This window comes from Clostridium sp. M62/1 (assembly GCF_020736365.1).
Classification (GTDB): Bacteria; Bacillota; Clostridia; order Lachnospirales; family Lachnospiraceae; genus Otoolea; species Otoolea saccharolyticum_A.
In genome coordinates this window covers 2,479,436-2,535,448 of record NZ_CP085988.1, presented here as the reverse complement: position 1 = coordinate 2,535,448, position 56,013 = coordinate 2,479,436, and the positions used below count along the sequence as shown (strand labels likewise).

The 56,013-nt window shown below is 47.8% G+C and carries 63 protein-coding genes and 2 pseudogenes (2 of these 65 only partly in view); 45 read left to right on the top strand and 20 right to left on the bottom strand.

What is annotated here, in order from left to right:
- Both LK436_RS11915 and LK436_RS11910 read right to left on the bottom strand, forming a co-directional pair.
- Positions 1–528 carry the 5' portion of a helix-turn-helix domain-containing protein gene (locus LK436_RS11915; protein WP_044930674.1) on the bottom strand. 129 nt of this gene lie to the left of the window's left edge, so the window shows 528 of its 657 coding nt (coding positions 1–528); it begins with the start codon at positions 526–528; the stop codon falls past the left edge of the window.
- 392 nt (positions 529–920) lie between these two features.
- Positions 921–1,241 carry a helix-turn-helix domain-containing protein gene (locus LK436_RS11910; RefSeq protein ID WP_008395958.1) on the bottom strand — a complete coding sequence of 107 codons (321 nt, stop codon included), beginning with the start codon at positions 1,239–1,241 and terminating at the stop codon, positions 921–923.
- 163 nt (positions 1,242–1,404) lie between these two features.
- Here LK436_RS11910 and LK436_RS11905 point away from each other — a divergent pair, with 163 nt between their 5' ends.
- Both LK436_RS11905 and LK436_RS11900 read left to right on the top strand, forming a co-directional pair.
- Positions 1,405–1,887, top strand: coding sequence for a hypothetical protein (locus LK436_RS11905; protein ID WP_008395957.1), 483 nt, complete (start codon positions 1,405–1,407; stop codon positions 1,885–1,887).
- A 16-nt stretch (positions 1,888–1,903) separates the two neighbouring features.
- Entirely contained in the window at positions 1,904–2,416 is a 513-nt protein-coding gene (locus tag LK436_RS11900) for a hypothetical protein (RefSeq protein WP_008395956.1), read from the top strand.
- Positions 2,417–2,592: 176 nt separating this feature from the next.
- Here the strand turns inward: LK436_RS11900 and LK436_RS11895 are convergent, their stop codons facing one another.
- The 3 genes from LK436_RS11895 to LK436_RS11885 are packed head-to-tail and all read right to left on the bottom strand — an operon-like array spanning position 2,593 to position 3,412.
- Positions 2,593–2,892, bottom strand: coding sequence for a DUF3847 domain-containing protein (locus LK436_RS11895; RefSeq protein WP_008395955.1), 300 nt, complete (start codon positions 2,890–2,892; stop codon positions 2,593–2,595).
- Positions 2,885–3,226: a DeoR family transcriptional regulator gene (locus tag LK436_RS11890; protein ID WP_008395954.1), complete on the bottom strand. Its 342-nt coding sequence runs from the start codon at positions 3,224–3,226 to the stop codon at positions 2,885–2,887. The genes LK436_RS11895 and LK436_RS11890 overlap by 8 nt, the downstream gene beginning before the upstream one ends.
- Complete coding sequence (locus tag LK436_RS11885; protein WP_044930770.1) at positions 3,227–3,412, bottom strand: hypothetical protein; 186 nt, start codon at positions 3,410–3,412, stop codon at positions 3,227–3,229.
- Positions 3,413–3,942: 530 nt separating this feature from the next.
- Between LK436_RS11885 and LK436_RS11880 the strand changes: the two genes are divergently transcribed.
- On the top strand, positions 3,943–4,755 hold the full coding sequence (locus LK436_RS11880; protein ID WP_008395951.1) for a helix-turn-helix domain-containing protein: 813 nt from the start codon (positions 3,943–3,945) through the stop codon (positions 4,753–4,755).
- A gap of 128 nt (positions 4,756–4,883) precedes the next feature.
- On the opposite strand, the gene LK436_RS11875 is transcribed toward LK436_RS11880, so the two are convergent.
- The 8 genes and pseudogenes from LK436_RS11875 to LK436_RS11840 form a co-directional block, all read right to left on the bottom strand.
- On the bottom strand, positions 4,884–5,501 hold the full coding sequence (locus LK436_RS11875; RefSeq protein ID WP_198006620.1) for a hypothetical protein: 618 nt from the start codon (positions 5,499–5,501) through the stop codon (positions 4,884–4,886).
- Positions 5,502–5,542: 41 nt separating this feature from the next.
- Entirely contained in the window at positions 5,543–5,755 is a 213-nt protein-coding gene (locus LK436_RS11870; RefSeq protein WP_044930668.1) for a helix-turn-helix domain-containing protein, read from the bottom strand.
- A gap of 142 nt (positions 5,756–5,897) precedes the next feature.
- Positions 5,898–6,050 (bottom strand): annotated as a pseudogene (locus LK436_RS11865) (Maff2 family mobile element protein); the annotation flags it as partial.
- Positions 6,051–6,468: 418 nt separating this feature from the next.
- Entirely contained in the window at positions 6,469–6,639 is a 171-nt protein-coding gene (locus LK436_RS11860; protein WP_002569167.1) for a hypothetical protein, read from the bottom strand.
- Positions 6,626–8,434 carry a VirD4-like conjugal transfer protein, CD1115 family gene (locus LK436_RS11855; RefSeq protein WP_002569166.1) on the bottom strand — a complete coding sequence of 603 codons (1,809 nt, stop codon included), beginning with the start codon at positions 8,432–8,434 and terminating at the stop codon, positions 6,626–6,628. The genes LK436_RS11860 and LK436_RS11855 overlap by 14 nt, the downstream gene beginning before the upstream one ends.
- On the bottom strand, positions 8,431–8,907 hold the full coding sequence (locus LK436_RS11850; protein WP_002569165.1) for a PcfB family protein: 477 nt from the start codon (positions 8,905–8,907) through the stop codon (positions 8,431–8,433). The genes LK436_RS11855 and LK436_RS11850 overlap by 4 nt, the downstream gene beginning before the upstream one ends.
- Positions 8,908–8,948: 41 nt before the next feature.
- On the bottom strand, positions 8,949–9,170 hold the full coding sequence (locus LK436_RS11845; protein ID WP_002569164.1) for a DUF5348 domain-containing protein: 222 nt from the start codon (positions 9,168–9,170) through the stop codon (positions 8,949–8,951).
- Positions 9,171–9,193: 23 nt separating this feature from the next.
- Positions 9,194–10,177, bottom strand: coding sequence for a DUF6017 domain-containing protein (locus LK436_RS11840; RefSeq protein ID WP_002569163.1), 984 nt, complete (start codon positions 10,175–10,177; stop codon positions 9,194–9,196).
- A 300-nt stretch (positions 10,178–10,477) separates the two neighbouring features.
- Between LK436_RS11840 and LK436_RS11835 the strand changes: the two are divergent.
- Both LK436_RS11835 and LK436_RS11830 read left to right on the top strand, forming a co-directional pair.
- Positions 10,478–11,914 (top strand): annotated as a pseudogene (locus tag LK436_RS11835) (DUF4368 domain-containing protein); the annotation flags it as partial.
- 34 nt (positions 11,915–11,948) lie between these two features.
- The gene (locus tag LK436_RS11830; RefSeq protein ID WP_227910051.1) at positions 11,949–12,158 is read left to right on the top strand and encodes a linear amide C-N hydrolase; all 210 of its coding nucleotides are present in this window, start codon (positions 11,949–11,951) and stop codon (positions 12,156–12,158) included.
- On the opposite strand, the gene LK436_RS11825 is transcribed toward LK436_RS11830, so the two are convergent.
- Positions 12,112–13,473 (bottom strand): MATE family efflux transporter, encoded by a 1,362-nt coding sequence (locus LK436_RS11825; RefSeq protein WP_008395937.1) that lies wholly within the window; start codon positions 13,471–13,473, stop codon positions 12,112–12,114. The two genes, LK436_RS11830 and LK436_RS11825, sit on opposite strands and share 47 nt — an antisense overlap.
- Positions 13,474–14,008: 535 nt before the next feature.
- On the opposite strand from LK436_RS11825, the gene LK436_RS11820 reads away from it, so the two are divergent.
- The 3 genes from LK436_RS11820 to LK436_RS11810 all read left to right on the top strand — a co-directional run bounded on the left by LK436_RS11820 (position 14,009) and on the right by LK436_RS11810 (position 20,680).
- Entirely contained in the window at positions 14,009–17,773 is a 3,765-nt protein-coding gene (locus LK436_RS11820) for a phosphoribosylformylglycinamidine synthase (RefSeq protein ID WP_008395936.1), read from the top strand.
- A 372-nt stretch (positions 17,774–18,145) separates the two neighbouring features.
- Entirely contained in the window at positions 18,146–19,255 is a 1,110-nt protein-coding gene (locus LK436_RS11815; RefSeq protein WP_015574016.1) for an N-acetylmuramoyl-L-alanine amidase family protein, read from the top strand.
- Between the two features lie 348 nt (positions 19,256–19,603).
- A complete protein-coding gene (locus tag LK436_RS11810; RefSeq protein WP_008395931.1) occupies positions 19,604–20,680 on the top strand; it encodes a hypothetical protein in 1,077 nt (358 codons plus the stop codon).
- A 51-nt stretch (positions 20,681–20,731) separates the two neighbouring features.
- Here the strand turns inward: LK436_RS11810 and LK436_RS11805 are convergent, their stop codons facing one another.
- Positions 20,732–21,232: a hypothetical protein gene (locus LK436_RS11805; protein ID WP_044930666.1), complete on the bottom strand. Its 501-nt coding sequence runs from the start codon at positions 21,230–21,232 to the stop codon at positions 20,732–20,734.
- A gap of 359 nt (positions 21,233–21,591) precedes the next feature.
- Between LK436_RS11805 and LK436_RS11800 the strand changes: the two genes are divergently transcribed.
- From LK436_RS11800 to LK436_RS11750, 11 genes are all read left to right on the top strand, one after another.
- Entirely contained in the window at positions 21,592–21,858 is a 267-nt protein-coding gene (locus tag LK436_RS11800; protein ID WP_015574021.1) for a hypothetical protein, read from the top strand.
- 224 nt (positions 21,859–22,082) lie between these two features.
- Positions 22,083–22,469 (top strand): DUF3783 domain-containing protein, encoded by a 387-nt coding sequence (locus LK436_RS11795; RefSeq protein WP_008395927.1) that lies wholly within the window; start codon positions 22,083–22,085, stop codon positions 22,467–22,469.
- Positions 22,469–23,587 (top strand): aldo/keto reductase, encoded by a 1,119-nt coding sequence (locus tag LK436_RS11790; protein WP_008395926.1) that lies wholly within the window; start codon positions 22,469–22,471, stop codon positions 23,585–23,587. Before LK436_RS11795 ends, LK436_RS11790 begins: the two co-directional genes overlap by 1 nt.
- 70 nt (positions 23,588–23,657) lie before the next feature.
- Complete coding sequence (pap, locus tag LK436_RS11785; RefSeq protein WP_044930767.1) at positions 23,658–25,196, top strand: polyphosphate:AMP phosphotransferase; 1,539 nt, start codon at positions 23,658–23,660, stop codon at positions 25,194–25,196.
- Positions 25,197–25,343: 147 nt separating this feature from the next.
- Positions 25,344–26,588 (top strand): NAD(P)/FAD-dependent oxidoreductase, encoded by a 1,245-nt coding sequence (locus LK436_RS11780; RefSeq protein WP_008395924.1) that lies wholly within the window; start codon positions 25,344–25,346, stop codon positions 26,586–26,588.
- Between the two features lie 490 nt (positions 26,589–27,078).
- On the top strand, positions 27,079–27,282 hold the full coding sequence (locus tag LK436_RS11775; protein WP_227910049.1) for an antitoxin HicB: 204 nt from the start codon (positions 27,079–27,081) through the stop codon (positions 27,280–27,282).
- A 26-nt stretch (positions 27,283–27,308) separates the two neighbouring features.
- Positions 27,309–27,467, top strand: coding sequence for a hypothetical protein (locus LK436_RS11770; protein ID WP_227910048.1), 159 nt, complete (start codon positions 27,309–27,311; stop codon positions 27,465–27,467).
- A 10-nt stretch (positions 27,468–27,477) separates the two neighbouring features.
- Complete coding sequence (locus LK436_RS11765) at positions 27,478–27,681, top strand: hypothetical protein (RefSeq protein WP_008395920.1); 204 nt, start codon at positions 27,478–27,480, stop codon at positions 27,679–27,681.
- On the top strand, positions 27,653–27,877 hold the full coding sequence (locus LK436_RS11760; protein ID WP_147594781.1) for a hypothetical protein: 225 nt from the start codon (positions 27,653–27,655) through the stop codon (positions 27,875–27,877). Before LK436_RS11765 ends, LK436_RS11760 begins: the two co-directional genes overlap by 29 nt.
- 182 nt (positions 27,878–28,059) lie before the next feature.
- Positions 28,060–28,371 (top strand): DUF503 domain-containing protein, encoded by a 312-nt coding sequence (locus tag LK436_RS11755; RefSeq protein WP_008395915.1) that lies wholly within the window; start codon positions 28,060–28,062, stop codon positions 28,369–28,371.
- Positions 28,372–28,509: 138 nt separating this feature from the next.
- Entirely contained in the window at positions 28,510–28,707 is a 198-nt protein-coding gene (locus LK436_RS11750; RefSeq protein ID WP_166460512.1) for a hypothetical protein, read from the top strand.
- Here the strand turns inward: LK436_RS11750 and LK436_RS11745 are convergent.
- A complete protein-coding gene (locus tag LK436_RS11745; protein WP_008395913.1) occupies positions 28,681–28,911 on the bottom strand; it encodes an antitoxin in 231 nt (76 codons plus the stop codon). The genes LK436_RS11750 and LK436_RS11745 overlap by 27 nt on opposite strands.
- 328 nt (positions 28,912–29,239) lie before the next feature.
- On the opposite strand from LK436_RS11745, the gene dcm reads away from it, so the two are divergent.
- From dcm to LK436_RS11715, 6 genes are read left to right on the top strand one after another with little or no spacing between them, the layout of a single operon-like run.
- Complete coding sequence (gene dcm / locus LK436_RS11740; protein ID WP_198006625.1) at positions 29,240–30,655, top strand: DNA (cytosine-5-)-methyltransferase; 1,416 nt, start codon at positions 29,240–29,242, stop codon at positions 30,653–30,655.
- A gap of 22 nt (positions 30,656–30,677) precedes the next feature.
- Positions 30,678–33,272: a DrmE family protein gene (locus tag LK436_RS11735; protein ID WP_008395910.1), complete on the top strand. Its 2,595-nt coding sequence runs from the start codon at positions 30,678–30,680 to the stop codon at positions 33,270–33,272.
- A complete protein-coding gene (locus LK436_RS11730) occupies positions 33,272–36,970 on the top strand; it encodes a helicase-related protein (RefSeq protein ID WP_008395908.1) in 3,699 nt (1,232 codons plus the stop codon). Before LK436_RS11735 ends, LK436_RS11730 begins: the two co-directional genes overlap by 1 nt.
- Before the next feature lie 2 nt (positions 36,971–36,972).
- Entirely contained in the window at positions 36,973–39,315 is a 2,343-nt protein-coding gene (drmB, locus tag LK436_RS11725) for a DUF1998 domain-containing protein (RefSeq protein WP_008395907.1), read from the top strand.
- A 1-nt stretch (position 39,316) separates the two neighbouring features.
- On the top strand, positions 39,317–41,017 hold the full coding sequence (locus LK436_RS11720; RefSeq protein WP_008395906.1) for an NERD domain-containing protein: 1,701 nt from the start codon (positions 39,317–39,319) through the stop codon (positions 41,015–41,017).
- Between the two features lie 21 nt (positions 41,018–41,038).
- Positions 41,039–41,506: a very short patch repair endonuclease gene (locus tag LK436_RS11715; protein ID WP_008395905.1), complete on the top strand. Its 468-nt coding sequence runs from the start codon at positions 41,039–41,041 to the stop codon at positions 41,504–41,506.
- Between the two features lie 172 nt (positions 41,507–41,678).
- Here LK436_RS11715 and LK436_RS11710 read toward each other — a convergent pair whose 3' ends face one another.
- Positions 41,679–41,996: a helix-turn-helix domain-containing protein gene (locus LK436_RS11710; protein ID WP_008395904.1), complete on the bottom strand. Its 318-nt coding sequence runs from the start codon at positions 41,994–41,996 to the stop codon at positions 41,679–41,681.
- Positions 41,997–42,142: 146 nt separating this feature from the next.
- On the opposite strand from LK436_RS11710, the gene LK436_RS11705 reads away from it, so the two are divergent.
- From LK436_RS11705 to LK436_RS11665, 9 genes are all read left to right on the top strand, one after another.
- Positions 42,143–42,607 carry a hypothetical protein gene (locus LK436_RS11705; protein WP_008395903.1) on the top strand — a complete coding sequence of 155 codons (465 nt, stop codon included), beginning with the start codon at positions 42,143–42,145 and terminating at the stop codon, positions 42,605–42,607.
- A gap of 165 nt (positions 42,608–42,772) precedes the next feature.
- Positions 42,773–43,711 carry a hypothetical protein gene (locus LK436_RS11700; protein WP_008395902.1) on the top strand — a complete coding sequence of 313 codons (939 nt, stop codon included), beginning with the start codon at positions 42,773–42,775 and terminating at the stop codon, positions 43,709–43,711.
- 486 nt (positions 43,712–44,197) lie between these two features.
- Complete coding sequence (locus LK436_RS11695; RefSeq protein ID WP_008395900.1) at positions 44,198–45,223, top strand: DnaB-like helicase C-terminal domain-containing protein; 1,026 nt, start codon at positions 44,198–44,200, stop codon at positions 45,221–45,223.
- A 138-nt stretch (positions 45,224–45,361) separates the two neighbouring features.
- Entirely contained in the window at positions 45,362–46,231 is an 870-nt protein-coding gene (locus LK436_RS11690; protein WP_008395898.1) for a DUF5301 domain-containing protein, read from the top strand.
- A 53-nt stretch (positions 46,232–46,284) separates the two neighbouring features.
- Positions 46,285–46,689, top strand: coding sequence for a hypothetical protein (locus tag LK436_RS11685; protein ID WP_008395897.1), 405 nt, complete (start codon positions 46,285–46,287; stop codon positions 46,687–46,689).
- Between the two features lie 25 nt (positions 46,690–46,714).
- Positions 46,715–46,951: a hypothetical protein gene (locus LK436_RS11680; protein ID WP_044930661.1), complete on the top strand. Its 237-nt coding sequence runs from the start codon at positions 46,715–46,717 to the stop codon at positions 46,949–46,951.
- Positions 46,952–46,986: 35 nt separating this feature from the next.
- Positions 46,987–47,136 (top strand): hypothetical protein, encoded by a 150-nt coding sequence (locus LK436_RS11675; RefSeq protein ID WP_166460511.1) that lies wholly within the window; start codon positions 46,987–46,989, stop codon positions 47,134–47,136.
- Positions 47,090–47,398, top strand: coding sequence for a PF20097 family protein (locus LK436_RS11670; RefSeq protein WP_008395890.1), 309 nt, complete (start codon positions 47,090–47,092; stop codon positions 47,396–47,398). Before LK436_RS11675 ends, LK436_RS11670 begins: the two co-directional genes overlap by 47 nt.
- 61 nt (positions 47,399–47,459) lie before the next feature.
- On the top strand, positions 47,460–47,825 hold the full coding sequence (locus LK436_RS11665) for a hypothetical protein (protein WP_008395889.1): 366 nt from the start codon (positions 47,460–47,462) through the stop codon (positions 47,823–47,825).
- Positions 47,826–47,913: 88 nt separating this feature from the next.
- On the opposite strand, the gene LK436_RS11660 is transcribed toward LK436_RS11665, so the two are convergent.
- A complete protein-coding gene (locus LK436_RS11660) occupies positions 47,914–48,471 on the bottom strand; it encodes an RNA 2'-phosphotransferase (RefSeq protein ID WP_416207821.1) in 558 nt (185 codons plus the stop codon).
- A gap of 194 nt (positions 48,472–48,665) precedes the next feature.
- Between LK436_RS11660 and LK436_RS11655 the strand changes: the two genes are divergently transcribed.
- Both LK436_RS11655 and LK436_RS11650 read left to right on the top strand, forming a co-directional pair.
- Positions 48,666–49,286 (top strand): hypothetical protein, encoded by a 621-nt coding sequence (locus tag LK436_RS11655; RefSeq protein ID WP_147594779.1) that lies wholly within the window; start codon positions 48,666–48,668, stop codon positions 49,284–49,286.
- Between the two features lie 33 nt (positions 49,287–49,319).
- The gene (locus LK436_RS11650) at positions 49,320–50,015 is read left to right on the top strand and encodes a metallophosphoesterase (protein ID WP_008395886.1); all 696 of its coding nucleotides are present in this window, start codon (positions 49,320–49,322) and stop codon (positions 50,013–50,015) included.
- 152 nt (positions 50,016–50,167) lie between these two features.
- On the opposite strand, the gene LK436_RS11645 is transcribed toward LK436_RS11650, so the two are convergent.
- Positions 50,168–50,497 (bottom strand): hypothetical protein, encoded by a 330-nt coding sequence (locus tag LK436_RS11645; protein WP_008395885.1) that lies wholly within the window; start codon positions 50,495–50,497, stop codon positions 50,168–50,170.
- Between the two features lie 399 nt (positions 50,498–50,896).
- Between LK436_RS11645 and LK436_RS11640 the strand changes: the two genes are divergently transcribed.
- The 8 genes from LK436_RS11640 to LK436_RS11605 are packed head-to-tail and all read left to right on the top strand — an operon-like array spanning position 50,897 to position 54,824.
- Positions 50,897–51,088, top strand: a complete 192-nt coding sequence (locus tag LK436_RS11640; RefSeq protein ID WP_166460510.1) for a helix-turn-helix domain-containing protein — start codon at positions 50,897–50,899, stop codon at positions 51,086–51,088.
- Positions 51,078–51,665: a DUF6718 family protein gene (locus tag LK436_RS11635; protein WP_008395881.1), complete on the top strand. Its 588-nt coding sequence runs from the start codon at positions 51,078–51,080 to the stop codon at positions 51,663–51,665. Before LK436_RS11640 ends, LK436_RS11635 begins: the two co-directional genes overlap by 11 nt.
- Positions 51,665–52,402, top strand: coding sequence for a hypothetical protein (locus LK436_RS11630; protein WP_008395880.1), 738 nt, complete (start codon positions 51,665–51,667; stop codon positions 52,400–52,402). Before LK436_RS11635 ends, LK436_RS11630 begins: the two co-directional genes overlap by 1 nt.
- A gap of 20 nt (positions 52,403–52,422) precedes the next feature.
- A complete protein-coding gene (locus LK436_RS11625; protein ID WP_227910046.1) occupies positions 52,423–53,157 on the top strand; it encodes a hypothetical protein in 735 nt (244 codons plus the stop codon).
- Between the two features lie 18 nt (positions 53,158–53,175).
- Positions 53,176–53,505, top strand: a complete 330-nt coding sequence (locus tag LK436_RS11620; RefSeq protein ID WP_008395878.1) for a hypothetical protein — start codon at positions 53,176–53,178, stop codon at positions 53,503–53,505.
- A gap of 36 nt (positions 53,506–53,541) precedes the next feature.
- Positions 53,542–54,207: a hypothetical protein gene (locus tag LK436_RS11615; RefSeq protein ID WP_044930652.1), complete on the top strand. Its 666-nt coding sequence runs from the start codon at positions 53,542–53,544 to the stop codon at positions 54,205–54,207.
- Entirely contained in the window at positions 54,200–54,388 is a 189-nt protein-coding gene (locus tag LK436_RS11610) for a hypothetical protein (protein WP_044930651.1), read from the top strand. The genes LK436_RS11615 and LK436_RS11610 overlap by 8 nt, the downstream gene beginning before the upstream one ends.
- 4 nt (positions 54,389–54,392) lie before the next feature.
- Positions 54,393–54,824: a hypothetical protein gene (locus LK436_RS11605; protein WP_008395873.1), complete on the top strand. Its 432-nt coding sequence runs from the start codon at positions 54,393–54,395 to the stop codon at positions 54,822–54,824.
- Between the two features lie 6 nt (positions 54,825–54,830).
- Here the strand turns inward: LK436_RS11605 and LK436_RS11600 are convergent, their stop codons facing one another.
- The gene (locus tag LK436_RS11600) at positions 54,831–55,187 is read right to left on the bottom strand and encodes a helix-turn-helix domain-containing protein (protein ID WP_008395872.1); all 357 of its coding nucleotides are present in this window, start codon (positions 55,185–55,187) and stop codon (positions 54,831–54,833) included.
- Between the two features lie 363 nt (positions 55,188–55,550).
- On the opposite strand from LK436_RS11600, the gene LK436_RS11595 reads away from it, so the two are divergent.
- Positions 55,551–56,013, top strand: the 5' portion of a protein-coding gene (locus LK436_RS11595; RefSeq protein ID WP_008395871.1) for a TnsA endonuclease N-terminal domain-containing protein. It continues 272 nt past the right edge of the window; only the first 463 of its 735 coding nucleotides appear in the window; the start codon lies at positions 55,551–55,553; the stop codon falls past the right edge of the window.

Below are 56,013 nucleotides of genomic sequence, written 5' to 3'. Positions count from 1 at the left end.
ATTGTTTGCCATCTTAAATGTGCCGTATTCGGCAAGCATATACATTACGCCAAAGAAAAGGGTAAACGCCCATTTTCCTTTTCCCCAGAAGTTATTTTTACCAATCACAACAGACACAATGAATGTTGTTACAGGAAGAATAATCCAAAGGAACATCAAACTGTAACCCATGGCGTCGCTTCCGCTTGTAAAGAACCAGAACACAATCATTGCAAATGCCCAAATCAACAGATAGGAGAGAATTGTAATAATTTTGTTTCTGTTGGCGTTGCTTTTCACAACATTTGTACTTTCTTCAAGATAATCATAATAGGTTTTCATTTTCTGTTCTCCCTTCAATAAATAGTCAAGAGAGACATCGTAGCATTCGCTCATTTTTATGACACTAATGATATCCGGATAGGATTTTTCATTTTCCCAATTTGAGATGGTCTGACGACTCACTCCTAACAATTCAGCAACCTGTTCTTGCGTTAACTTTTTCTCAAGTCTGGCTGCCTTGATTTTGCTTCCAATGTCATGCTCCATGCCACTTGCCTCCCTTGCACTTTTATTGTAGGAAAAGTCCCCCGTATCGTCTACCAAATGGCTTTGACATCACTTATAATGTGTGTCAAAATCTTTTGACAACGGCATAAAAACCAATTTATCGTTAATTTATTATACTATGATTAGCATCCTTTGGGAATAGATGAATTGTAGACTTGCTGGACGGGAACAACTTACAGCGCAAGATGTTTCCGGGTGGCAAGTCCACAAAGGGGTAGCTGGCGCAGCCAGCGCAGGGGAAGTGTAGCGTCCCCTGCGATAGCTGAACAAGCCTGCTGATAAAAAGAAAAACCTGAGTAGCGTTCAAGCTGCCCAGGTTATTTTTTGACCTGCGTGTTCATTGTTCCAATGCCCTTTCTGACAAGCATTGATTATTTGGTGATCCAGTTTATGAAAGTAGCGACTTTATCCAAATCCTCATCACTTAAAGTTCTCAACTGTTCACAGAGCTTATGATAGGTGGAATCATCATCTTCCAATGGAGCGAAAAATTCCGCCGGTGTCATGTTGAAGTACGCTATGATATTGAAAAGTTCTTTGAGCGATGGCAAGGCCGCTCCACTGGTCACACCTCGGATATAAGAGCCGCTTTTTCCTAATTCCAAACTCATACGATGTTCGGAAACATCTCTGGCCATCCGCAGTTCGGTAATGCGGCTTCTGATAAAATCTTCGTATGGCATATCAACCATTGCCTTCCCTCCCTTCGGTAATTATTCTATTACGAATCAGGAGAGTGCATTGGTAGTGGTAAAATCAATTTGTGCTTTATCATCCCTTTCATTGGTAGTATAATTATCAATATGAAAAAATGTTGATGATTACATTACTAATCTGTCCTGCGGAGGGGATTTTATGCGGACATTTACGGTCAGTTTCTTTGGACATCGACAAATCGAAGCCCCGTTTCAAGTTGAATCACAGTTGGAAAAGCTCATTTCTCAACTGCTGCAACAGAATGAATTTGTAGAATTTCTTGTCGGTCGGGAAGGAGAATTTGACCAGCTTGTATCCTCGACCATACGCAGGTGCAAAAGGAACATTCGTGATGATAACAGTGCGCTTATTTGGGTCATGCCGTATCCTACCGCCGAATTTCGTGACAACGAAAGTTCATTCCTTGATTATTACGATGAAATTGAAGTTTGCGAGCAGGCGGCGGCAGCACATTATAAATCCGCATTTCAAATCCGAAACCGGGAAATGGTTGACCGTTCCGATATGGTTATTGTGTACATCGAACATTCATCCGGCGGCGCTTATCAGACCTTTCGGTATGTGCAAAAGTCTGGAAAGAAATACATCAATATAGCTGCGGAATCAGAGGGGTTCCGCTAAAGCTGAGGGAGGAACAATGAGTAAAAAAAGAAAAATCTTAACTGCTGTTGCTGTTGTGTTAGTCTTGCTTGTCGTGACTTTTCTATTCACAAAATCAAGATGGAATCATGGGGATTTATCCGACCCTGATAAAATGATTGAGCGGATAGAAAACGCTCTGGGGGACGACTTCAAAAAGCAAACTAAAACAGAAGTTGTTGCGACCCTCGTTTATGGCAATGGCAAAGAAAGTGACAATATCAATTATCACATCCTAAAGACCACCTATTATGAGGCAGATCCCAATGATGTGACCGGATTGAATGTGGATGCGCTTGGCGTCCTCTTTAATCCTGAAACCGCCGTCAGTTGTGAAACCATGAAGATTCAGGAATGGGACGCCGCACTATACAAAACCAAAGAACATTGCTATCTGTGCTGGACATATTCGCCAGAAGTCAGCTATGTTCTGGAATATAATCCAGAAGCGGTTTCCGATGATGAAATAATCATGATGGCGGAAAGTGCTGAACCCTATGAAGAAAAGTAACTCGTTTCCGGGCGGCAAGTCCACAAAGGGGTAGCTGGCGCAGCCAGCGCAGGGGAAGCGTAGCGTCCCCTGTGATGATTGGAAGCAGTCGCAAGTGTGCTGGAAATCATCCGCTTTCCGCAGGAAGCCCCCGGCAGGGCGCAACGCACCGGCTTGACCGGTGTATAGTTGCGCCCTTACTCCGTAAGGGGTTTCCCGGATACCCGACCTTTCACGCTCTCCGCAACAGCTTCCTTCATACCAGTTTGGGAAAATGCCTGTTTCAGAATGTCCATCACATCATCGTCCGTCAGCACTTCCGGCCTTATCAGGAAACTTTCCAGCATTGCCCCTCTGGTACAGAGCCGGTGCGTCCGTTCCTTCCGGGTAAGCTGCTTCATCTGGTGTTCCAGTATCTTTTCTTCATGCTGCGCCCGCCGCAGTCTGGCTTCGCCTTGGGCAAGCTGCCGGTTGAGCTTTTCCAGCTTTTCATTCATCACGGTAGCCCTCCTTTTTGGGGAGCAGCGTGTAAATGCGGTTCGGTTCTCCCACGCCCCGGCGCACCCGCAGGATCAGTCCGGCGTCCTCCAATTCTTTTAAGGAACGCTTGACGGTCACGGAGCTGCGGGACAAGGCCGCTGCCAGCTCCACAATGGGGAAACGGACAAACAGTATCCCGTTGGTATCCTCCCCACCTTCCGCAAGGGTGGCATCCAGCAGTCGGGCATACATGATCTTTGCGGTGCTGCTGATCGGCAGCCGGAGCATGGCGGTGGGAAGTGGCATACAGGGCGGCAGAACGGTGTCTGCGGTCATAAATTCAAATTCCATTTAGTCGGTTTTCTCCTTTCGCTTGGCTCGCTTGGACAGGTAATGGGGGCAGTCGATCACGACAGCCCGGAAGCTCTGTTTGCACTCATGCTGACACTTCCGGCACAGGTCGTTGTAGGCCACACGCCCCCGGTCATTGAGGAAGAAGGACAACTCCAACTTCCGTTTCTTGCTCATTCTCGGCATGGTGCCTCCTATCATAGAAAATCCGCCCATTTCAGCCGTAATGGTAGAGATGGACGGATAGCGGTTTTTGGTGTCATGTTTCGGGGCGATTTTCAAGGAAAATACGGCCATAGAGCCGTCCTAAAAAGCCCCATAGTATCATGGACAGGGCAGACTACGCCCCGTCGATTTGTCATGTTTGGGTAGCGTTTTGGTGTCAGTTCTGCCGGGTTTTCCTGATGTCGTTCCTGCCCCTGAATCTCACAGCGGCGTTTCGTTCCCGTTGGTACGCTCGCTGCGGTCAAGGTTCCTCCAACTCCTTGCCGCAGGTCGTTGCGCTACATCGCCGGGGAGCATATCCCATCAGGCCGGTCATTCGATTGGAATAATCCATCGATGAACTGACTACATCATAGCTCATTTTTGACCCCTTTCCCGTATGTCCAGAAAATAGGAATACCGCCCCAAAATCGAAAATTTCCACGATTTCGGAACGGTATGGTATAATGAAAATAATAATGGCAACCAGCCACAGGAAGGAGTGTCCGCCCATGAAGGGAGCGACCACCATACAGGAACGCCTTTGGGAACTTCGCAAGGACAAAGGCTTGAATCTGGAAGAACTGTCACAGAAAACAGGCATTTCAAAATCTGCTCTTGCCAGCTATGAATCGGATGATAACAAAGAAATCAATCACGGCAGCCTCATTGCACTGGCAGACTTTTATGAGGTGTCTATTGATTATCTGTTTTGCCGGACAGAAAACCGGGAGCAGATCAACACCCCGCTATCTGAACTGCATTTGACTGATGAAGCCGTGGAACTTCTGAAAAGCGGTCGTATCAACAACCGGCTTCTTTGTGAGATTGTAACCAATGATAAATTTGAGCAGCTTATGACCGATACGGAAATTTACATTGATGGTCATGCAACCTCTACCTTCCGTACTCTTTATGAATCTTTGGAAGAACAGCGGCAAGTTATTGTTCAGAAATACAAGCAGGCGGACAGAGATTTCTATTCGCAGACACTTCTTGCCGCAGAAGTAAAGGAAGAAGATTTTTTCTGTCATGTGACGCACAAAACATGGGACGCCATTCTCCACGATATACGGAAAGCCCATGAGCATGACATTGACAGCACACCGGACTATTCCCTCGCAAAGAAGATGGGTCTGGAAATCCGAAAAGCCATTCAATCTTCCGGGGACTATCTTGGAAAAGTGTGGGCAGTCATTTTCAATATGCTTGGCATGGATTTTTATAAGCTGTCCCCTGATGAACAGAAAACATTCAAAAAGGTTTTGTCAAAATCGCCCGCTATCAAAAACAGTCCGGTCAACTTCCGACGCAAGAGAAAATGAAAACAGCCGTTGTGCGAATGGATTTTCCTACAACGGCTGTTAATCTGGGGGATAATATTCACTTTTTATTCTTCTGCTATTGGAGTTGTGAGGTGCATCCTCTGAGAAATGCAAGTTGCAATTCGATATTACCACGGAAAAACAAAGTAAACTATTAAGGAACTAATTACTGAAGCCACAATAAATATCTTCTTGCTTTTTGCTCTTTTATAAAAAAGTAGGAAAAAAACAATCACGCCTACAACATCCATTAGCAGTTGAAACAGAAATGTATGATGCTCCAAAAAATAAATAAAAATTGCGGTTGCTTCGGCAGCTAAAGCACCTATCGGAAGAGAATATAATATGGAATTAAAAATATATTCTCTGTTCCAGTAGTATAAGATGTAGGCTGCTATTGCACAAGGAATTGAAAGAAGCGTAAACAGAACGAATAGCGAAAAACGAAAACCACCGGAAAATAGGGGTACAAACATTCCTAAAATTGCCTGTAATCCATAAAAACTCAAGGTCATTCCAAACATATACAAAAACGAACTAATTCCTGCACAAATATTAGACGTGCTTAGTAGAACAATGGTAGTATTAGTGATTATCCAAAAACCCAGTAATGTTTGGATTGACGAAAAACTCCATAATGTATCTGCGGGGAAATAATCCGCTAATCTGCAAATACACCCGACCAAAATTCCAACAAAAAAGATTTTTATATAAGATTTCGTACTATGTGTTAAAACTTTACTCATAAGCATTTCCTCCCAAGATTCAATTTGTTTTATTCCACATTTTAATTTTCTTCATCCTGCGTCAACTCAATCACATCTAAAATGCCACAATTTAGGGCTTCGCAGATACGCAGCAGTGTTTTCATACTGATATGCTCGCCCTTGCCCATGTTGGCAATCATGTTGGTTGTCAGACCGGCGGCAAGCCGCAAGTCCTCTTTTCTCATGCCACGTTCTTTCAAGGTGTTCCATAATGGCTGATAGCTGATGTTCATAGGCTTCCCGTCCCTCTTTCCATCGTCAAGTGTTCTGCACCCATTATAGCAGAAATCTTGCGTTTCCACAATATTTCTTGACCACACCGTCGTTTCCGTCTGGATTGTGCTTTTCCTTTCTCCGCTTTTATTACATCTAATTAGCCATAAGCTGCTTCATGCCCTGGCTCTTCGCGCCCGGATTGTCGTTGCCGTAGCCCTCCATGAGATTGATAACGCCCCAGATACCAAGCCCGGCTCCAAGTGCTACAACAAGGGTCTGCAAAACGTCTACTGCGCTATTGAAAAATGCCATAAATAAATCCTTTCTGCCGCGTCTGCGGCTGTCCGGCAAGCGGACAAAAGGCGGTCAGCGTATGCCGCCGCATAAAAAAACCGCCCTCTGGTAAAGGCGGCTGTCCCCGCGCTGCGTAAGTTCTGCGGCGCGGCGGTATTCAGTTGTAGGGGGGTGCGGCTCCTGCCGCTGTGTGCTGCGCCGGAAAGTAGGGGCGCGTATCATGTAGCCGATATTGATATATGTGATTGCTTCGATTCCTCCTTTCGGTGTCCCGCTGTGCTGCCGGACGGGTATTATTCAGACTTGCGGGAAGTGAATAGCTTGCATAGCAAGGTGTTCGCTTCCCGCAAGTTCACAAAGGGGTAGCTGCCGCAAGGCAGCGTAGGGGAAGTGTAGCTTCCCCTGTCCCCCCCCTCCCCGGCGGTCTGCCATGCTGTCACTGTTGAGGGATAAGCCCCCGGCGCGTGACATACTCCGTTGCAAAACGGCGGTGTTCCGCTTCCTTTTCCCGCCAATACTCCCATAATGCAGCGTCGGCGGCTTCCGCAACATTCATTAAAAACCGTTCAAGCTGCTTTTGTTTTTCCTCTGCGCTACGTTTCCTCATGGTCTGCGTCCTCCTGTAAGTCTGCTGCGTCAATCTCGTAATAGTCAAAAACCTCGTCGGGCTTGACAATGGCGGGGCGGCGTTTAAGGTGCTTTTCCATGTCAAAGGCGTTCTTCGGGTCTGCGTCGGATAGGTACTTGTATTTCGGGTGTTTCGTTATGTCGAATTTGTCCGAAAAGAACGGGCGCACCCCGCGTAGCTGCAAGATACATTTCCCTCCGTCCATGACTGCGATTTCATCTTCCGTCATAAGCTGCTTTCCCAATTTCTGATAGTTCAGCCCATGCGAAAGCTCCCGCCCCCTTGTTTCGGAAGTGTTGAAGCTGTCTATCGTTTCCTTGCCTAAAATCTCCGATATTTCTTTGAGCGTGGTTTTTTCCTTGCCGCCCAAGAAAAGCGTGGTGTCGCAGTTGCCGACTATGGTATCGGCGTTGTCCTTGTAGATTGCCTTTAGCTGTGACTGGCTCTGCAAGATGATTGACGCGGAGATTTCCCGGCTCCGTATGGTTGCGATTAGTTTCTCAAATTTGGGGATTTGCCCGATATTCGCAAATTCATCAAGTAAGCACCGTACATGGACGGGAAGCCGCCCGCCGTATTCATCATCTGCTTTGTCGCACAAGAGGTTGAATAGCTGTGTGTAGAGAATACTCACGACAAAGTTAAAGGTGTCGTCGGTGTCGCTGATAATCACGAAAAGGGCGGTCTTTCTGTCACCTATGGTGTCAAGCTCCATTTCGTCGGTTTCCATAAGCTCCCGCAGCTCCTTAATGTCGAATGGGGCTAACCTCGCGCCGCATGAGATAAGTATGCTTTTTGCGGTCTTGCCCGCCGCCAGTTTGTATTTTTTGTACTGCTTGACTGCAAAATGTTCCGGGTCTTTTTCTTCCAGACGTTCAAACATGAGGTCAACCGGGTTCTGGAAATCCTCGTCGTCCTCGCGGGCTTCCGACGCATTTATCATTTCAAGCAGCGTCGTGAAGTTCTTCTCGTCCTCTGGGGCTTCATACCAGATATAGCCGATTAGTGCGGTGTAGTAGAGCTTTTCCGCTTTCACCCAGAAATCCTCGCCGGATTTTTCCCCGTCGCCTTTGGTGTTGGCGATAATGGTATTGACTAATTTCAAAATGTCCTTTTCGCTCCGCAGATAGGCAAAGGGATTGTATTTCATGGATTTTTTGAAGTTAATCGTATTTAGCACTTTGATACGGTATTTGTACCGCTGCAACATTTTCCCGGTTTCCAAAATCAGTGTTCCTTTCGGGTCAGTGACGATATACGACGTTGGAAAATCCTTTGACGTACATTGCATGAGCGACGGTTTCACAAAGAACCGGGTCTTGCCGCTGCCGGAACCGCCGATTACAAGAATATTTTTGTTTCTTGCGTATTTCGGCTGCTTCGGGCGGCTGTTCATGGTGAGCCGTTCCGTCTGCGTTAAGGGGATATTGTTCTCAAATACCGGGTCTGTGTACGGCTTTATGTCGTCAGCCCCGCCCCAACGCGCCGAACCGTATTCTGTCCCGCGGCGGTATTTCTTCGCGTTCTTGCCTTTGGTGTAGATAATCAGCCGGACAATGACCGCCCCCGCAATGCCGATAAGTAAGTCTGCCGGGTGGAAGCTCGGCGCGATACTGGAAAAGGCGGTGGTAAAACCGTCCCCAAGATGTAGCAGCTTTGCGCTTGCGTCCGCGCCGGGGGATAGACGGACAGCCGCGCCCACTTTATCAAAGAGCCAGACAAAGAGCAGATACGGGAGATTTAGGATAAGCAGCTTCTTGATTTCCGGCTTCATAGCGATACCTCCCTGTCCTTGTTCTTGACCTTTGCCCGTTCCGCGTTCTTGCCCTGTGCGGCTTCTTTGAGCGTAGAGAGCAGCTTTCGGATAGAGGGCTTTTTCTCCTGTGTCAGCTTCTTTGCGGAAAACTCCTTAAAGGCTGCGGTCAGCACGTCCGCGTCCCGCCCCTTGAAAAAAACCAGATAGCGGGGCGGGCTTTCCGTTGCGTCCTTTTTCAGCGCAAAGTCGATACCGTACTTTTTCGCCGTACTCTCAAAGGCTTTGATATTGCCCTCGGTAATCTCAATGTTGGAAACGCCCGCGTTCTGCTTCATAAGCTGCTTTAAGCTCTGCTTTCCCTGTGGCGGTTTTGCAAGCTGCTTTTTGCCCTTTGACAGTATGGCTTTCATTGCCTTTTGGAGCGTCTGGGCGGTCAGCTTCCCGGTCTTGATGTAAAGGGCTATGGTCTTTTCGTTTACTTCGTCCTGCAATTCCTCGCGTCCTCCTTTCGCGTTTCTTTATGGGGCGGCGGTCAGATACGCACCCGCAGCCCGTTCAAGTCCTCGGCTCTGATACCCACAAGATACCAGTTGTCGCCGTACTCAATCCGGGTCGGCTTCCACTTGCCCCGCACGAATACGTCAAAGCACTCACCGCAATGCAAGCCCCCGTAGTAGCTGTTTAAGTCAAAGCGAATGTCGTAACGGTCGGTGCGCTCGTCAAATACCAATGCTCCTGTCATTTTCTGTGCCATAATAAAATCCTCCTTTTGTTGTTTTACAGGCTTTCGCCCGGTTTGAATGAATAATAGTCCGGGTCGCCGTACTGCGGCTTCTTCGGTGACAGTGCGCCGCTTGCCATGTCATGGGCGACAAGGGAAGTGTAATAATTGCCGATAGTGGACGGGGCGTTGAAAAGGGCTGCTTTCAGATATTGCTTGATGTTGCGGATTTTCGTTGTGTTCTCCCGCATACAGTCAAGCACAAAGCGGATATGCTCGCCGTCCAGTTTCATAAACTTAGATTTCACAAGCTCTGCCGGGTAGTCGTCCCCCGCAATCCGTACCCGCTTTCTGGCGGTGCATACGGTTTCAAGCATGAGGTCTACAATCTCGTCCAGCCTGTCCCCGTCAAACTTCATGTCCTGTTTGAGAATGTGGTAGTCGATATTGTCCTTGATGATTTCCCGGTATATATCAACTGCGCTCTGTGCTGCCGCTTCCGTTCCTTTCCGTTCCGGCGGCGTAGCCGCTTCTCTGCAAGGAGAGGGGTTAGGGGAAAGGATAGGAATGGAATGGGTACTTGATAAATCTGTATTTGATTTTTCTTTTTTTGGTAAGTCAGTTCTTTGTATATCTTTATTTAATTGCGTTGGATTTTCCAACGTAGGTTTTTCCAATGTTGGTTTTTCCTGCGTTGGATTATCCAATGTTGGATTTTCCAATGTAGGTAAATCCGGCGTAGGCGGCTGCGGCTGCTCGAATATCACATAGTCCGCGCCCCGCAAGCGTCCTTTCTCGTCGCGCTCCCTTGACCGAACGATATACCCGGCGCGTTCAAGCTCCTTAATGGCTTCGCGGATAGCGTCTATCTTCTCCCGGTTGATAAGGGATAAGCCTTTCAAGGTGTAGTCCCAATCTTCGGGGAGTGACAGCATTTGCGACAACAGCCCTTTTGCCTTTAAGGAAAGCTCCTTGTTGCGTAGGTGGTGGTTGCTCATTACGGTGTAGCCCTTGTTCCGTTCCACTCTGAAAACTGCCATAGTAAATCACTCCTTTTGCTGTGGATTTGTTACGCAGTAGAAGCGCGGTTTCGGGGGATAAGGTATAAATCCCTTGCCGCGCCAGATACGCGCCCGCAAAATCGCTTGTAGCAAGGCTTTTTCTGCCCCTACTGCGTAACAAAGGGCATAAAAAAGCGGCGTTCCTGTTCTCCCATGTAGAGAGTAAGAAACGCCGCTTCTGCGTCGTATTCAGTTTTTAGTACAATACCCTGCTTGTCCGTCGCTCGAAAAACCTTGATTTTCCAGTGTTTTCAAAAGTATCGTTATCTAACGTCAGCTTTTGAACGCCCGGATTTTCAGCGCATGATGGACGATGTGGAAGCCGGAAAAGTAAACTGCATTGTCACGAAAGACCTTTCCCGTTTCGGGCGGGAACATGTGATGATGGACTACTATCTGGAATTTCTGTTCCCGGAAAAACGGGTGCGCTACATCGCCGTTGCGGAGAATGAGGACACAGAGAAAGGGCTTTCCGATTTTGTCCCGTTCAAAAACCTGTTCAATGAATGGTTTGCGAAAGATACAAGCCGCAAGGTAAAGGCCGCTTTCAAAGCAAAGTTTGCCACAGGACAGCGTATCGGCGCTTATGCTCCCATCGGGTACAGGAAACACCCGGAAATCAAAAACAAGCTGATAATCGACGAGGAAACCCGCTGGATAGTGGAGAAGATTTTTGACCTCGCCATTCATGGCAGAGGGGCGGCCAGTATCACAAGAATACTGATTGCGGAAAAGGTTCCCACGCCGGGATTTATCAACTTCCAGCGTGACGGGACTTTCGCAAACATCTATGCGGGTGCGCCAGAGGAAAAAAGCTACGCATGGACGATAGCGCAGGTCAAGAGCATTATGAAAGACGAAACCTATATCGGCCATACCATCCACTACCGGGAAACAAACATTTCCTTTAAGAACAAGCGGAGGATACGCAAGCCCCAAAGTGAATGGGTGCGGGTGGAGAACACGCAGGAGCCGATTATCAGCGAACAGGTTTTCCGGCAGGTACAGGAGCAGATAGCAAACCGCCGCAGAAAATGCAAGGACGGTACAACACAGATTTTTTCCGGATTGGTAAAATGTTCGGATTGCGGCTGGTCGTTGTCCTATGGGGAGAACAGGCAGAACAGCAAGCCTTACGGCCATTATCATTGTAGCAAGTACGGACAGGGCACACGCCAATGCTCCATGCATTATATCCGCTATGATGTGCTTTACGCCTATGTCCTCTCCCGTCTGCAATACTGGTCGGGGCTGGTACAGCATGATGAAGAACGGCTCTTGAAGCGGCTGTTAAACGCCAATGACAAGGGACAGGCCGCCGCAAGAAAGAAGCAAGCCGCAGAGTTGAACAAAGCGGAGAAGCGGAAAGCCGAAGTCGATACCCTGTTTGCCCGGATGTATGAGGACTGGGCGGCGGGGCGTATCACAGAATACAACTTCTCTATGCTGTCCGGGAAGTACCAGAGCGAACAGGCTGAACTGGACACAAAGATTGAACAGCTTCAATCCGCTATCGCCACTGAAAGCCAGAACGCCGCAGACGCAGAAAAATGGATTGCCTTGATGAAAGAGTGCGTCAATCCAACAGAACTGACCGCCGAACTTTTGAATACGCTGATTGAAAAAATCGTTGTCCATGAAGCGGTCAAAGGTGAGGACGGAAGCCGGGAACAGGAGGTAGAAATCTTCTACCGCTTTATCGGCAAAATTGATTAAATGACACCAATATTTTTAACTATGTGATACCGGGGTGACGCCTTTTGACTACACCGTGTACACTTCTGTCATGTGTGCGGAGTCCCTGCGTTTTTACTGGCTCACCTACGGAAACAGCCGTGTCCGGTATGTGGATCTGGGAGAGCTTCTGAAGAAAAACAGAGCTGTCCAGTTTGAGCTCTCCTTCGAACAGGAATTTAAACGTCTGGGTGCAGAGCAGGACGGCCTTTTCCCTGCCGGTTGAGCCAGAGAAACATGGCCAGACACAGGCAGATCTGGACAACGGTGGAGGAAGGTGTCGCAAGGCCGATCTGAAACAGGGTGACTCCCGCTGTCCGGCTTGTCAGGAGGACAAGGGGAATCCTCACAAGGAAGGCCCCGATGAGGCCCTGAATCATGACGAACAGAGTTCTCTCACAGCCGTTGTAATAGCCGGTGAAGCAGAACAGGAACGGAGTGAGCATGCAGTCGATGGCGTAGGCCATGAGATAGCTGTGGGAAGCGGCGATAACGGCTTCGTCTTTTGAAAAAACGGAAGCCAGCAGATCGCCGTGGAAAAAGGTCAGCCAGGCCATAATGAGCCCCGCCGCAAAGGAAACTGAAATCCCGCAGCCGAGAGCCCGCTTTGCCCGTTCTGGCTTCCCGGCTCCCATATTCTGCGCAGTAAAGGCTGACATGGACTGCATACAGGCGGAGGGGACGAGCATAATAAACACGCATACCTTTTCACCGACTCCGATGGCGGCGGAGTCTGTTACCCCGAAAGAATTTACTACAGTCTGGATTACCAGAAAGGAAAAGCCGACCAGAAGCTCCTGAAGGGCCACAGGTGTTCCAAGCTTTAACTCTTTCAGGATGAGATGCTTCCTGAAGCGGATGAAACTTCGTGAAAAGGGAAAAGGCAGTCCTTTTTTACGGATCACAAAGAGGGAAATGACAACACTTGCAGCCTGGGCGGCCACAGTGGCCAGGGCAGCTCCCGCCGCGCCCATGTGGAACACGGCTACCAACAGCAGATCTCCGGCAATGTTGATGACACATGCGATGGCAACCGTCATCAGAGGGGTTTTGGAATCGCCGATTCCGCGGAACACAGCGCCCAGCACATTGTAGGACACGATGAAGACAGAGCCGGCTCCGCAGATTCGGATATAGGATAAGGTATGGGAATAGGCCTCCTGGGGAGCGTGCATCAGTCGGGCGAGAAGTCCGGCCGCGCCGGTCATGACGGCAGTGAGCACCAGGGCAAAGACAGCAAACAGGCAGATGCCGGTTCCTACAGCCTGCCCGGCCTCCTGGAGCTTTTTCATTCCCGTCTTCTCGCCGACTAATATGGTAATTCCCATGGAGAGTCCCGTAATGATCATCGTGACGGTCTGAAGCAGCATGCTTCCCGTGGCTACTCCCGATACATCAGAAGTAGAGGCAAACTGCCCCACCACCAGAAGGTCAACTCCGCCGTAGAGCGCCTGCAGAAACAGGCTGAAGAGTACGGGAACTGCAAAGCGCAGCAGGGAACTTAGAATGCGTCCCTCTGTGAAAGCTTCTGTTGATTTCATATCTGTTAATTCTCCTTCTGTAAATAAAATGGATTCTCCCGTGCTGTGAAAACCACTTTCCAGGAACACCGGCAAAGTCTTTCATATCCCCCTCCGCACAGATAAAAGCCGGATAAGGAACAGATATATAAGTCTGCTGTCTTATCCGGCTTACCATTTATGGATGAATATGCACAGGGGGTATTTCCTGCACCTCATTCACGCTGCTTCCTGGGAATAATATGACCTACGAACAGGCATCCTTATTATAGCAGATTGGTGCAGAGAGTCAAGAATCTGATTAATTAGTCAAAATTATAATATATATTAAATATATTAATTTTACTTATTTATATTTTTTGTTTATGATAAAGCGGAAGGAAAAAGGCTGTCCGGGCTGAAACCGCATAAAGAGCGGTCAGGGGCAGCGCAGCTTCCGGCAGCGCGAAAGCGCCGGCGCAGAGGCTGGACTTATGGAAAAAAGAAGCGGGCTTTCCGCTTTGATGCAATACAAAACAGTTCAATTACAAAAGGCGAGATCTGTAAGGAGGATCCTATGAGCGTAAGACGTATTTTTGTGGAAAAAAGACCAGAATTTGCTGTTAAGGCAAAGGAGCTTCGCGATGAGATCGAGAGTTATCTGGGCATTAAGACAGTGACCGGAGTGAGAGTTCTCATCCGCTATGACATTGAGAACGTGTCAGAGGCTGCCTACAGGGAGGCTCTCTCTACCATCTTTTCCGAGCCGCCGATGGATGATGTATATGAGGAGAGCTTTGAGACAGGCGAAGGAGATACCGTTTTTACAGTAGAGTATCTGCCCGGTCAGTTCGATCAGAGAGCGGACTCCGCAGAACAGTGCGTGAAGCTCTTAAGCGAGGAGGAAGAACCGATCATACGATCCGCCACAACGTATGTGGTATCCGGAACTCTGACAGAGGAGGAGAAGGCAGCCGTCAAGTCTCTCTGCATTAACCCGGTGGATTCCAGAGAAAACAACAACCCGAAGCCGGAAACCCTTGTGGCCGTATTCGAGCAGCCGGAGGATGTAAAGATCTTTGCCGGCTTCATGGATATGCCGAAGGAGGAGCTTAAGTCCCTCTATGAGTCCTTAAACCTGGCTATGACCTTCAAGGATTTCCTTCACATTCAGAATTACTTCAAGAATGAGGAGAAGCGCGATCCGTCTGTGACAGAGATCCGCGTGCTTGATACCTACTGGTCCGATCACTGCCGCCACACCACCTTCCAGACAGAGCTCAAGGATGTGGAGTTTACAAAGGGCGATTACAATGAGCCTATCGAGAATACATACAGACAGTACCTGGCTGACAGGGAGGAGCTGTATGCAGGGAGAAGCGACAAGTTTGTCTGCCTGATGGATCTGGCCCTGATGGCGATGAAGAAGCTGAGAAAAGAAGGAAAGCTTCAGGACATGGAGGTTTCTGAGGAGATCAACGCCTGCAGCATCGTGGTTCCCGTTGTCATCGACGGAAAGGAGGAGGAGTGGCTCGTAAACTTCAAAAACGAGACACACAACCATCCGACTGAGATCGAGCCCTTCGGAGGGGCGGCTACCTGTCTGGGCGGAGCCATCCGCGATCCACTTTCCGGCCGTACCTATGTCTATCAGGCCATGCGCGTGACGGGAGCTGCCGATCCTACCAGACCTATGTCTGAGACAATGCACGGAAAGCTGCCCCAGAGGAGGATCGTCACAGATGCGGCTCACGGCTACAGCTCCTACGGAAATCAGATCGGCCTTGCCACCGGCTATGTGAAGGAGATCTACCACCCGAACTACGCTGCCAAGAGAATGGAGATCGGCGCAGTGATGGCGGCAGCACCGAGAAAGAATGTCATCCGCGAGACCTCTGATCCGGGCGATGTGATCATCCTCATGGGAGGAAGGACAGGCCGTGACGGAATCGGCGGAGCTACCGGTTCCTCCAAGGTACATACAGAGGAGTCCATCGAGGTCTGCGGCGCTGAGGTTCAGAAGGGAAATCCGCCGACAGAGAGAAAGCTCCAGCGCTTATTCCGCCGTCCGGAGGTAAGCCGCCTGATCAAGAAGTGCAACGACTTCGGCGCCGGCGGTGTATCTGTGGCCATCGGCGAGCTGGCAGCAGGACTTGAGATTGACCTTGACAAGGTGCCGAAGAAATATGCGGGACTGGACGGAACGGAGATTGCCATTTCCGAGTCCCAGGAGAGAATGGCCGTTGTGGTAGACAAAAAGGATGTTGAGCAGATGATGGCCTATGTGGCAGAGGAAAACCTGGAGGCAGTTCCCGTTGCCGTAGTCACAGAATCTCCAAGGCTTGTGATGCACTGGAGAGGAAAGACCATCGTGGATATCAGCCGCGCGTTCCTGGATACAAACGGAGCTCACCAGGAGGCTTCTGTCACAGTGGAGGTTCCCACAAGAGAGGGCAATGTATTTGAGCGAAAAGAGATCGGCGATGTGAAAGAGCACTGGCTGAAGCTGCTTTCCGGCTTAAACGTATGCTCCCAGAAGGGACTGGTGGAAATGTTTGACGCATCCATCGGAGCGGGAAGCGTGTTCATGCCTTACGGCGGAAAATACCAGCTCACAGAGACCCAGGCTATGGTGGCAAAGCTCCCTGTTCTGGAGGGCAAGTGCGACACTGTGACCATGATGAGCTACGGCTATGACCCGTATCTTTCAAGCTGGAGCCCGTATCACGGGGCTGTCTATGCTGTCCTGGATTCTGTTGCCAAGATTGCGGCTAACGGAGGCGACTTTAAGAAGATCCGCTTCACCTTCCAGGAGTATTTCAAGAGGATGACAGAGGACAGAACCAGATGGGGAACGCCATTCTCCGCTCTCCTCGGTGCATACAGCGCACAGATGGGCTTCGGACTTCCGTCCATCGGAGGAAAGGACAGTATGTCCGGAACCTTCAACGATGAAGTTCACGGGGAGATCAATGTTCCGCCGACACTTGTCTCCTTTGCTGTAGACATTTCCGACAAACAGCATGTGGTAACGCCGGAGTTTAAGAAGGCCGGAAGCAAGATTGTGGTGATGAAGATCGAGAAGGACGGCTATGACCTTCCTGTTTACAGCCAGGTGATGGACAGCTACGAGAAGCTCTACCGCGATATGGAGGCCGGAAACATCATCTCTGCCTACGCCGTGGAGGCCGGCGGAATCGCCGAGGCAGTCAGCAAGATGGCCTTTGGAAACAAGCTGGGCGTTAAAGTAGAGCACAATGTGGATCCGAGAGATTTCTTCGCGCCGGGCTGGGGCAACATCGTATGCGAGGTGCCGGACGGAAAGGTGGGAAACCTTGGAATCACCTACACAGTCATCGGAGAGGTGACAGACCGCGCAGCCTTTGAATATGGCAATGTGACCATCTCCATGGACGAGGCATTAAACGCATGGACCAGGACGCTGGAGGACGTGTTCGCCACAGAATCCGGTGTGGAGCAGAAGGAAGTCAGAACAGAGATTTACAATACAGACAAGGTTTACATCTGCAAAAATAAGGTGGCGAAACCAAGAGTGTTTATTCCGGTATTTCCGGGCACAAACTGTGAGTACGACAGCGCCAAGGCTTTCGAGCGGGCAGGTGCAGAAGTTATCACAAAGATTTTCAGAAACCGGGATGCGGCAGACATCAGGGATTCTGTGGAGGTCTACAAAAAGGCCATCGCCCAGTCCCAGATCGTGATGTTCCCGGGAGGCTTCTCCGGAGGCGATGAGCCGGACGGCTCTGCAAAATTCTTTGCCACAACCTTCAGAAATGCAGTCCTCAAGGAGGAGATCGAAAAGCTCTTAAACGAGAGAGACGGTCTGATTTTAGGCGTCTGCAACGGCTTCCAGGCTCTTATCAAGCTGGGACTTCTGCCGGAGGGAAGGATTACAGAGTTAAAGAGCGACTCTCCGACACTGGCCATGAATACTATCGGACGCCATATTTCCAAGATGGTGAACCTGAAGGTAGTTTCCAACAAGTCCCCATGGCTTCGCGAGGCAGAGCTTGGCGGAATCTATGTAAATCCTGTCTCCCACGGAGAAGGACGTTTCGTGGCAAGCAGCGAGTGGATTGAGAAGCTCTATGCAAACGGCCAGGTGGCAACCCAGTATGTGGATGCCGAGGGCAGACCGACCATGGATGAGGCATGGAACCCCAACGGCTCCATGATGGCAATCGAGGGAATTACAAGTGAGGACGGCCGTATCTACGGAAAGATGGCCCACTCTGAGAGAATCGGCGACGGCGTGGCTGTCAATATTTACGGCAACCAGGATATCAAGATTTTTGAATCCGGCGTGAAGTATTTCCAGTAACAGCCGCGGCCAGGCAGCGGTTCAGACTGACACCTTAGGCCCGGGGGATATTCCTCCGGGCCTTTCCCGTGCCCGAGAGAGACGGCACTCAAAGCTGCAGGGAGAAGAGATACTGTACAGGATTCTGACAGCTGTGCCTGATTTTTCGCTGTGCTGTTCTGAAAAAATTCCTTAAAAACAGGGAAATGTCACAAAATTGTAAATAAAAAGTTAGAAATATTGTGCAGAATCCTGATATAATAACCATATCAGAGGAGGATGCCAAAAACAGGCAAAACCTCTTTGACGAAAGGTATGGGATTTGATATAATGAGTTCAGAGGAATTGAAAAACGATTCTGACAAAAGAGTAGAAGGTAAAGGAGGAGAGAAGATGAGAAAGAGCGTAAAAGGCATAGCGGCTCTCTCTGCGGCAGCCTTGCTGGCTCTGGGAATGTCGGTGACGGCGTTTGCCAAAGATGACATAGAGGACGTGTCAGGAAGGCTTGAGATTCGTTTTGACGGGGAAGAGCCAGAGGCGGGGGACAATATGGATATCCCGGGTTACACAGTGACCAATTGGCCTACAGGCGTAATAAATCAGGTTTCAGACGAATACTTTGATGACGAGGAGGACGAGTTTACAAGAGGAACCAAGCCGGTCATCTGCCTGGAATTTGAGGCAGAAAGCGGATATGATTTCGATAAGTATTCCAAGAGCAGCGTGAAGGTCAGCGGTATGCACACGAAGCTGAAGAAGATAAAAAAGGACGATGATGATACAACGCTGATTGTATACATTGAGATGAGAGAGATCTCCGGCGATCTGGAGGAGCCGGACGAGGCGGAGTGGTCCGACAAGACGGCAACCTGGAGCCAGGTGGACGATGCAAACAAGTATGAGGTAAAACTCTACAGGAACGACGGCCTTGTACAGACCGTGAGTACGACCAATGATTACTATGATTTCTATTCTTACATGACAAAGACAGGCGACTACTATTTTAAAGTCAGAGCAATCTGCACCAGCGATGACGAAAAGAGCGAGTGGGTAGAGTCAGACAATATTGATATTGATTCCAGTGAGGTTTATACTATCAGCGGCGGCTCAGGTGCCGGCTGGATCCAGGACGCAAACGGATGGTGGTACAGGAATGCGGATGGCAGCTCAGTCGTAAATGCATGGCTGTTTGTGGACAACAACTGGTTCCACTTCAACAGGAACGGCTACATGCAGACAGACTGGCAGTTCATCGACAACCGCTGGTTCTATCTGAATCCTGTTTCTGACGGAACAAGGGGAGCCATGAAGACCGGCTGGCAGCAGATTAACGGCGTATGGTACTACTTAAATCCTGTTTCCGACGGAACAAGGGGAGCTATGATGACAGGCTACCAGACCATAGACGGAAAGACCTACTATTTTGACGACAGCGGAGCCATGTGGGCAAACCGTACAGCGCCGAATGGCCGCTATCTGGATGCTTCCGGCGCTATGCAGTAAGGAACAGCACCTGTTCCAGCCGGGGGTCAGGCCGGAAATGCGACAGTAGATGGAATGGGATAAAAGGTTAAAAGGTTAAAAGGCACAGTGTGGCAAACGTGAGAGGGGCCGTTTTTCCGGAACAGAAACCGGAAAAGCGGCCTCTTTCTTCTGTTTTGATATAGACGGAAAACAAAACGTAATAAGAACAGGTGCCTGAATATAAGAATAAAAAACAGAACAAGAATTAGAATACAGAAAAAATACAACAAAATACTATATATTTAGAAATGAAAGGAGTATAATACATCTATACCAGAATTCTTGGCACGGAAACTGACGACCGATGCAAAAAAAGGAGATGGATGTATGAAACGGGCAGTAAAAATGATGCTTGCGGCAGCTGCTTTTTCCGTCCTGCTGTCGTCTGCCGTATATGCGGGGGAGTGGAAACAGGACAATGGAGGCTGGCGGTGGCAGGAGGACGACGGAAGCTATGCGCGGGACGGCTGGCGATGGCTGGATGGAAATGGTGATGGAACGGCGGAGTGCTATTATTTCTATTCAAATGGCTATATGGCTGAAGATACGATCGCGGAAGGCTACCGGGTAGACAAAAACGGATGCTGGGTACAGAGAGGACAGGTTCAGACACAGCCGGCAGCCGTGACATCCCAGCAGCCGGAGGGGCAGGCCGCAGGAGAACAGACGGGGGAAGATCAGATTTCTCAGGGTCAGACAGCTCCGAGCGATGGTGCCGAGCCCCAGAATGTCATGAGCCGGATTGAGGATGCTCTTACGCAGGGGATGAGCGACAGCCTGGACAGCACCATCAGGATGAATTACTCTGTATCTGCGCAGGGGATTGCCATGGACGGAACGATGGAAGGAACTCTCAAGATGAGGGGGCTCTCGGGAACAAATCCGGAATATCTGATGGATATGAATACGTCCTTCCTGGGACAGCAGGTACAGCAGAGAACCTTCTATACAGGCGGCTACTATTACATGGAAACAGGCGGTATGAAATATAAGGTGCCCATGGATATGACAGAGGCTCTTGAGCAGACACAGACAGGCTCTTTGACTGCAGATAATATGGATTATCTCAGAGATATCACCGAGGAGCGCCACGAGGACGGCTCAGTCACATACCGTTTTACCGGAGATCTGGATATGGTCAACGGCCTGACAGAAGGAATTATGGGAAATATGAATGCAGGAAGCGGCATGACAGTGAGCTTGAAGCGCTATGAGGGAGAGATTTCCCTGAACTCAGCCGGAGCCCTTACCGCAGAGAGGGCGGTGATTGACATGACCATAATTTCAGACGATACGGCAATGGACATGCACATGGATATGGACATTACAATCAATCATCCCGGACAGCCGGCAGAGTTTGAACTTCCGTCTACAGAAGGGTATGAGGAGATAGCGAAGAAATAGCCAAACAGCAGGCCCTGCCGGTATATACCGGCAGGGCCTGCTGCCGCCCGGTCAGCAGAATACAATCAGGCGATCAGGGGTGGTCTGGGCCGGAATACTTCTGGTGGATGCCTGGTATTCAGCCAGCACTGTTTTTCCGGAGATATTCCCGGAAAATACCTGACCATTAGGAAGAAGTACCGGAGTATTCGGATCGACTGTGAGCTGGAGTGCGTTATCTGTGCTTACGAAATTGTCATTAAACTGGCCGAGATAAAACTGACGGCCGGAGGATTTGGCCAGAAGAACGGCCTGGTAGGTAGGCGGATAGATGAGGAGGACCGGCGCGTCCCTGTCATAGAAAACAGTGAGCTGATCGCCGGGCCGGATCGTCTCATTGTCCAGCACATAGGTATCTCCGGTAAAAGTGAAAAGGACTGTTCCCTGGTAATAGGTCTGGAGAGTCAGGCTCAGGCGGCAGTCCTGTTCTGTCTGCGCCTCGGTTCCTGAACCGGATACTGCAGAGGGCTGAATCTGGGAGACAACCCCTGTCATGGAAAGATAAGAGCTCATATGCAAACCTCCGCGTTATCATAAATTTTAAGTTATGCAGCTATATAAGGATATTAGGAAGCGGGGGAAAACATGACAGAAACTGGAAACTGTTTTAAATTTTTTCGAGCCTTAGGAGGCTGGGAAATCTGCAGCAACAGGCATAAAAATATCTCATTTCTTTCATAAATCATCATACCATAGATAATGAAAAAGGGGCGTGTGGAGAGAGAAAAAGTGAGAAAATTCTGGCTTAAATTATTAAAAAATTATAAAGAATGAAAATTTTGCTATTAGTATATATTGACAGAATTTTAAAATGTGCTGTAGTAAAGCTAGAGTAACAGCATGTTTCGCTTATAGAGAGAGGAGGTATGCGTATGCTGGAAAGACGGTACAGTATTTCCATGAACGGAAGAACACAGCCCCTTCCCATCTCGGCTCTGATGCAGGCCGCCAATCTATTTGGCTGCAATATCTACATAGCTGCAGGACCGGAACACTTCAATGTGAAAAACTATGACGAACTCCTGAGGGGGATTCAGCCGGTCAGAAGAATTTTGATTCTTTGCTTTGATGGAGCAGATGAGAAAGAAGCGGAAGTGAAATTCCAAAACTTATTCGGAGGTTTTTTAAAAACAGCATGAGGACGAAAGAAGGAAATGAGCGGTAGCAGCCTTGGATTTGAAAAAGTTCCAGGGCTGCTTTTTTTTGCCGGAGAGGAAGAGCTTCTGCGGTAGCAGTTGTATTTTTTTGCCGTTTTTCTTATAATAGAGATAAAGTTTGCCTGGTCTTTCGTGAGAGAACAAGTAAAGCAGTGTGAAAAGAGCAGAGCAAAAATCAGGAGAGTCAGGAGAGAAAGGAACAATCTATGAGGGAGACAGTGCTGTTATATAATTTTAAGGATGCGGAGCGTCTGATGAAAATCAGGCAGGCGCTGATGCCGTTAGGCTTCCGTCTGAAGGCAGTGGCGAAGGAGGATTACCTGAAGCCAGTTGGCTTTCTGGCCGGGTTAAAGGATATAGAGGACAACGGGATGGTCTACGAGGGAGAGGAGTTTGAGGATGAGATGCTCCTCATGGCAGGCTTTACCTCAGCCAGGATCGACACTCTGATACTGGCGCTCAGAAAGAAAGGCGCAGGCAGAATCAACTATAAGGCAGTTCTCACAGAAACAAATAAAAACTGGGATTCTGTCAGCCTTTTTAAAGAAATAAAGAGAGAACACGAATATATGACAGGGGAGGGGAAACAGTGATGAAGTACAGAAAAATCGGCAAAACGGGGGCAGAGGTGTCAGCCCTAGGCTTCGGCGCAATGCGGCTTCCGGTAAGGGAAGGAAAGGTAGACGAGGCCGAAGCTATAAAGATGATCCGCGCCGGAATTGACGGGGGGATCAATTACGTGGACACTGCTTACAGGTATCACGAGGGGGTCAGCGAAACGGTTGTGGGTATGGCCCTTCAGGACGGCTACAGGGAAAAGGTATGGCTGGCAGACAAGAGCCCGGTGTGGCTTTTGGAAAAGGAGGGGGATTTTGAGAGGATTCTGGACGAGCAGATTGAAAAACTGAAAACCGATCACATCGACTTCTACCTTCTCCATGCTCTGAACCGCAGCCGCTTTGAAGAGAAGGTAAAAAAATTTCATCTGGTGGAGCGTATGCTGGAGGCAAAGAAAGCGGGAAAGATCCGTTTCCTTGGCTTTTCTTTCCATGATTCGCTGGATGTGTTTGAGGAGATACTTAATTATACGGAACAGTGGGATTTCTGTCAGATCCAGTACAATTACATTAACCTGGATCACCAGGCAGGAATGAAAGGACTGAAAATGGCGGCTGACAGAGGGCTCGGGGTGGTTGTCATGGAACCGCTGCTTGGAGGAAAGCTTGCAAACCTGTCGTCCCACGTGGCGGAATGTCTGCCGGAGGGAAAAACGGCGGTGGAAAGCGCATTTAGCTTTCTCTGGGATCAGCCGGAAGTCAGCCTTCTGCTGAGCGGAATGAGCACCATGGAGCAGGTACAGGAAAACCTGCGCCTTGCAGACCTGGCTGCAGTGGGAATGCTGAGCCGGGAGGACAGGGAGGCCCTTTTAAAGACCAAGGAAGTGTTTGACCGGATGGCTCTGGTAAACTGCACCGCCTGCCGCTACTGTATGCCCTGCCCCTTTGGCCTCGACATACCAAAGACCCTCGCAGCCTGGAACATGACAGCTGTAGACGAGGATGAGGCGGATAAGTTTTATGGGGAGCTGGAGGTGAAGGCGGATTCCTGCCGGGCCTGCGGACACTGTGAGAAGGAATGTCCCCAGAGAATCTCTGTCAGCCAGGTGATGAAACAAATTGCCGGATACTTCAAAGAAAAGCAGGGGGCGTAAAAGAGCCTGTCTGGCGAAAGGGATCGGAGCAGGAACGGAGCATTTCGGAGAGATGAAATGGAGGGGTTATATGCTGGAAAAAATTGATCTGGAAAAGAAGATGGACAGGGAGGAATACCGGAAGGCAAGTGAGGCCATGGGCGTGCGCCTGGGAGCTGTTCAGAGAGAACTGAAGGAGAAAAAGATTCCTGTCATTATTGTATTTGAAGGACTTGGAGCTGCCGGAAAGGGAATTCAGATTAACCGTCTGATAGCCCCTCTGGATCCCAGGGGCTTCGAGGTCTACGCAAGCCGTCAGACCGGGGAGGAGGAGCAGATGCGCCCCTTTTTGTGGCGGTTCTGGACGAAGACGCCGGAACAGGGAAGGATTGCCATTTTTGACAGAAGCTGGTATCGGAAGGTGACAGAGGAGCGGTTCGAGGAAAAGCCCGGGCAGCAGGAAATCACAAGGGCCTTTGAGGATATTCTCTCCTTCGAGGAACAGCTCTGCGACGGAGGGTTTGTGGTAATCAAGCTGTTTTTATGCATCTCCAAGGAGGAGCAGAAGAAGCGCTTTAAGAAGCTGCGGGGGAACAGGGAAACTGCGTGGAGAGTATCGGACAGCGATCTGGAAAGAAACCGCCACTACGAGGAGTACCTGCATATCAATGAGGAGATGCTGGAAAAGACGGATACAAGGCGGGCCCCCTGGACCATTATCGAGGCCACAGATAAAAATTATGCCTCTGCAAAAATTATGACTGCTGTTCTGGAACGGCTGGAGTATGAGCTTGAAAAAAGGGAAAGCAGGGACAGGCATGGAGAGGAAGCCATGGGGCCGGCGTTCAGAGACGGTTATAAAAACGGAGTGCTGTCCGGTGTGGATCTGACAAAGACCATGGATGGAGAGGAATACCGCAGGCGCCTTGATGCGGCCCAGAAACGTCTGGAATTTCTCCACAGTGAAATTTACAGGCTGAGAATCCCTGTAGTTCTGGGATTTGAGGGCTGGGATGCCGCCGGAAAGGGAGGGGCGATCAGGAGACTCACAAGCCACCTGGATCCGCGAGGCTACCGCGTAAATCCTACGGCTGCGCCGAATGATGAGGAGAGAGTTCATCATTATCTCTGGCGGTTCTGGAACCGTATGCCAAAGGCCGGCCACATTGCGATCTTTGACCGGACCTGGTACGGGCGTGTGATGGTAGAGAGGATTGAAGGCTTCTGCAGCGAGGAGGAGTGGAGCCGGGCTTACCGCGAGATTAACGAGATGGAGGCTCACATGGCAAACTTCGGAGCCGTTGTTCTGAAATTCTGGATTCACATTGATAAGGACGAGCAGGAGCGCAGGTTTAAGGAGCGGATGGAAAATCCAGACAAGCAGTGGAAAATCACAGATGAGGACTGGAGAAACCGCGCCAAGTGGGGCGAGTATGAGGAAGCGGTCAACGAGATGCTGGTGCGCACCTCCACCACATATGCGCCCTGGATTGTAGTGGAGGGAAATTCAAAACGCTATGCAAGGATCCGGGTTTTAGAGGCAGTGGCAGATGCGCTGGAAGAGAAGATACGCGAAAAAAAGGAGGCCGGAAAACAGGAGAAGAAGGCCAGAGAGCACAAAGGAAAGTAGAAGAGACAGAAAACAGCAGAGAAAAGGGGAAGACAAGAGAGGAACGCAGGGCAGGAGAAGGCCAGAAGAAGGGGAAAACGGAAAGAAACGAAAGGAAGGCCTCTTTCGATATCTTTAGATAAAAGAGAGGCGGGAAGCAGACACAGGATGAAGCATGTAATTGTAATCGGCGGAGGAGCCGCCGGAATGATGGCAGCGGCAGCAGCGGCGCAAAACGGCTGCCGCCCTGTCATCTATGAGAAAAATGAGAAGCTCGGGAAAAAAATTTATATCACAGGCAAGGGGCGCTGCAATGTGACAAACGACTGCGATATGGAAACGCTGTTTGACAGTGTGGTGACCAACCGTCGTTTTTTGTACAGCGCTTTTTATGGATTTACGAATCAGGATATGATGGCCCTTGTGGAAGGGGCAGGCTGTCATCTGAAGACAGAGAGGGGCGGCCGGGTGTTTCCCCAGTCGGACAAGGCCTCAGATATTATCCGCGCGCTGACGAAAATCTTAAAGGATCTGGATGTGGAGATCTGCCTGAAGGAGCCGGTAAAGGAGCTTTTAATTGAGGACGGCGTCTGCCGGGGAGTCGTTTTAGAGCGCCAGAAGAAAAAAGTTTATGCTGATGCGGTGATAGTGGCCACCGGCGGCATGTCTTATCCGACAACTGGTTCTGACGGTGACGGCTACCGGTTCGCCAGGGAAGCGGGGCACGCGGTGACAGAGCTTTCGCCGGCGCTGGTTCCCTTTACCACAGAGGAGGATGTGGTGAAGGATTTGCAGGGGCTGGCTCTCAAAAATATCGGGATCTCTGTAAAGAGAGGGAAAAAGGAGATTTACCGGGATTTTGGGGAGATGCTGTTTACCCATTTCGGTGTCAGCGGCCCTGTGCTTTTAAGCGCCAGCAGCTATGCGGCAAAGGAGCTGAAAAAAGGGAACCTGACACTGACCATCGATCTGAAGCCGGCCCTCTCCGAGGAGCAGCTCGACGCCCGCATCCTCAGGGATTTTGAAGAGGCGAAGAATAAACAGTTCAAAAATTCCCTGAACCGCCTTCTGCCCTCCAAGATGATACCCGTGATCATCGAGCGAAGCGGCATTGCCCCGGAGAAGCCGGTCAACGAGATCACCAGGGAAGAGAGGAGACGCCTGACAGCCTCTGTTAAGGGCTTTACCCTGACCTTAAACGGGCTTCGGGGATTTGGCGAGGCCATTATCACCCAGGGAGGCGTCCAGGTGAAGGAGATCAATCCCTCCACCATGGAGTCGAAGAAGGTAAAGGGACTCTACTTTGCAGGGGAGGTTCTGGATCTGGACGCTGTGACGGGAGGATTTAATCTTCAGATTGCGTGGTCTACGGGACATCTGGCGGGGGAGAGTGTTGGGCAGGATGTTGATTGACATTTATAAGGGAATTTAAGACATTTAAAGGGAATGATGCGAGTCGGAAAGCTGAATTTTTTTACATTTATATCGGAACTACCGGTTTTGGAAAGCCTTATAAAATAAGGATTCCAAGAGAAAAATGTACATTTGTAAAGGAATTATGAGAGTCTGATGCCAAAAGGATTTTTTACATTTATATCGGAATCAGAATCGTGATTTTTTTACATTTACAAGGGAATTAAGCGCTCCAAAAAAGGAAAAGGAATTATAGCAATCTGGCACGAAAAAATTTTTACATTTATATCGGAACTATGTTTTAGGTATAAAGGGCCGGGCTGTTCGCAGTTTGTGAATGGTCTGGTCCTTTTTACGGAAAAAATCCGTTTAAAGTGAATTGCAGGTTCAACACAAAAATATTTTGTGGGTGTATAATAAAGACTATCTCAAGGAGGCAGCCGCAGATAAGATCGGATAAAGGATGAAGGCAGATTATAAGGTGGGGAATATGATTCAGTATAAAGGATATGTAGGCAGCGTTGAGTTTTCAGAAGAAGACGGGATTTTTTACGGTAAGGTTATGGGAGTCCGATCCTTGATCTCTTATGAAGGAGCAAATGAGAAAGAACTTCTTAATGACTTTCACGCTGCGGTAGATGACTATCTGAAAACGCGCGTGGAAGAGGTAAAAAGGAGCTGTATCATTAAATGACATTAAGGGGTTATAGCAGACAGAAGGTGGTAGATGAATATATGCAAGATTACAATCCATATGAAAAACATGAGCCGCTGCAATTTGATTTACGGGGATATGCACAGTATGTTAAAGAACGTAATTTAAAACCAGAAGACATAACACTAGAAATTCTTGCTTTTTTCTCGAAACAGAAAGAGTAAAGGAGCTATTATGAGAAATTGGTTGATTATGGATAAGATTCAGAAACGTATAGTCAGAGCTGTTGCGGCGGAAGAAGAACTGAAGGATGCGATTATACTCACAAAAGCGTTTGGTCATAAGACCCTGGAGGAACGGTCAGCTGAATTCGGAGAAAACTTAAATCTTGACGGAGAATATGCTTGGGGTGAATCAGTTGGAAAAGAAGTGCGGTAATACCATTGGTATCAAATCAAAAAGATATTTGAGGGAACTAAACATAACAAAGGTTCAGAGCCATATTGTAAAAAGTATCTCGACAGAAGAAGCACTGAAGGATATTATTCCCTTCCAGTACAGTCAAGAAGTGTTGGCAGGACGAAGCAAGATCATATTGACGGTGGATCCTGATTTTGAAGAAGAGAGGACGTAAACTATGACAGACTGTAAATCGCCGTTGGAAGTTATTATGTCGCATGAATATTGTTTTGGGGATCTCGGTGAAGAACTGGAAAAGTGGAAGGACAGAAAATTTCCATATAGAAACAAAGTTAAAAAACCAAAAATCATGCAGCGCATCAGAAACCGAGGAACAGATAGAAAATCCGGGTCTTTATGAAGCCATATATTAAGGAAGGGGATAACTTGAAAGTTGCCGTGATGGAACTCAGGCTTTACGCACCGTGGGTTCATTCATTAAAGGAAAAGCGAATGGTGGTAAAAAGTCTGCTGGGAAAGATAAGAAGCCGGTATGCTGTATCTGCGGCCGAAACGGGTGAGCAGGACATCCACCAGACGCTTGTGATCGGCGTGGCGGGCATAGTGGCTCATGCCGCTCAGGCGGACAGTATGATGGATGATATCCTGGCCTTTGTAGAGAACAGTACGGAGGCAGAGATTGTTTCCGTGGAGCGGGAGATCAGATAGGAAAAGTAAATATGTGGATAAACAGGGTGAAATCCTCCGGGAGATATTGGTCTTTCGGGGGATTTTTTCTGTATTTTATGGAAAGAGCCGGGATGGTAAGAGGACGGTTTCTCCGGATTAAGGAACTTGTCCTTGTGTATGAGTACATCCAAGAAATATTTGCATCAATCAGCAATCGTATATTTAGAAAGCCTTTCTTCTCTCACAGAATGCCGGTCAAGATTTGCAGGGACTCTTCCTGCAAGGGCACCAGAGATGGAATCAACAGAGGAAATATTGGGATTGATTAACTTTGCTCTTGGAGATGTTTCAAAGCTCTTCACGCTCTTGACATAATATTGGCATTCGCCCGTTTCCCATATAATCATCCGTAAACATGTTTAGGCTGGTGAGAAATCCAACCCAATGACTATTTTGGGGAGTCAAGACTACAATGTCGCCGATTTTGCTCACAAATACCTCACTGCCAGTAAATCGACAACTCTGCGGTAATTGAACTGCTTGACTTCCTTCGTTTTCAAATAATTTTGCTGTTAGCATCAAACATCACCTCTTGTTACTAAATAATATATGCTATTTCAACGATTATTTCAAGTAAGGATTCCGGGACAGAAATTCAAAATTTGTAAATAGTTTGACCTTAAGACTTTATTGAAGCAGGATTTAATTTGTTCCTCAAAACAATAAATTGGAAAGATAATGGAGTATAATCGCCTTTTTGAGGATTATTATGCTATAATATTAAAAAATTATGATGTGTGACCAATAATTACCAAATCAGGTCCATAATCTACATATACAGAGTATATAAATGTACTTAATCGACATAACCGGTCGAACAATGTACAGAATGGAGGAACTGTATAAAATGCGTACAATAGATTTGTGCAGCGGAATCGGAGGAATACGGCGAGGATTTGAACTGGCCGGGGACTTTGAGAATGTCCTCTCTGCGGAAATAGATAAATATGCCTGTCAGACTTATGAACACCTGTTTGGTGATGACGCACGGAACGATGTTACAAATGACGAGTTCCGGAAACTTGTCTGCAGAACAGATTATGATGTACTTTTGGCAGGATTTCCTTGTCAACCGTTCAGTAAAATAGGTTTACGTGAAGGATTTAAAGATATAACAAAGGGAACTATTTTTTTTCATATTGCCAGGATTATCGAGCAGACAATGCCCAAGGCCATTTTCTTGGAGAATGTTGAGAATTTGGTCAGCCACGATGAAGGAAGAACATTTCGAATAATAATCAATACATTAGAGAATGAACTAAATTATCATGTGATCGGAGTAAAACGGAAAACAGACGGAACACTGTCATACGATAAATCCTCATTTATACGTAATACGAGAAACTTTGGTCTTCCTCAAAACCGACCAAGGGTATATATTGTGGCATTCAGCAGAAATTATTTTGGAGAACATTTGAAACTCATTCCGGAAAGAACGCCGGAAAAAAGTGAAAAAGTGATATTTAAGTCTGTAAGGGATATACTTGACGTTGACGTATCAGAAAGATTCTTTCTGTCATCAGGCTTATTGAAAACACTGGAAGAGCATAAAGCAAGGCAGAAGAGAAACGGGAACGGTTTCGGATGTAGGATAGCCAATGCTACGGAAATTGAGTGCCCGATTGCAAGCACGATTCTTGCCACTGGAGGATCTGGAAAAGAAAGAAATCTGATTTATGATCCGATCAACGGAAAAAAATATGCGGGGATGGATGTAAAAGGGAAAAAATCTCCGATCAACGAAAAATATATCCGAACAATGACGCCTGCGGAATGGGGAAGACTGCAGGGATTTATCGGCTATGCTTTTCTTGATGAAAATGGAAATGAGGGATTTTCCTTTCCAGAAAACATGTCGAATCAGCAAAAATTCAAACAGTTTGGCAATTCCGTTTCGATACCTCTTATAGAAGAAATGGCTCTGTTTATTAAGAAATGCATAGTTGTTATGACTGCTGCCTTTTCGGAAGATGAGAAGAGACGATATGAGATTCCCGGACCTCAGCTGAAAATGTGTCTGGAACTTCAGGAAACATTAAAAGAAAATCTCAGACCTCAAACAATTGAAAAATGTTGCAGGATAGTGTCAGAATTGGGCGTTTCAAATGAATTCTGTGCGCAGGACATAAGCAATATTCTCGGAGTATCACAGATGACAGCATATAATTTTCTTCACAGGCTTAAGCAGGCTGGCTGTATCAGGAGAGAAAAACGTGGATATGAACTGGAAAACAAGAAAAATCATTTTGCGGTGAACGTCTAATAAGAAGGAGGTGGAGAATGTAATGAATGTAGAAGATCTGAACAGAAGTCTAAAAAAGTGTGATATATATTTGGAAAATCAGATTATTTCCAAAGAACTCATTCTCCAATCCTTTTTAGCATTTTTGTCCGGGGAAGCTGGGAAAGGGGAGAACAGGGGCAGTATTATTCTGCATGTGGGATCACCATGTTTTGATGCGGCAGCCATTGTATGGGCGGCCTTTGCGGTCATTTGGGGTAACGGTACCGATGTGGATGGGATTGTTCGTTCTCTTTCGCCTGGAAGTCCCGTTCTTTACGAAAGAAAACGCGGTGAATTTCGCGGGATTGAAACGGATAGTGAAGGAAAGGAATGGGCGGTTATCGGGCAGGGCGGTTCAAGCATTAAAAAAATCGGAAGAAAAAGCTGGGCGGCGATTATGCCCTATCAGGGAAGTTCCAATCGATATGACGGCCGCGGAATCCGTTCGGGAAATGGGGCGAGAGAAGAGTTTCTTGCCGAAATACTGGAATGTGACAGAAAGGACATACCGGGAATCACTGATGCCTCCATTATCATTGTCATGGACCGTCACAGAGCGGGGCGGTACATGAAGGGTTTAGAGATCTGTTCCGGAAGTAAAAAAATTAAAATTTTGGATCTCGTGACGGCTTCCTACTTTACAGAGGAAAAAGAATATCATTATGGGGGCAATATCGGGAAAAACGAGGCAATGCTTAAATTCACATCCAGTGTTTCCGTCGGACTGAATATGACATACGAGACGGAAGGAAACAGCCATCTTGGAATAATGGTGTGCGGGAACGATTTGATAGAGCGCGGGATCACGGAAATTCCGCAGGTTATGAACAGGGAAAGCCTGGATTTTGCTTTTTTGATTGGCGGGATGGATTTTTCAAAAGGGGAAGAACTTGTTTCTGCTTACCGGGAAGCGGGAGTTTTTGCGTGTACGAAGGACTTTCTTTTGGAAAACACGCTTCCGCCAAGAAACAGGAATGAATTTACGGTGGAACTGGAGCGGCAGACGGGGGCGATTATTGATCGGGAAATAAGGACAGAAATTCTTCCGGGCGAAATAAGCTGGCAGGATTACAGGGATTTTAAATTTGCCGTTCGTCTGATCAGACAGGATGAGCTGGATGAAAGCGAGAAGGCGGATATAGTCATTCCGGCGTGGTCACTGATGAAACTTTTCATGACGGCACCGTTTTCGATCAATGAACTTGAAAAGGAGATTCATGACGGAAAAATAGCGGTTGATGATCCTGCGGACAGACTGGAGGAATTGGAAAGAAAGATTGAGCTTTTACCGGATAATCTCAGGAATGTCGGAAAGAAGATGATGGAAATCCTGACAAACATGTATTATGTCAGGAGCGACGGTTCTCCGAAGATGGACCGTGTAAGGCAGTATGTCAAAACGCGAAGAAGAAAAAAACTGGCGATTATTGTCCCGAAGGCGTATTATGCGGACATGATTTGGAAATATGTCCTAAGCGATTTTGACAGGGATTATTCCGGAATTGAGGTTGTTTCCGTAAATCGATTTGACGGGAGCCGTACATATGACGGTATTCTGCTTGTCGGGAATATCACAGGAAGGCATTTTGACGTGTTTTGCTGTACGGCTGCGGCGGAAATAACGGTTCTTCTTTATGAACCGGAAGCTGCGGTTTTCCGGGCAAGAAAAAGAAGGGGATTGGGAAAGGACAAACTTTTTAATGCAAGACAGAGCCTTTCCGAAGAGATGGCAGAAGAAGACTCGGCGGATGAGAAACTGATGTGCGAAGAGGAAGAGGTTAACCGGTCTGACGAAGAAATTATTGGATATACCGAAGAGGTTATCCGAATAAAGTTTGAAGCCATGGTTCATCGGGAAAATGGGGATTCATCTGCTCCGTCGGCAGATGTTTCAAAGCTGGTGAGATTTGAAGACGGGGAAGGTGCCATGCTTACGCAATATTACAAGGCATACGTATTGAATGAGGAAAAGGATGAAGTGGTTCAAAAGGAAATTGACGCCCTACGTCCGGGAGACAGCATGGTATTTATGAACAGGGATAATAACACAAAGGATATAGTGGATTACATACTGAATGAGATAATCCGTTCGGACGTAACGGGGGGAAAAACGGAAAAAAATTATGAGATGTCCAAGCGATGGAAAAATGATCTTTCTGCGTACATGGAACGGACGGGAAAAACTCCACAGCGGATCGCGGAAGAAATGATTGCAAATGGTACCGCCGTTCAGCCAGGCACCATAAAAAATTGGCTTAACGAAGATATCCATACGGTAGGACCGCAGAAGCCCGAAAATCTGGAACAGATCGCTCTTTTGACTGACGACACGGAAATGTTTGACCATGCTTCGGAATATTTTGAAGCATGCAAATACATAAGAAAGGTTCGTAAGAGTATTTTAAAGGAACTCGGTACAGCCATTATTAGGAGACTGGAGGGAGAAAACGTGACGGGAACTTTGATTCCTCCGGAAGTTCAGGAAAGGTTGGACACGCTTGCAGTAATTCTTCGAATTGAGAGTATTGTAAAGCTGGATAAAACGGTGCCGGCGTATATGACAAACAGACCGCTGGATCTTGAGGGAGGAATTTAATGATGAGTGTTAAAAGTGAGATGCTTGGCGCAAGGGATGAATTTATCTCCCTGGTAAGAAATGAACTGCTGGGTCCCGGTTCCGAGGTTTCCGTTCCGGATGCGGAACATGAACTGATAACCACCTCTCCGGAAAAAAGATATTCCATAGGAATACTCTTTCCCCAGGGAAACAGGGTAAAAGCGGATAACGGGGATGTTGACCGCGATTCCGAGGAGGATGAAGCAGCAGATGATTTTGAAATGAGTGACGAGGAAACCGTGGCAGAACCGGAAGACAATGTTGAAAGAAAAGCGGACATAACGGAAAAACAGGACAAAAGTGATGATGCGGATGATGACCCCGATTCGGAGGACAATCTGGATGAGGAAGTAAGCCTTGCGGCCCAAAACATGCCGTCTTCCTTTGGAATTTCCTTTTTTGTTAAGGGCGACACGGATGCTGTACGAATGTCCGTTAAATATGGTACATACAGGAAAGCGCGGCTGACGGACTGCAGGATTCCATTTGTTCTTGCACGGCCGGACGGTTGGGCCGTACCCGAAGAGATATCATCATACATTGTTTATGATAATTCTGAAAAGTGTCTGAAAATGTGCAGGGGGTTTAACCGGGGAGAAGTAAGAAAACTGAAGGAACGGGATCTTTTGGACACGGATGACGATCATATCATCGATAATATGTATAAACTTGCGGATCAACTGAAAAGAGGACATGTCAGGGAGCCGCACGAATATCATGATGTTGTTATCCGGTTTGGAAACTCTGATTATGTGGAATGTGCGGAAAATCTGGATTCGGATCTGGTAGGCATTACCGCCCTTCGGAGGGAAATGGAGAACGGAAGTACATCCCTTACGATCATGCTGGTAAACAAGAGAACGGGATATGCCACGGGTGAGAACTGCGTATTTCAGCCGGAACTTAAGATTGACACATCCGACAATAAGTTTAAATTTATTGAATATGCCGGAACTGCCGACTTTAATATTCTTGATGAGGAAGAAAAGTCCCTGGAACTGCAATACAGAAACAAACATGTGTACGGAACCGGTCTTGGGACGGCCGTAAATTGGAATATTAACGAAAAGGGAGAGGGGGTCATCAGAAATGACTTTTTCCCGGAGGCGGAGGTGCCGTCAATGGACTTTAATCTCCCTGAAAACTGCGGGGTTGACAAGAGAACACTGTCCATGAAGTATCTTTCCGATCTTGACGATACCGGCAAAGAACTGAAAATAAGAGATTTAACAAGTCTTGTGAGCTCCTATTCAGCATGGATTGACGGACTTTGCAAGCGCATAGGAAATCTGGAGAATCGATTTAAGGCGGTGGCAGAGAGAAATCTTGAAGGATGTCGTGCTGCATGCGAAAGGATGCGGAACGGAGTTGCCATACTTGAGAGCAACGACAGGGCATGGAGCGCATTTCAGCTGGCAAACCGGGCAATGTTTATGCAGAGGGTTCAGCTTGTCATACAGAGAAAATGGCCGTCAACCTTCCCGGATGAGAAGGAATTGTCCGGTGTACTGAAAAGCTTGGATTACCGAACTGCAGATACGGAATTCCCGGAAGACAGGTATGCATGGAGACCGTTTCAGCTTGCATTTATGCTCCTTGATGTTGCATCGGTTACCAGCGAGGAATCAAGGGACAGATCCGTGGTGGATCTGATATGGTTTCCTACCGGAGGAGGAAAGACGGAAGCATATCTCGGTCTTACTGCAATGACAATTTTTTACAGACGTCTGCGTTATCCGAAGGAGAGTGCCGGAACATCGGTCATTATGAGATATACGCTCAGACTTCTTGCCGCTCAGCAGTTTACCAGGGCTTCAACACTGATCTGTGCATGTGAAGTAATCAGAAAGGATTGCTGTGCGAAAAATCCGCGTTACCCGGTATATACGCTGGGAAAGACACCGATTACAATAGGACTTTGGATCGGCGGGGATCATACGCCGAATGAGTCGAAAAAGGCAAAAATACATTTGGAAAAATTAACTTCCGCGACGGAGAACAGCCTGGGATATGCCAAGGAGACTCATAATAAGTTTCAGGTTCTGAAATGTCCATGGTGTGGGACGAGGATGGTAAGGGAAACGGATTCAAAGGGGAAAATCCGGGGCGAATTCGGTTACAGAATGCGTGGTGGAAACAGATTTGAGCTTTTCTGCACGAGACAGAGCTGCCAATTCGGAGCTGGACTCCCGGTTCAGGTTGTGGATGATGAACTTTACAGGGATCCGCCGACGCTGCTTTTTGGAACCGTTGATAAGTTTGCCATGCTTCCTTGGAATGAAAGGATCGGGAATTTCTTTGCGCTTGGAAATGACAACAGGGCTCCAGAGCTTATCATACAGGACGAGCTGCATCTTATATCCGGACCCTTGGGAACAATGGTGGGACTTTACGAGAGCGCCGTAGACGCCCTTTGCCGCCGGAAAGGAAATGTCACGAAAATCGTGGCATCGACTGCAACGATCAGGCATGCGGTTGAGCAATGCGCGGCTCTGTACGACCGGGATGTCAGCCAGTTTCCGGCTCCGGCGCTTGATGCGGAGGATTCATTTTTTGCCAGGGAATCCAAAATTGATTACGGGCATGAGGTGTTCGGGAGAAAATACGTCGGACTTATGCCTTCGGGAAAGACAAAGGCCATGATGGAAATCAGGGCCATGGCGGCAATGCTCCAAAAAGCAAAGGACATGGATCTGCCGGATGAGGTTAGAGATAAATTCTGGACGTTGACTGCCTATTACAACAGTCTTAAGGATCTTGGAAAAGCCGCAACGATGGTGGATGATGACGTTAAGGACTTCATGAAGAGAATGTGTTATCGCCTCCGCTCCAGTGCAGAGGTAAGAAGCATTGGAACGGCCGATGAGTTGACAAGCCGTGTGACCACAACGCAGTTGAATCATACTCTGGACAAGCTGGAAAAGGTATGTTATTCGACGGAGCGCATAAAAAAACGTATGCCGCCGTATCCATGCAATGTTCTTCTTGCAACGAACATGATTTCAGTCGGAATAGATGTGGCCCGGCTGAACGTAATGCTGATTGTCGGACAGCCAAAACTTACGAGTGAGTACATTCAGGCATCCAGCCGCGTGGGACGCGAATATCCCGGTGTGGCATTTGTCATGTATGACGGGGGGAAGAGCAGGGATCGGTCACATTATGAACAGTTTCGTTCCTATCACGAATCCTTTTATCGGCATGTGGAACCGACGGGGGCGACCCCGTTTTCGGGACCGTCAAGGAAGAGAGCCCTTCATGCCGTACTGATTGCATACATAAGGCTTTCCGAAAAGTTATTGTGCGGGGAAAACGATGCGGTCAAATTCCGGTGTGAGGAATACGGCGAAACCGTCAACAAAATCTGTGATTTTATTGCGGAACGCTGTGCGGACATCAATCGGAGGATAAATCCATACATGGAGGATGATTCCGAAGCGATACGTTCGGAAATGAAGGAAATCCTGAAAAAATGGGAGGAACTTGCTCAGGAGGCAGAAGAAGGTTTTTGTTACGGAAAGAAATTTATGTTGAAAGGCCCCGATGGTCCGGGACAACGCCTGATGAAGACATTCGGAACATTCCGTGATGATCCGGCATTTGAGACAATGACTTCCATGAGAAACGTCGATGTCATGGTTCCGGGCAGCGTTATTAATTGGAAGGAGGGAAAATAAGCATGGACGTAAGGTCAATTGAAAAAATCAGGCTTAATTCAACATCGCACTCGGTACGTGCCGCACAGGCGGTACTGCAGTACGGCGTTGGCGCGATGGTGGATTTTCCGTCACAGACTTTGATGACCGCGGCACCGGAATACTGGGAGGATGAGGTTATCCCAATTCACGATGAACGTCTGGAAAAATCCCTCGGAGTGCGGTATTTTGGGATGCCGGCCGGAGGCAAGAATCGTGACGGAATTTCATATGCCCGTTTTCCCGAATGGTATTTTTGCCCGAAATGCCGCCGATTTCAACCGCTTTCGAAATGGATTGCGGAGTATAACAGTCAGACGAAGGAAAGGGATAAAGTTAACAATCCCGATATGAGCCGCAGGCTGAGATGCCCGAGGGATCATGTGGAGCTGGTGGTGGCAAGAATCATTACGGTTTGCGAGCATGGACATATAAATGATTTTCCGTGGGTAAAATGGACACATGCCAAAAATTTCGGCGGGGCTAAGGATGTCTGTGAGAATCCCTGCCTGGAGTTTAAAACCAGTCCCGTAGCTTCGGAAGGCCTGGAAGGCCTCAGTTTAAGGTGCAGAACCTGCGGTGCCGCAACAACCCTGAACGGTGCATTTAATGAAGGGGAATTCGAAAAACTGGATAAAAAGTATCCTGGAAAATACAATTTTACGTGTGACGGAGGACATCCGTGGAAAGGGGTAAGGGATAAAGACTGCGGCTTGTATCCAAAGGTGCTTCAGAGGGGAAGCTCATCGGTATATTTCCCGGTAACCGCGAGTTCCCTTGTGATTCCACCGTTTTCAAATATAATTAATCGAAAAATCGAGGATAGCAGGCTGTACGATGAATTCAGAAATGCAATAAAAACGATAAGGACCATGAGGGGAATACCCACTGAGGTGATGGAAGAGAACATTTTGTCAAGTGTTGAAGACTACTCAAAAAAGATAGCCGACAATATTGGCTGCGAGAAAGGACAGGTAAAAGAAATTCTTGAACGCCGCCTGCTTCCGGACAATGCGGTTAACTATGATACGGGAAGCATTGAATACCGCGCGGCCGAATTTGACGCGCTTTCCGGGAGAGCATCCGTGGAGGGCACGAAATATGATGACTTTAAGCGCGTGCCGACGGATATTGCCCGATATGACATCCCATTTGTAAAGGAGATCTCCCTTATAGAAAAAATACGGGAAGTTCAGGTGCTGTTGGGATTTTCAAGAATGGAGCCATTCCCCGCATCAATGATAGGAACAAAATCCGACAGGTTTGTTTCCGCAAAAGAGAAAGAGACGGAATGGTATCCGGGGTATAACGTGTACGGTGAGGGTATTTTCATTGAATTTGATAATGACGTGATAAATGCGTGGCGCAGTGGAAATACAGCCCTGGAAAAGCGTGTGCGGATTCTTCAGGAAAACTATAATAATTCTTTTCTTGGAAGTCAGCATCCAAGGAGAATTACCGGAAAATTCCTCTTGCTGCACACAATGTCTCATTTGCTTATCAAGCAGTTAAGTTTTGAATGCGGGTACAATATATCCTCGCTGAAGGAACGAATTTATTGCGGAGAGGCGTCTGAGGGAAAAGAAATGGCCGGGATTTTGATTTATACTGCCAGCGGGGATTCGGAGGGAACACTTGGAGGCCTTGTACGGCAGGGAAGGTATGACACGTTTCCGCGGATATATAAAAAAGCAGTGGAATCCGCCGTCACATGTTCCAATGATCCGATTTGTCTGCTCAGCAGCGGACAGGGAAGGGATTCTCTGAATCTTTCCGCATGTTATTCCTGCGGACTTTTACCGGAAACCTGCTGCGAGGAATTCAATGTGTTCCTTGACAGGGGAGTTATTGTGGGAACGTATGAGAACAGGAAACTTGGTTTTTTCCGGGAACAGCTTTATGAAAATGCGGGCTGGAAAGCATGTGAGGGCAATTTGTCAGATAAAAGGATGGAGGAAAATAATCCGGAATTCGGGAGCCTTATCATGGTAGCGGGAACGGATATGAGGGAAGAGGACTGGTCTTCCGTTCTTTCGGATATTTTCCAGTTTGCGGAAACGGACGGAGAGCGTGAATTTAGCAGGCGGCTTACCGAGAATGGTCTGCTCAGAGGAAGAGAAATGCCGTTTCGCGATGTGAAATTTACCCTGTCAGGAAACGCAACTGAATGGGAGTGTGATTACTGTTGGCCTGAACAGAAAATTTTGTATTTTTCTTACGGTCAGGAGCCGGGGAGGGATGCTGCGTCTGCAGCCGGAATGAAATGCATTTATGGTCCTGACGGATATACGGAGAAAGCGGAGAAGATTATTAAGGGGATGAAATGAAATGGCGGTAATGATTCCCGAAAAACCGAACAGATTTCATCCCGGAAGTCTGGAGGATGTGATGTTTGAAGCTCTTAAAAGGCTTCCGGATGAATACACGGTTTTTCATTCTTTCAGAATTACCAGGATAAAAGATGGGACCGTTTATGAAAGTGAGACGGATTTTGTAATTTTTCACAGGAAGCAGGGAGTTCTTTGCCTGGAAGCAAAAGCGGGAGCCGTCACGTATCATGGCGGACGGTGGTTCTATGGAAACGGTGAGCCAATGCATAACGGTGGTCCGTTTAATCAGGCGGCTTCAAATAAATGGAAGCTGATTGAGCTTATCGGGAACAGTCGGCTCCGCTATCTTGCGGATCGCATAAAGTTTTTGCACGGAGTATGGCTGCCGTCACTTTCAGCAGAGCAGATAGACTCCATTCCCATGCCGCCGGAGGGTGACCGTGCAATTGTGTTTGGTGCCGAAGCGCTTGATAATCCGCTTCCCTATATAGAGGCACTGTTTTCATTGAATGTCCGATCAGGGATTATTACCAATTTAACTGAAAATGAGTCTGAAAGGCTTATCATGGAAATATTATGCCCTGAATTCAATGTATTTCCTTCCGCCAATTTTGATACGGATTTGAAACACAGGGCCTTTTACAGGATGCTGAATGAACAGGCGGGCATTCTTAATTTTCTTTCCGAACAGAGGACGGCCGTCATTAACGGAGCCGCTGGAACGGGAAAGACCCTTATTGCGGTGGAAAAGGCACGTCGTCATGCCGCTGCAGGCGGACATGTCCTTTTTCTTTGCTACAACGCAGAACTTAAAAAACATCTGATCTCCTGCTATGGACATTGCATGATCGATTTCATGACTCTGGACGGTTATGTGTGCAGACTTTGCGGAACGGCCAGTGCCGATTATGGAATGGCCGAAAAAAAACTGAAGGATTATGCCGCTTTCGGAAGCTTTCCGTATAAACATGTTATTGTGGACGAGGGACAGGATTTTGGTAGGGATGCCATTGAAGAGACGGGAATTCTTCGACTGCTTCATGATGCTGTTATGGCTGTATCGGATCATGATTCTTCATTTTATGTATTCTACGACAGGCTCCAGACAGTTCAAGCCGATAAAATTCCAGAGTTTATCAGGGAAGCGGACTGTAAGTTGACCTTGCATCGCAACTGCCGGAATACGGAGAATGTATGCAGGACGTCCATGAGTTTGATCCGGCAGGATATTAATACGCTTTTTCTTAACAGTATTGCAGGGAAAATTCCCAGGTTGCATTTCTGTGCGGCTTCAGTTCCGCAAATAAAAATTGTGGATGGCATAATAGATGAATTGAAGGAAGCCGGGATTGAGAACATTGTAATTTTGACGCTTGAAACGGAAAGGGACAGCTTCATGGGAAACTATGCGGCCTTCGGAACGTATGGAGGTTGCCGTTTTACAACTTGTAGAAAATTCAAGGGGCTTGAAGCAGATGCCGTAATACTGGTGGATTTTACGGAGCAAACAGTTTTGAAGAACACTCTTCTTTTTTATGTAGGCGCATCCAGAGCCCGTTTGCGTCTTGAAGTGGTGACGGATATGGATAATGCTGCATGTAGCCGTTTTATGAAAAACGCAGTGGGACAAAGGGAATTCAGAAGACCCATGAGAGAATTTGCTTCACTTCTTAACTGTACCGCTATTCTGCATCATTGATTCGGAGGAAATGGACGGAAGATGAAAAGTAACGTAAGTGTTGAACGCAGTGAAAACATGCGCCGTATCCGCTCGAAAAACACAAAAATTGAAATAGCCCTTCGAAAGGCGCTTTGGCACAAAGGGTACAGATACAGAAAAAACTATGAAGCCTTGCCGGGAAAGCCTGATATTGTCCTTACGAAACAGAAAATTGCAATATTTTGTGACAGTGAGTTCTTTCACGGAAAAGATTGGGAGATCCTGAAACCACAGCTGGAGCATGGAAAGAACGGAGAATTTTGGATAAAAAAAATTTCCAGAAACAGAGAACGTGATGATGAGGTCAATAAACAGCTGCTGTTTCTCGGATGGACGGTTATAAGATTTTGGGGAAAGGATATTATAAAAAATACGGATGAATGCGTAAAAGTAGTGGAGGAAGTGATATTTGATAACATGATTGCACAGAATTCAGTGCCGGAATATTGGCCGGAAGAAGAGAAATAATTGTAAAAGAGAAAGGCAGTGAAAGTGCAGTTATAGTTTATATATGGGTAAGAAGTTTCTGTTAATATGGCCGTTGAACATATGTTAATCCTCCGATTTTCAGCGGACTGATTAACAATTAGTGGTTTGAGTGATAAGTCCCCACCCCGCAGGGAGCACGGGATTGAAGAACCTATTTATCCTTATGCGCCAGTCCCTTAACGATTGCCTTCACATTCTGAAGGCTGGCCTGATCGAGATGCTTCAAGTCCGCCAGAATTTCCTGGTACTCACCGGGATACCGGTTTCCTTCCTCAAAAAATTCCGCAGGAGTGACGCCAAGGTATTCGCAGATATAAAAGAAAACCTGCATGGACGGGAAGCCGTTCCGATTTTCGAGCGCATTAATGTAACCGGCACTCTGCCCGATGGACAGGCTCATGTCCCGTGCTGATACGCCTTTATTCGCTCTCAATTCTGCCAGCCGTTTGTAAAATAAATCTTCATACATATGCGATACCATCCTCTGTATGATTGTACCCTACATACTGACCTATTATATCTTGGTATAGTATATATTTTTCTTGATGTATCTGATTGTACAAGATATAATGGACTATATGATGGAATCAAACAGATACAGGGGAGGAAAGCAGTGTGAGGATAGAGAGGCATTATTACACGGCATCAAAACGTGAATTTGATGAGGCAGAAGCAGAGGTTCGGAAAGAACGTGAGGCGATGACTGAGGAAGAGCGCCAGGCTGAGAAGCAGGAAAATTCGATTGGCTGGAAGAAACTGATGGATCGAATGGAATTGGAACGGCGGCGATGCAAAAAAGTCAGTAATCCAGAGAAGACAGAATACTTTAAGGAATTGTCCATTATAGGATTGGAGTTGGCTGGAAAAATTGATGCGGACATTGTCGTGGAAAGCAATGAGGAGCATGGCTCTATTAAGATGGTGACCGGGTTGATACTGTTTGGAGAGCCGACCAGGAACGCCGGAAAAGAGGAGTTGCTGCTGTTGCTGAGAATGGCGGATGACGTGCTGATCCGGCCGAAAGGGGAGGCGTTCGAACTCGATTTACGATTTGACCTTTTTGACGAAATGGTAATTTAAGCTGTACACCAGTCATAAAACAAGAAAACAAGAAATACAGGACAAATAGAGCAGGCGAAGCGACTAATTTCGTCTGCTTTTTTATTTTTTTGAAAGAAAAAACCAATTTTGGCCTTATCGCGCCCACAATTATAGGTAGAAGGATTAATCGTGAGGAGGGATAACATGGGCGGATCGATAAAAGTTAAAAAGGAATGCATGAATAACTGTAAAGTGGCGAATATGCTGACCGTTAACAAGGGGATGGCGGAAAAACAGATGATCCGGGTTTCCACCCTTCCCAGCCGGAAGGTCGTAACCTTGGTCAATCTGTGTCAGGATAAAAACATACAGCTGTCATGCAATGATATTTCTCCGTATGATATGGCTGTCATGGATGCGTTCTATACGCTGTATAAAAGCGGATACCAGACATTTTCACTGCAGACCGTCATCCGGGTCATGTCCGGCAACATGGACCAGGACATTACGGCACAAAAAATCGCCAGGCTGAAGGAAAGCGTGGAGAAACTGCGGCTTATCCTGATTACGATTGACTGTACGAATGAGCTGAGGGCCAGAAAATTAATCGAAAAGAATGAAACAGCAAAGTACCGGAGCTATTTCCTGCCGGTATCAAGCGTGGAAATACAGTCCGGCAATCAGACGGTTGTGGAAGGGTACAGGCTGCTGGAATTGCCCGCACTTTATGCATATGCCGAAAGAATAAAGCAGATGATTAGTGTCCCGATCGAGCTGTTGGCTTCCACGGGAGGGTTCCTGCCGGATACGGATGAGAATGTTATCCTGAAGCGGTATCTGCTGAAGCGGATTGCCCGGATGAAAAAGGAAAAAGCCACAGTCTACAGCCGCCGTATCCGTTATGAGTGGTATGACAGGAAAGCCCAGCGTGAAAAGGGAATGTTTGCCGAACTGGGGTACAGGGAGGAAGATTTTGCATCAAGATCCTCCTGGCTCAACAAACGGGCCAAAGTACATAAGGTGGTCAAACAGATACTGGATGCCTTCCGGCAGGCCGGTTACATTGCGGGATATTCAGAAACCAGGGAGGGAAATACCATTACGGGGGTGGAGATCCTGCTGGGGGAGACCACCGAAAAGTGATGATTGGACCACCGAAAAGTGATGATTGAACCACCGAAAAGTGGTGATTGGACCACCGAAAAGTGGTGATTCCCATAAATGCCGTATTGGGTCGATTTTGCTGATAAAATAAGGGTTTTCCGGGTGCCGGTTTTTGGGATGTAGTTACCAGTAGGTAACTGTAGGTAACTGCAGGGCCTGCGGCTCCGTCCGGGCACGGGAGCCCGCCTGCGCCTTGTCCCTTGTGCCCCGGCGGCTGTACTAGCGAAGGCGTAAGGTGATGGACAGTCTGGACCGTAAATGCGGTGCGCTGCCGTGTCTGCCGGTCTGGCGTATTATCCGACGTGAAGGATAATGGCCGCCAACCGTTTATTAAACGAAGTAAAACCATGGGGTTCCGATACGGAGGCGGGTGCGTGTTGCATCCACGCCCCTGACGCCTCCTAAGCCGGACGCATTGGAAGGCACGACGGCCGTTTTGATAAAATGTAAGAAGGAGATGACCATATGACTAACGATGACTTAACTGTTTTCCGCGAACGGAATACGCGGAAGCGTCTGTCCAATGCGGCGGCGCTGATTGGGAAGGCGGATGACGCCGTATTTGAAGCCTGCCGCCCGACCGGATACGCGGAACTGGACAGGTGCCTTGGCGGCGGACTGACTGCCGGACTTCACTGTCTTGGCGCGGTCCCGTCCTTGGGAAAATCAACCTATGTGATGCAGATGGCGGAACAAATGGCAGCAGAGGGGACCCATGTGATTGTGATTTCCCTGGAAATGAAGCCCGTGGATCTGGCGGCAAAGGCTGTCAGCAGGCAGCTTTACATGGACTGGCATGAAACATCCGCAGGTCTGTTAAAGACATCCGGCGAGCTGAGAAGCCGCACGGCCGTTATAAAGCTTACGGGCCGCGAATGGATGGCCGTGGAAGAAGCCGCCGGGAAAGTGGAAAAGCGCAGCCGTACCATCACGGTGGAAGAATGCGGGGCCAAGGCATGGACCGCGGAGGACATCGCACAGTATGTGGAAAAATACATATCCGCATTTGGGGTTATCCCGGTGGTCATCGTGGACTACCTGCAGATCCTTGCCGCGCCGGAAGGAAAGGGCAGCCTTACCGACAAGCAGGCAGTGGATGAAAGCCTACGTGTGCTTAAGTCCCTGAGTGATTCCAGGAAACTGCCGGTTGTCCTGATCAGCAGCCTCAACCGGGAAAGCTACGACCAGCCGGTATCCCTCCGATCGTATAAGGATACCGGGAGCATTGAATATTCCTGCGATACCGTGCTGGGGATGCAGTACAGGGGTGTCGGGGCCAGGGACTTTGATGTTTTTCAGGCACAGGGGCAGAACCCGCGGGAACTGGAGGTCTGCGTACTGAAACAGAGATACGGGGCTGTCGGGATCCGCATCCCTTACAGGTTCTATCCCGCTTACAGCTGTTTTGAGGAACTTCCGTCTGCGCGGAGCGGAAAGCAGCCCAAAGGCTCCAAAAGACAAGCGCAGGATGACGGGATACTGGAAGTTTAAGTGCCGTGGATCGCTGTCATCTAATCGGAGATTTTAATAAAATGTAAGGCATAAGTAATACACGGAGCGCCGGAATATGGTATAGTTTTATTAAAGGAACCGGACGTTGAAGATTGCATTACGGGGGAGGCGGGCGTTATGAGTCATGGATTAAAAAAAGGATTTATCGGAATGATGTGGATGGCTTGTGTGGCAGTAATCTCCGCCTGCAGTCCGTCTCCCGCGGCGGAACCTGCCGTGCTGCCGCCGGAGGAACAGGTGCGGACGGTTTCCGTGGAGCGGGATGGAGTGGCTGCGGACTGCGGGAACCGGGAACAGATCGGCGAACTGCTTTCCATTCTGGCGGACATGGAACCAACAAACCTGCAGTCTGTGCAGGATGTCCCGCAGGCGGATGCATATACATCCATTCATTTTGAAGATACCGAAGGCCGTGTTTACACGATTTTCTATTACGAAACGGAAGGCACGGATTATGTGGAGCAGTCCTACCAGGGGATCTACAAGCCGGCCCCAGCCCTTGGCGAGCTTTTGGACAGTCTGCTGAAATCAGGGGAAGCGCCGCTAAATGACAGGATTCCCATGGTTATGGCGGGCGGGGCGATGTATTATGACACCGGAAGGGAAAGCACGGTTACGGGCCGATGCGGCGTCATGGACGGCGAGATCACATCTGCGGTGGAGCGGACGGAAGTGCCGTCTGAAAACAACCAGTCCAATTTCGGCACCGGGTATGGATATCAGTGGGGGCCGGAGGAAGGAACCCTGGAAGTGTGCATGGATGGCAAATGGCTGGTATTTGAGCGGCGGTACGTGGACGACAATCGGGTTTATTTTGCGGGAAGATGGCATGATAAAAGCGGACTGTCGGAGGATACCCTCCGGTGGCTTGCGTGGTATAATGGTTTAAGTGAAGAAGAGCAGGCGTGCATCAGTGCCGTCCCGGCGGATCTGCTGGATGAAAGCGGAATTTCCAGGACAGAGGAAACGGATGCGCAGGCGGACTGACCGCTTTTAATCGACGTGAATATCAGGATAGGAAACGCAAAAGCGGGGTGGACATGATGAATGGAAAAACAATGCGTTATGCCGGCACAGCAGTTTTAATGATTTTTATTGCTGTCGGAGCATATCTGATCGGATATAAGACGGCGTATGACCGGATGGAACGTGCGGCAGTCAGTTATGAGACCGAGACGTTCTACGCGGCCATTACCGACATTACCGACAGTTCCATAACGGTCCAGGGCATGGAGATCAATGATATTAATTTCAGGGGCAGATTTACATTTCCCGTAATGGAAGAGACCTCTTATCTGTGGCGAGGGACGAGGATCAGCCCCAAAGACCTGGAAGAGGGTGACAACATTTCGATTACCTTTACGGGACTGGTACAGGAAACATCTCCAGCCGGGATCCAGGAAGTCTTGAAGGTGCAGCTGCTGGACGATGATTTTGAGGGCTGATGGTTGTTTAAGGGAGCGGGACTCTATGTGGAATAAACTCAATACATTTTTAAACTGTCTGATTGGGGCGTTTATCGGAGTGTTTTTGGCAAGAAGCGTTTATACATACTGGGATTATACGACGCATCCTGAGATTTATGCGGTGTCATCCGCACCATGGTACACGGCTATCCTGCTGTTTGGCATCGTATCAGGCGCGATTATTTTAGCGGCGATGCTTGTGAAGGTCATGATTAGGGAAAAAGTGAAAAAGGGTGAATGAAAATAGCATAAATTAAAATACGGAGGTGTTGCGTTATGAAAGGCATCAGAATTGAATTGTTGGGTATTGGTATTATTTTATTAGGAATTGCACTTAGCACAAATAATTTTTGGGCTTATACGCTGGGAGTTGTAGGTTTTGGAATTATTTCTATGGGGTGTTTTTGGAAAGAGAAAAACAACTAGCTCACAGTTCATTGATGAGCAAAAAGGAGTAATGCTGATGAAATGTCCTAAGTGTGGAAAAGATATGAAGCCGGGTTATTTACAGACATCGAAGATTGTCGCATTTAACAAAAGAAAACATAAAATTTCATTAAATCCTGAGTGTGAGGATGATGTTATGATTGCCCGAAAGGCATTTACGGGAACAGATTTTCCAGGCTTTATCTGTAAAGAGTGCGGCCTGATTTTATTTGATTATAAGAACGGTACATCTCGCTTTTGATTTTCTATTTACCTGGGAATAAGACGGTTCACAAATTAGACATTCTGGAGGAATCAATCGTATGAAAAAGAGAATAGAAATTCTTTTGATCATGCTTTGCCTGCTCGGCTTAAGCGGCTGTAACCCCAATCATGATGAACCGACTCCGACCGGGTATCCATCCGGAGAGGTGCAGCGTCCGCAGATTATGTACAATGGGGTAATTTATTTCTATACGGCGGATGGATTTGATCATCCACTTCCGGATGGTTATGAGCAGGTTGGCGAAGTAAAAGAAGTAGACAATAGACAGGAACCTGCGGAGGATTGGTGCGGAAGCCGTGTTGAGGTGGGTCAGAAGATATATGTTTCCAATGATACGTCCACAATTTATGTGGAATATGAGACGGGATATGCAGAGTTTGCCGCTGTTTCCGAATCAGAGTGATGGCTGATAAGCGGAATCATAGCATACTGGAAGCAAAAAGGTGCGGGAGCAGCGCGGATGCAGCTCCCGTATCTTTTTTATAGCCGGTTTAAATTTCCTGCGGAAGTCTTTGAAAAAATTCTGTGGGAACTTCCTTTGTCAACCATACACCGTTTGCGGAAAGATAGAAGGCGTAACCGGCCCGCGCCATACGCCCAGCGCTGACCTGATAAACAACAGGTTTTCCATGCCGTTTTCCTACGGCAATGGCTGTATCCATATCCTTGGAAAGATGGACGTAAAGCCGGCTTTTGGGGATCAGGCCGGTTTTCTCAATGGAAGCCGTATATTTCTCCCCTGTGCCGTGCCAGAGGAACTCCGGCGGCATGGCCTGCGTCAGCTCCACATCCACGGGAATGGAGTGGCCCTGGCTGGCCCGGATCAATGAATGGTCTTCATTGTAAGCATAGCGCTGTTTGCTGTCGGTGCGGACGATTTCGTCCAGCAGTTCCTTGGAGAAGGCGGGTTCCCTGGTTTCCCTAATCCCCCGGATCAGCGCATTTACGTCGGCCCACCCGTGTTCGTTCAGGGTAATGCCGATGACTTCCGGCTTATGGCGCAGGATCAGGCTGATATAGCGGCTGATGGCAGTCAGATTCACGGTGATCACTTCCTTTCGATTGATTCTATAGGGGTATTCTACCCGGCGATGGATCCAAAATCAAGTATTCCTGTGAAGCATTCCGGTGCTTATGAATCCACAGCGACAGCGACAATTCAACCTGTGGTTCAATGTATTTTGCGCCCATTTATAGTATAATGATGGTATTTACCAGGTTACAGAAAGAGAGTGAGCGCCAAATGAGAAATGTTTGGGACCGGGAGCCTTACCGATGGTACAAATACAAAAAGGACTGGAAGGCAATCGTGAGGCAGTTCCGTCTGGATCTGCGCTGCTGCAGACAAAGGATTACGAAAGGATACTGCGGAAAGGATCTGTGGAGCATCCGGGACTGGTTCCTGGATGTCGTCCCGGATATGCTGGAGGAATATAAGAAATGCCGTCACGGAAGCCCCGGCATACTGGGAGAGAATTACCAAAATGAGGAAGGGTTCCTGGTCAATGATACCTGCCACGGCGAGTGGGATCGGATCCTGGATGAAATGATTTTTCTGTTCCGGGAGGCGGATGAAAGACAGTGCAGGTGCAAAAATCCATATGAAGAAGAGCATTCCAAGGCATTTTCGCTGTTTATGGACAAATACGGGCTGCTTGGGGAGAAACTGAGGACGCCGGAAGAGCGGAAACGTGACAGCGAGCAGAATGTCATTACCTACCACGGCATGCGCGAACTGCCGGAATATAAAGAACTCTGCAAGAGATATGACGAAGAAGAGAAGAAACTGGAACAATACAGGGAAGAATGCAAGAATAAGGCATTTGACCTGTTTTCGAAATGGTTTTACGACCTGTGGGATTAGAGGATAGCTGAGCAGATTGGAGGCGGCGACACAATGGCGGTATATGTTACAGGAGATACTCACGGGGATTTCCGGCAGATTGGAGACTTCTGCTCTGTTATGGGTACAAAGCGGGACGATGTTATGATCGTACTGGGTGATGCGGGATTGAATTACTTTGGCGACGAACGGGACATTGCCAGAAAAACAGGCGTATCCCGCACCCGGATGACCTATCTGATGATACACGGAAACCACGAAATGCGGCCTGCGACAGTGGAGGGGTACAGGCTGATCCCATGGAACGGCGGAATGGTATATCAGGAAGAACGATTCCCGAACCTGCTGTTTGCAAAGGACGGGGAGATTTACCGGCTTGGCGGGAAGGACGTATTGGCAATCGGCGGGGCCTACAGCGTGGACAAGGAATACCGGCTGCGGATGGGGTATCGCTGGTTTCCGGACGAACAGCCTTCCGATGAGACTAAGGAGTATGTGGAACAACAATTGGATAAAGCCGGCTGGAAGGTGGATGCGGTACTGTCCCATACCTGCCCCCGCAAATACGAGCCGGTGGAGCATTTCATGCCGGGGATTGACCAGTCCAAGGTGGATAAGTCTACGGAAAACTGGCTTGACACGATCGAGGACAAGCTGGATTATAAGGAATGGTACTGTGGGCACTGGCATATCAATAAGCGGATTGATAAACTGACGTTCCTATTTCATGACATACGGCTGTTTAACTGAAAATTTAAGAGACCCGTGTAGTGAAGACCAATAAGTATAAAATGCCACCTATATGGAATCATAAGGAATAAATGAAAATATGGAACCTATAAAAAGAGAGTGCCGCAAAGCCTCCATAACGGATGACTTTACGGCACCGCCTGGGTCCGGCCTTACAGTGCAGACGCCTCCTGATACAGCGCGGCAGCAACCGCTATTTTGACGCACCACCGGTTATAATCGGGGATACGGTTAAAAAACGGTCTGCCGGTCTGCTTCTTAAAAAACTGGTTTATGCCATGAAGCAGCTCCGCAAGGGAATCCAGCAGATCCAGGTATTCCGCGACGTCCATGAATGTAACCGCAGCCGCAATGGCTGTTTCCGCCGGCTGGCAGAGACGATAAACCCGTCCGGTGACTGCAAGCATCTGGGAAAAGAGGGCATTGTTCTCCGCTTTTAATGTGATGAGATTCTCAACGGGGTAATAGGTATGCCGTTCCATGGGATTCCTCCTTCCATATGTGAAAATAAAAAGAGGACAGGCCGGAATTGATACGCTCCATGCCTTGTCCTGGTATCTATCTGTAAAGATTATGGGGAAGGATGTATCGCGGAAGAATCAAGATGACAGATTTAGCCGGAAAGGCTCTGAAAAATGGGTAAAAAAAGCAAAAAGTCATTGACAATCGGATGGGCATCCATTAAACTTAAAGTATAAAGAAAAGCAAATATTGGATATGTAGAACGCCAATAGGCGCAGTAGATATTATGTCCTTGAGTGGACAGTATCTGCTGTGCCTTTTTTGTTTTTTCGGGAGAAAAGGAGGGTACGGCGGATGGGGTCAGGATAAGGAAAATCAGGAAAATTTCAAAGAAGCGGACCGGAATGCAGATCCGGCAGATGATGATAGACCGGGGGATAACGGTCACGCAGCTCCAGAATTGGCTGGAAATCGACTCGTGTCAGGCAGTCTACAAGTGGCTGCATGGGGTCAACCTGCCGTCGGTAACTCATCTGCACGGGTTAAGCCAGATCCTGAACGTAAAAATCGATGAAATATTGGCTGTTGAGGAGGAAAAGGATGATGACTGAGAAGGAAAAACTGTATGACACGCTGTTGCAGCTGGGGACGGCCCTGCGGGAGAAACGGGTACATGTGTATGGTGTGGGCTGGGATCTGCACAAAGAGAAAGTGGAAGCAGTCTGTGAGGCGGATAAAAAGTACATGGACCTGCCGCTGCCAGAGGAACATAAGGAAACCATCGAAAGAATGTTGGAGAAACGGATGGAGGCCAATGAGTGCGAGCTGACCCTTACATATGTTGCTGGAATCCTGGATGGGATTTCATATTTGCGAGATGCCGGGTTCCTCGACATGTATGTGGTAGACAGTGAAGAACTCTCTAAAAAGACGGACAAAAAAGATAAGAGAAGCTGCTTTGCGGTGGCGATCATACCGGGCAGGGACGGATGCTTCTCGGCACAGGTACAGGATCGAAAACAGCTGATTGATTTTGCGAGAAAATGGACAGATAAAGGGGTCGAAATCTATGTGATCAGCCGGCCGGAGGCGTATGGGGAGTATGGGCCATATACCTTCACGCTCTCGTTAGACTTGCTGGATGGTGCGCTGGAGGGCTATATGGAAAGAAAAGGGGATGGGGAGTAATGGGAGACTCAATGTATGACAGCATGTGGATCCATGGCTATAAGTTGGGACGAATCCTGTCAGAACTTAAGATAGTTATGACAATCGAAGGGGAGAAAAATGTCAGGAAGCTTTGCCCAGGTGCAACGGATGAAATGCTGGAAGATTTACGAAATGCCGGAAAGAGTTTTGAGGCAGATAGAGCTTTTACAAAAAAATATCAAGGAATCCTGGTGGAAACGGATATGTATAAAGAATTGGGAGAAGAAGCCAGGCAGGCCCTCAGGGAAGAAGAAGAGCAGGAAGCTGTAAAAAGCCTCATGAATGAGGCTGCCGGGTTCCTGGTTACTGCAGATGAAGCCAAAGTTACGAAAAAGGCCCTTAAAAGAAAAGTGCCGATTGCGTTGTATTCTTCTGTCGGTAGGGATTATATCCTTCCGAAGGGGTTTAAAAAAGATGAGCTGAAAAATACGGAAGTAAGGATACGACTGGCAAAACATTTCCTTCGGAGGCAAAATCAACAATGGAGCTCCAAAGAGGAAGCAGAGAGAGGTTTGAGCGATTGTCCGAAAGGCACCGTACTCCGATCCGGAAATCATGTGGTTATTACAGGCGAGGTTCCGGCTTTGTGGAAAATTGAATATGTATCCAGAAATAATCCCTGGTATATCCAGTATAGGCGGGGACATGAGACAGTTGTTAGAGTCCGTATGGATCCATATGGACGCGTATCACATATGGAGTCGGAGTCAATATGATTTTTGAAAGGGAAATAGGAATGAGCGATACATTATTGGATGCATTGTGGCTTGAGGGGTACAGTATCAGTTTTGCTGTCGGTGCCTTGAAAACGATTCTGGATCAGTTGGGAGAGGAACGGGTGCGCAAGTATTGTCCGGACATTACGGACGAGATCCTGGCGGCTCTGAAGGAGCTGGGAAAGGATTGCACGGATGACGAGTATAATCTGTTCGAGAAAAAGTATGAAGCCGATATCATGAAAATGCAGATATATGAGAAGGCATATGCCCAAGCGGAGAGGGCACTGGAGGCAAAAAAAATCAGGAGCTGGCGGGAATCCGCCGTAAGGGAGTCGGCGAGGTTTTTGAAGGAAATGCGGGACAATGATGAAGAGCATTACGATGACAGCGTTCCGGTCGCAATCTTTACGGAGTATGAAGAGGCCCCGATTGTCCCGTCACAATTTGGCACAGAGTGTCCCCAAAAGACGGAAGACCGGATCCGGCTGGCCCGTTTTTTTCTGGAGCTGGAAGATCAGTCACCGTTCTCCATGGCTGAACTGGAAGACTATTTATATTCGCAGATAAGAGAAGGGGAGAACACGGCCATCTGCCGCTGTAAAACCCGTGCGGTGGTGATACGGGACAATTATTGGACCCAATGGCGGATCGTGTATGTATCACCGCAGGAGCCGTGGTATATCGGTTATTACAAGGGCAGGGAACGTGTTAAGGAGATCGAACTGGACGAATACGGAAGACTGATGGACTAGGGAAAGGACAGATTGCTTATGAAATCCAGGAAGGTAAAAAGTATTTTTAAAGTAATGATCTTTGGAAAATTAAAACGGAATCCAAGAAAACAGAAGAGGCCTGCTGGCCGAGGCGAAGAAGGAATAACCGATAAAATCGGGATGACATTTGGATTTGATGCCAGCGAATGGGAACGGATTAGACATTGGCAGAAGACACATAAATGCAAGTATCGGAAACCGGATGGCAGCCAGTATTATGGCTGCATCGGAGGCGGTTATGAATACCGTTTTACACCGACCTCAATCGGCATGCTGACGGAGATCAGGTGTGCTTGTGGAGCAAAACTTGATGTGGATCGTATTTAGACATTACACTTTGAGATTTATATGAGGTGGTTCGAAATGAAAACATTGAAATACTGGTATATTACGGCAGTCAGAAAAGGAGAGTGGAAAGGCTGCATTGCCCACGGGATTGTCCATGGCCATCAGCGCCTTGCGGACGGGATAAAGATCCACACATCCGCAATATCTACGGTAACAATTGTTAATGATACGGCGATTATCAAAACAAAAAATTCAGAATATTATTGTAGACTTAATGAAGCCTTCTTCCATTTGTTTGATGAACCTGGAAAGCGCTATTTTCCCAATTTCGAGGAACTGCGAGAGACGTATGAAAGGCGGCTTGAGGTGCCCGGACAAAGAGATGGGGTATTGATTGTCCTGGATAGCGAAGCAGAATATTACTATATTGGAGCAACTTTTCGCTGCGGTGGTGAAAACATAGAAATTAGAATTCCGACTGTACATATTGGAACGTTTTGCGACTCGGTGCTTATAGGATGTCTTACAGGTAAGACAAGACAGGCTATTGACTATCGTTATTTTCCGTTCTCAGACAGAGTCGAATTCTACTCGTGGATGCAAACTTTTGACACGTACATTTTAAATGCAGGAACACAACCAATAAAAGTAGCGGTAAAAGCACAGGAAAACGTAATAGCACCGGGATGCACGCTGCTGATTCGCGACACGAAAGACAGAGGAGGTGATGGAGATGTCTGATTTTCCGACTAAGAATCCGTTGACGTTGGCGCAATTAGAAAAGATGGGAGTCCGCAACATGGCCGAATATGAAGCGAAAAGGGATAAAATCCGCAGCCATATTAATTTTGTCATGTTCCTTGGTACGGGCTTTGAACCGGACGAGGAATTTGAGGCGGCTACTGAACGAAAAAAGGAGTGATTGTATGTCAGCACTGAAAAACCTGTATTTTGATCTTGTACCATTTGCATACCATGCGGCATTTTACGAAGGCTTGAAGGAAGAATTAAAGAAAATCTGTCAAAGAATGCTTGAAAACCGGGAGTACGAAAAAATGCTGGCGATCGCCTGTGAATATGCGGAGCGTGTCGGATCGATGGATGAGGCATTGCAGCTCCTTGGGATTAAAGAAGAACTGCCGGAATTGCTGGAACGTGACTGGGATCAGCAGACAGCGATCGGAACGGCAGTACAGCCGGTCTATGAGGACGGAGTACTGGCCGGAGCGGAATATGCCGGCTGCATGGCGATGTATGCCTGCCGCTCCCGGCATATTCCCTATGATAGCGATCCACATATAGAAGCAGAGTACGAAAATTACGCAGAAGCTCCATATGAGATTCCACAGCGTTTCTGATGCATGCTATCGGTGCTGCCTGACAAATTCAAGCACCTGCTGAACAAACAGTTTCTCTTCTTGGGTAAGCTGCAAATACTGCTGTATGGCTTCCCAATCCCCTTCTTCCAGCTGATTGCGGGGAATGGTTACCAGATCCGGAAGGCGCTGGTCCGTCGTCCCGCAGATATAGCCGACATTCACGTTATACTTGGCGGCAATGGCGATTATGGCGATATCGCGAGGTATGCGCTGACCGATTTCCCATTGCTGCCAGGTGCCCGTGCCGGCACCGACATAATCGGACGCTTCCATTTGACTGAATCCTTTTTCCTGCCGCAGTTTTTTCAACCGTTCCATCATTAGTGTTTTATTGATTTCCATATCATTGTAGCCCCCTAATATAAAAATAGATTACCATGGCAAGAGGAAAATGTATAGCATCTGTTTTAAATTTTAATGATAATACAGTCTAAGACTATATGATATAAAATTAGACATACAAATAAAAGAAAAACAGTCATAAATCATTTATCTGTGGGAAAAGTATAAGAAATTTTGGAATTGACAAATACTCAGTATTTACTAAAATCAAAATATTAAATTATATACAGTCAATATGAAAGCGTGCAAAAATAAAAATGATTGGATCGCAGATGACGCAGAAATTTTTTTAGAAAGACTGAAAGAAAGGAATCAAGGGGACGGTCCATAATTACCATAGATAACTTTGCAGGAGATGATAATGTGAAAAGCGATAAAACGAAGCTGGATGAAAAGAGATGTCTGGGCGAAGGACCGGATTATACGGGATTCATTTTGGCAAGGGAGTCTGGCAGCATCGGAACGGCGGTAAGCGTTTATGATCCGATTGCCGGACGAAAAGTGGAACTGTTATCCCAGGGAGAGGCAGAGCTGTTCTGGATAATCCGATTCTGGGATGGGGTTAAAGAGATTAGGGAACAGATGATGCTGGCGCCGGAGATCGTCGCGGAAATTTGTACGGAATTTGAATTTCGAAGACCTTCCCATATCCTGAGTACGGATCTGCTCGTGGAGTATGAGAATGGGAATATGACCGCATACAGCGTAAAATCAGACCGATCCGCGCTCTTTCAGCCCAACCTCGAACCCAGGAAGCAGAGGCGCATTCTGGAACGGCAGAAGATAGAACAGGAGTATTGGAGACGACACGGGGCAGAGTTTAAAA

Excerpts from the sequence above, each read along its gene's own strand:
- LK436_RS11840 (WP_002569163.1), bottom strand. The coding sequence starts at position 10,177 with ATGGCAGTTTTCAGAGTGGAACGGAACAAGGGCTACACCGTAATGAGC.
- LK436_RS11690 (WP_008395898.1), top strand. The coding sequence starts at position 45,362 with ATGAGTCATGGATTAAAAAAAGGATTTATCGGAATGATGTGGATGGCT.
- LK436_RS11890 (WP_008395954.1), bottom strand. The coding sequence starts at position 3,226 with ATGGAATTTGAATTTATGACCGCAGACACCGTTCTGCCGCCCTGTATG.
- LK436_RS11640 (WP_166460510.1), top strand. The coding sequence starts at position 50,897 with ATGATGATAGACCGGGGGATAACGGTCACGCAGCTCCAGAATTGGCTG.
- LK436_RS11875 (WP_198006620.1), bottom strand. The coding sequence starts at position 5,501 with ATGAGTAAAGTTTTAACACATAGTACGAAATCTTATATAAAAATCTTT.
- LK436_RS11810 (WP_008395931.1), top strand. The coding sequence starts at position 19,604 with ATGAAACGGGCAGTAAAAATGATGCTTGCGGCAGCTGCTTTTTCCGTC.
- LK436_RS11775 (WP_227910049.1), top strand. The coding sequence starts at position 27,079 with ATGATTCAGTATAAAGGATATGTAGGCAGCGTTGAGTTTTCAGAAGAA.
- LK436_RS11615 (WP_044930652.1), top strand. The coding sequence starts at position 53,542 with ATGAAAACATTGAAATACTGGTATATTACGGCAGTCAGAAAAGGAGAG.
- LK436_RS11800 (WP_015574021.1), top strand. The coding sequence starts at position 21,592 with ATGCTGGAAAGACGGTACAGTATTTCCATGAACGGAAGAACACAGCCC.
- dcm (WP_198006625.1), top strand. The coding sequence starts at position 29,240 with ATGCGTACAATAGATTTGTGCAGCGGAATCGGAGGAATACGGCGAGGA.
- LK436_RS11905 (WP_008395957.1), top strand. The coding sequence starts at position 1,405 with ATGCGGACATTTACGGTCAGTTTCTTTGGACATCGACAAATCGAAGCC.
- LK436_RS11880 (WP_008395951.1), top strand. The coding sequence starts at position 3,943 with ATGAAGGGAGCGACCACCATACAGGAACGCCTTTGGGAACTTCGCAAG.
- LK436_RS11695 (WP_008395900.1), top strand. The coding sequence starts at position 44,198 with ATGACTAACGATGACTTAACTGTTTTCCGCGAACGGAATACGCGGAAG.
- LK436_RS11815 (WP_015574016.1), top strand. The coding sequence starts at position 18,146 with ATGAGAAAGAGCGTAAAAGGCATAGCGGCTCTCTCTGCGGCAGCCTTG.
- LK436_RS11625 (WP_227910046.1), top strand. The coding sequence starts at position 52,423 with ATGAGCGATACATTATTGGATGCATTGTGGCTTGAGGGGTACAGTATC.
- LK436_RS11765 (WP_008395920.1), top strand. The coding sequence starts at position 27,478 with ATGAGAAATTGGTTGATTATGGATAAGATTCAGAAACGTATAGTCAGA.
- LK436_RS11900 (WP_008395956.1), top strand. The coding sequence starts at position 1,904 with ATGAGTAAAAAAAGAAAAATCTTAACTGCTGTTGCTGTTGTGTTAGTC.
- LK436_RS11790 (WP_008395926.1), top strand. The coding sequence starts at position 22,469 with ATGAAGTACAGAAAAATCGGCAAAACGGGGGCAGAGGTGTCAGCCCTA.
- LK436_RS11860 (WP_002569167.1), bottom strand. The coding sequence starts at position 6,639 with ATGAGGAAACGTAGCGCAGAGGAAAAACAAAAGCAGCTTGAACGGTTT.
- LK436_RS11715 (WP_008395905.1), top strand. The coding sequence starts at position 41,039 with ATGAAAAGTAACGTAAGTGTTGAACGCAGTGAAAACATGCGCCGTATC.
- LK436_RS11845 (WP_002569164.1), bottom strand. The coding sequence starts at position 9,170 with ATGGCACAGAAAATGACAGGAGCATTGGTATTTGACGAGCGCACCGAC.
- LK436_RS11635 (WP_008395881.1), top strand. The coding sequence starts at position 51,078 with ATGATGACTGAGAAGGAAAAACTGTATGACACGCTGTTGCAGCTGGGG.
- LK436_RS11755 (WP_008395915.1), top strand. The coding sequence starts at position 28,060 with ATGAAGCCATATATTAAGGAAGGGGATAACTTGAAAGTTGCCGTGATG.
- LK436_RS11685 (WP_008395897.1), top strand. The coding sequence starts at position 46,285 with ATGATGAATGGAAAAACAATGCGTTATGCCGGCACAGCAGTTTTAATG.
- LK436_RS11910 (WP_008395958.1), bottom strand. The coding sequence starts at position 1,241 with ATGGTTGATATGCCATACGAAGATTTTATCAGAAGCCGCATTACCGAA.
- LK436_RS11885 (WP_044930770.1), bottom strand. The coding sequence starts at position 3,412 with ATGCCGAGAATGAGCAAGAAACGGAAGTTGGAGTTGTCCTTCTTCCTC.
- pap (WP_044930767.1), top strand. The coding sequence starts at position 23,658 with ATGCTGGAAAAAATTGATCTGGAAAAGAAGATGGACAGGGAGGAATAC.
- LK436_RS11650 (WP_008395886.1), top strand. The coding sequence starts at position 49,320 with ATGGCGGTATATGTTACAGGAGATACTCACGGGGATTTCCGGCAGATT.
- LK436_RS11795 (WP_008395927.1), top strand. The coding sequence starts at position 22,083 with ATGAGGGAGACAGTGCTGTTATATAATTTTAAGGATGCGGAGCGTCTG.
- LK436_RS11645 (WP_008395885.1), bottom strand. The coding sequence starts at position 50,497 with ATGGAACGGCATACCTATTACCCCGTTGAGAATCTCATCACATTAAAA.
- LK436_RS11700 (WP_008395902.1), top strand. The coding sequence starts at position 42,773 with ATGGGCGGATCGATAAAAGTTAAAAAGGAATGCATGAATAACTGTAAA.
- LK436_RS11855 (WP_002569166.1), bottom strand. The coding sequence starts at position 8,434 with ATGAAGCCGGAAATCAAGAAGCTGCTTATCCTAAATCTCCCGTATCTG.
- LK436_RS11655 (WP_147594779.1), top strand. The coding sequence starts at position 48,666 with ATGAGAAATGTTTGGGACCGGGAGCCTTACCGATGGTACAAATACAAA.
- LK436_RS11780 (WP_008395924.1), top strand. The coding sequence starts at position 25,344 with ATGAAGCATGTAATTGTAATCGGCGGAGGAGCCGCCGGAATGATGGCA.
- LK436_RS11820 (WP_008395936.1), top strand. The coding sequence starts at position 14,009 with ATGAGCGTAAGACGTATTTTTGTGGAAAAAAGACCAGAATTTGCTGTT.
- LK436_RS11750 (WP_166460512.1), top strand. The coding sequence starts at position 28,510 with ATGAGTACATCCAAGAAATATTTGCATCAATCAGCAATCGTATATTTA.
- LK436_RS11610 (WP_044930651.1), top strand. The coding sequence starts at position 54,200 with ATGTCTGATTTTCCGACTAAGAATCCGTTGACGTTGGCGCAATTAGAA.
- LK436_RS11605 (WP_008395873.1), top strand. The coding sequence starts at position 54,393 with ATGTCAGCACTGAAAAACCTGTATTTTGATCTTGTACCATTTGCATAC.
- LK436_RS11675 (WP_166460511.1), top strand. The coding sequence starts at position 46,987 with ATGAAAGGCATCAGAATTGAATTGTTGGGTATTGGTATTATTTTATTA.
- LK436_RS11895 (WP_008395955.1), bottom strand. The coding sequence starts at position 2,892 with ATGAATGAAAAGCTGGAAAAGCTCAACCGGCAGCTTGCCCAAGGCGAA.
- LK436_RS11745 (WP_008395913.1), bottom strand. The coding sequence starts at position 28,911 with ATGCTAACAGCAAAATTATTTGAAAACGAAGGAAGTCAAGCAGTTCAA.
- LK436_RS11710 (WP_008395904.1), bottom strand. The coding sequence starts at position 41,996 with ATGTATGAAGATTTATTTTACAAACGGCTGGCAGAATTGAGAGCGAAT.
- LK436_RS11730 (WP_008395908.1), top strand. The coding sequence starts at position 33,272 with ATGATGAGTGTTAAAAGTGAGATGCTTGGCGCAAGGGATGAATTTATC.
- LK436_RS11680 (WP_044930661.1), top strand. The coding sequence starts at position 46,715 with ATGTGGAATAAACTCAATACATTTTTAAACTGTCTGATTGGGGCGTTT.
- LK436_RS11620 (WP_008395878.1), top strand. The coding sequence starts at position 53,176 with ATGAAATCCAGGAAGGTAAAAAGTATTTTTAAAGTAATGATCTTTGGA.
- LK436_RS11720 (WP_008395906.1), top strand. The coding sequence starts at position 39,317 with ATGGCGGTAATGATTCCCGAAAAACCGAACAGATTTCATCCCGGAAGT.
- LK436_RS11805 (WP_044930666.1), bottom strand. The coding sequence starts at position 21,232 with ATGAGCTCTTATCTTTCCATGACAGGGGTTGTCTCCCAGATTCAGCCC.
- LK436_RS11735 (WP_008395910.1), top strand. The coding sequence starts at position 30,678 with ATGAATGTAGAAGATCTGAACAGAAGTCTAAAAAAGTGTGATATATAT.
- drmB (WP_008395907.1), top strand. The coding sequence starts at position 36,973 with ATGGACGTAAGGTCAATTGAAAAAATCAGGCTTAATTCAACATCGCAC.
- LK436_RS11665 (WP_008395889.1), top strand. The coding sequence starts at position 47,460 with ATGAAAAAGAGAATAGAAATTCTTTTGATCATGCTTTGCCTGCTCGGC.
- LK436_RS11600 (WP_008395872.1), bottom strand. The coding sequence starts at position 55,187 with ATGGAAATCAATAAAACACTAATGATGGAACGGTTGAAAAAACTGCGG.
- LK436_RS11825 (WP_008395937.1), bottom strand. The coding sequence starts at position 13,473 with ATGAAATCAACAGAAGCTTTCACAGAGGGACGCATTCTAAGTTCCCTG.
- LK436_RS11870 (WP_044930668.1), bottom strand. The coding sequence starts at position 5,755 with ATGAACATCAGCTATCAGCCATTATGGAACACCTTGAAAGAACGTGGC.
- LK436_RS11630 (WP_008395880.1), top strand. The coding sequence starts at position 51,665 with ATGGGAGACTCAATGTATGACAGCATGTGGATCCATGGCTATAAGTTG.